Origin of the sequence: Granulicatella sp. zg-ZJ (assembly GCF_010892355.1) — a bacterium.
Classification (GTDB): domain Bacteria; phylum Bacillota; class Bacilli; order Lactobacillales; family Aerococcaceae; genus WM01.
This window is the reverse complement of sequence record NZ_WNJY01000009.1, coordinates 1-57671: the sequence shown is the minus strand read 5'-3', so window position 1 is coordinate 57671 and position 57671 is coordinate 1. Positions and strand designations below refer to the sequence as shown.

Annotated in this window: 52 protein-coding genes and 1 other RNA gene (1 of these 53 running past the window's edge); 11 read left to right on the top strand and 42 right to left on the bottom strand. The window is 33.0% G+C overall.

Annotated elements, in window-relative coordinates; genetic code table 11:
* Positions 1–2629, bottom strand: partial view of a DNA polymerase III subunit alpha gene (locus tag GMA11_RS04160; RefSeq protein WP_163545961.1) — the 5' portion only. 557 nt of this gene lie to the left of the window's left edge; the window shows 2629 of its 3186 coding nt (coding positions 1–2629); the start codon lies at positions 2627–2629; the stop codon falls past the left edge of the window.
* Positions 2630–2733: 104 nt separating this feature from the next.
* Here GMA11_RS04160 and GMA11_RS04155 point away from each other — a divergent pair, with 104 nt between their 5' ends.
* The gene (locus GMA11_RS04155) at positions 2734–3678 is read left to right on the top strand and encodes a diacylglycerol kinase family protein (protein WP_163545960.1); all 945 of its coding nucleotides are present in this window, start codon (positions 2734–2736) and stop codon (positions 3676–3678) included.
* 76 nt (positions 3679–3754) lie between these two features.
* Complete coding sequence (locus GMA11_RS04150; RefSeq protein WP_163545959.1) at positions 3755–4900, top strand: acetyl-CoA C-acetyltransferase; 1146 nt, start codon at positions 3755–3757, stop codon at positions 4898–4900.
* A gap of 182 nt (positions 4901–5082) precedes the next feature.
* On the opposite strand, the gene rplA is transcribed toward GMA11_RS04150, so the two are convergent.
* The 20 genes from rplA to GMA11_RS04050 form a co-directional block, all read right to left on the bottom strand.
* Entirely contained in the window at positions 5083–5772 is a 690-nt protein-coding gene (rplA, locus tag GMA11_RS04145; RefSeq protein ID WP_163545958.1) for a 50S ribosomal protein L1, read from the bottom strand.
* Positions 5773–5872: 100 nt separating this feature from the next.
* Positions 5873–6298 carry a 50S ribosomal protein L11 gene (rplK, locus tag GMA11_RS04140; protein WP_163545957.1) on the bottom strand — a complete coding sequence of 142 codons (426 nt, stop codon included), beginning with the start codon at positions 6296–6298 and terminating at the stop codon, positions 5873–5875.
* A 314-nt stretch (positions 6299–6612) separates the two neighbouring features.
* Positions 6613–6888, bottom strand: a complete 276-nt coding sequence (locus GMA11_RS04135) for a glutaredoxin (RefSeq protein ID WP_163545956.1) — start codon at positions 6886–6888, stop codon at positions 6613–6615.
* Between the two features lie 18 nt (positions 6889–6906).
* Positions 6907–7212: a hypothetical protein gene (locus GMA11_RS04130; RefSeq protein WP_163545955.1), complete on the bottom strand. Its 306-nt coding sequence runs from the start codon at positions 7210–7212 to the stop codon at positions 6907–6909.
* A 9-nt stretch (positions 7213–7221) separates the two neighbouring features.
* Positions 7222–7977, bottom strand: coding sequence for an RNA methyltransferase (locus tag GMA11_RS04125; protein ID WP_205422885.1), 756 nt, complete (start codon positions 7975–7977; stop codon positions 7222–7224).
* An 18-nt stretch (positions 7978–7995) separates the two neighbouring features.
* Positions 7996–8823, bottom strand: a complete 828-nt coding sequence (gene purR / locus GMA11_RS04120; RefSeq protein WP_163545954.1) for a pur operon repressor — start codon at positions 8821–8823, stop codon at positions 7996–7998.
* A 76-nt stretch (positions 8824–8899) separates the two neighbouring features.
* Complete coding sequence (gene murF, locus GMA11_RS04115; RefSeq protein WP_163545953.1) at positions 8900–10261, bottom strand: UDP-N-acetylmuramoyl-tripeptide--D-alanyl-D-alanine ligase; 1362 nt, start codon at positions 10259–10261, stop codon at positions 8900–8902.
* A gap of 104 nt (positions 10262–10365) precedes the next feature.
* The gene (locus tag GMA11_RS04110) at positions 10366–11412 is read right to left on the bottom strand and encodes a D-alanine--D-alanine ligase (RefSeq protein ID WP_163545952.1); all 1047 of its coding nucleotides are present in this window, start codon (positions 11410–11412) and stop codon (positions 10366–10368) included.
* A gap of 12 nt (positions 11413–11424) precedes the next feature.
* Positions 11425–12180: a class A sortase gene (locus GMA11_RS04105; RefSeq protein WP_163545951.1), complete on the bottom strand. Its 756-nt coding sequence runs from the start codon at positions 12178–12180 to the stop codon at positions 11425–11427.
* A gap of 9 nt (positions 12181–12189) precedes the next feature.
* Positions 12190–13128: a thioredoxin-disulfide reductase gene (gene trxB / locus GMA11_RS04100; protein ID WP_163545950.1), complete on the bottom strand. Its 939-nt coding sequence runs from the start codon at positions 13126–13128 to the stop codon at positions 12190–12192.
* A gap of 9 nt (positions 13129–13137) precedes the next feature.
* Complete coding sequence (galU, locus tag GMA11_RS04095; RefSeq protein ID WP_163545964.1) at positions 13138–14022, bottom strand: UTP--glucose-1-phosphate uridylyltransferase GalU; 885 nt, start codon at positions 14020–14022, stop codon at positions 13138–13140.
* A complete protein-coding gene (locus tag GMA11_RS04090) occupies positions 14022–15041 on the bottom strand; it encodes an NAD(P)H-dependent glycerol-3-phosphate dehydrogenase (RefSeq protein ID WP_163545949.1) in 1020 nt (339 codons plus the stop codon). Before GMA11_RS04090 ends, galU begins: the two co-directional genes overlap by 1 nt.
* The gene (lgt, locus tag GMA11_RS04085; protein ID WP_163545948.1) at positions 15042–15872 is read right to left on the bottom strand and encodes a prolipoprotein diacylglyceryl transferase; all 831 of its coding nucleotides are present in this window, start codon (positions 15870–15872) and stop codon (positions 15042–15044) included.
* Positions 15873–15882: 10 nt separating this feature from the next.
* Positions 15883–16809 carry an HPr(Ser) kinase/phosphatase gene (gene hprK / locus GMA11_RS04080; RefSeq protein WP_163545947.1) on the bottom strand — a complete coding sequence of 309 codons (927 nt, stop codon included), beginning with the start codon at positions 16807–16809 and terminating at the stop codon, positions 15883–15885.
* 203 nt (positions 16810–17012) lie between these two features.
* On the bottom strand, positions 17013–20261 hold the full coding sequence (locus tag GMA11_RS04075; protein ID WP_163545946.1) for a family 16 glycosylhydrolase: 3249 nt from the start codon (positions 20259–20261) through the stop codon (positions 17013–17015).
* Positions 20262–20290: 29 nt separating this feature from the next.
* Positions 20291–21397, bottom strand: coding sequence for an ABC transporter ATP-binding protein (locus GMA11_RS04070; RefSeq protein ID WP_163545945.1), 1107 nt, complete (start codon positions 21395–21397; stop codon positions 20291–20293).
* A gap of 11 nt (positions 21398–21408) precedes the next feature.
* A complete protein-coding gene (locus GMA11_RS04065; RefSeq protein WP_163545944.1) occupies positions 21409–23604 on the bottom strand; it encodes an alpha-galactosidase in 2196 nt (731 codons plus the stop codon).
* A gap of 17 nt (positions 23605–23621) precedes the next feature.
* Positions 23622–24446 carry a carbohydrate ABC transporter permease gene (locus GMA11_RS04060; protein ID WP_163545943.1) on the bottom strand — a complete coding sequence of 275 codons (825 nt, stop codon included), beginning with the start codon at positions 24444–24446 and terminating at the stop codon, positions 23622–23624.
* 12 nt (positions 24447–24458) lie between these two features.
* A complete protein-coding gene (locus GMA11_RS04055; protein WP_163545942.1) occupies positions 24459–25352 on the bottom strand; it encodes a carbohydrate ABC transporter permease in 894 nt (297 codons plus the stop codon).
* A 95-nt stretch (positions 25353–25447) separates the two neighbouring features.
* Entirely contained in the window at positions 25448–26728 is a 1281-nt protein-coding gene (locus tag GMA11_RS04050) for a sugar ABC transporter substrate-binding protein (RefSeq protein ID WP_163545941.1), read from the bottom strand.
* Between the two features lie 214 nt (positions 26729–26942).
* Here GMA11_RS04050 and GMA11_RS04045 point away from each other — a divergent pair, with 214 nt between their 5' ends.
* Complete coding sequence (locus GMA11_RS04045; RefSeq protein WP_163545940.1) at positions 26943–27818, top strand: AraC family transcriptional regulator; 876 nt, start codon at positions 26943–26945, stop codon at positions 27816–27818.
* Between the two features lie 18 nt (positions 27819–27836).
* On the opposite strand, the gene htpX is transcribed toward GMA11_RS04045, so the two are convergent.
* Both htpX and GMA11_RS04035 read right to left on the bottom strand, forming a co-directional pair.
* Entirely contained in the window at positions 27837–28727 is an 891-nt protein-coding gene (gene htpX / locus GMA11_RS04040; RefSeq protein ID WP_163545939.1) for a zinc metalloprotease HtpX, read from the bottom strand.
* Positions 28728–28736: 9 nt separating this feature from the next.
* Positions 28737–29294: a LemA family protein gene (locus tag GMA11_RS04035; protein ID WP_163545938.1), complete on the bottom strand. Its 558-nt coding sequence runs from the start codon at positions 29292–29294 to the stop codon at positions 28737–28739.
* Between the two features lie 158 nt (positions 29295–29452).
* Between GMA11_RS04035 and plsY the strand changes: the two genes are divergently transcribed.
* Positions 29453–30064 carry a glycerol-3-phosphate 1-O-acyltransferase PlsY gene (plsY, locus tag GMA11_RS04030; RefSeq protein ID WP_163545937.1) on the top strand — a complete coding sequence of 204 codons (612 nt, stop codon included), beginning with the start codon at positions 29453–29455 and terminating at the stop codon, positions 30062–30064.
* Here the strand turns inward: plsY and GMA11_RS04025 are convergent.
* Complete coding sequence (locus tag GMA11_RS04025; RefSeq protein ID WP_163545936.1) at positions 30061–30468, bottom strand: hypothetical protein; 408 nt, start codon at positions 30466–30468, stop codon at positions 30061–30063. The genes plsY and GMA11_RS04025 overlap by 4 nt on opposite strands.
* A gap of 127 nt (positions 30469–30595) precedes the next feature.
* Here GMA11_RS04025 and GMA11_RS04020 point away from each other — a divergent pair, with 127 nt between their 5' ends.
* The 4 genes from GMA11_RS04020 to GMA11_RS04005 all read left to right on the top strand — a co-directional run bounded on the left by GMA11_RS04020 (position 30596) and on the right by GMA11_RS04005 (position 36047).
* The gene (locus GMA11_RS04020) at positions 30596–31333 is read left to right on the top strand and encodes a gamma-glutamyl-gamma-aminobutyrate hydrolase family protein (protein ID WP_163545935.1); all 738 of its coding nucleotides are present in this window, start codon (positions 30596–30598) and stop codon (positions 31331–31333) included.
* A 119-nt stretch (positions 31334–31452) separates the two neighbouring features.
* On the top strand, positions 31453–32727 hold the full coding sequence (locus GMA11_RS04015) for a replication-associated recombination protein A (RefSeq protein ID WP_163545934.1): 1275 nt from the start codon (positions 31453–31455) through the stop codon (positions 32725–32727).
* Positions 32728–32775: 48 nt separating this feature from the next.
* Positions 32776–35343: a transglycosylase domain-containing protein gene (locus tag GMA11_RS04010; protein WP_163545933.1), complete on the top strand. Its 2568-nt coding sequence runs from the start codon at positions 32776–32778 to the stop codon at positions 35341–35343.
* An 80-nt stretch (positions 35344–35423) separates the two neighbouring features.
* A complete protein-coding gene (locus GMA11_RS04005; RefSeq protein WP_163545932.1) occupies positions 35424–36047 on the top strand; it encodes a type II CAAX prenyl endopeptidase Rce1 family protein in 624 nt (207 codons plus the stop codon).
* A 253-nt stretch (positions 36048–36300) separates the two neighbouring features.
* On the opposite strand, the gene rpoD is transcribed toward GMA11_RS04005, so the two are convergent.
* Both rpoD and dnaG read right to left on the bottom strand, forming a co-directional pair.
* The gene (gene rpoD, locus GMA11_RS04000) at positions 36301–37419 is read right to left on the bottom strand and encodes an RNA polymerase sigma factor RpoD (RefSeq protein ID WP_163545931.1); all 1119 of its coding nucleotides are present in this window, start codon (positions 37417–37419) and stop codon (positions 36301–36303) included.
* Between the two features lies 1 nt (position 37420).
* Positions 37421–39274 carry a DNA primase gene (gene dnaG / locus GMA11_RS03995; RefSeq protein ID WP_163545930.1) on the bottom strand — a complete coding sequence of 618 codons (1854 nt, stop codon included), beginning with the start codon at positions 39272–39274 and terminating at the stop codon, positions 37421–37423.
* A gap of 174 nt (positions 39275–39448) precedes the next feature.
* On the opposite strand from dnaG, the gene GMA11_RS03990 reads away from it, so the two are divergent.
* Positions 39449–40201 (top strand): DUF1189 family protein, encoded by a 753-nt coding sequence (locus GMA11_RS03990; RefSeq protein ID WP_163545929.1) that lies wholly within the window; start codon positions 39449–39451, stop codon positions 40199–40201.
* Between the two features lie 41 nt (positions 40202–40242).
* Here the strand turns inward: GMA11_RS03990 and GMA11_RS03985 are convergent, their stop codons facing one another.
* From GMA11_RS03985 to GMA11_RS03930, 12 genes are all read right to left on the bottom strand, one after another.
* Positions 40243–41547 carry a DEAD/DEAH box helicase gene (locus GMA11_RS03985; protein WP_163545928.1) on the bottom strand — a complete coding sequence of 435 codons (1305 nt, stop codon included), beginning with the start codon at positions 41545–41547 and terminating at the stop codon, positions 40243–40245.
* A gap of 67 nt (positions 41548–41614) precedes the next feature.
* Positions 41615–42304, bottom strand: coding sequence for a DUF1129 domain-containing protein (locus GMA11_RS03980; RefSeq protein WP_163545927.1), 690 nt, complete (start codon positions 42302–42304; stop codon positions 41615–41617).
* Between the two features lie 149 nt (positions 42305–42453).
* On the bottom strand, positions 42454–43554 hold the full coding sequence (ychF, locus tag GMA11_RS03975) for a redox-regulated ATPase YchF (RefSeq protein ID WP_163545926.1): 1101 nt from the start codon (positions 43552–43554) through the stop codon (positions 42454–42456).
* 13 nt (positions 43555–43567) lie between these two features.
* On the bottom strand, positions 43568–43795 hold the full coding sequence (locus GMA11_RS03970) for a DUF951 domain-containing protein (protein WP_163545925.1): 228 nt from the start codon (positions 43793–43795) through the stop codon (positions 43568–43570).
* 203 nt (positions 43796–43998) lie between these two features.
* Positions 43999–44211 (bottom strand): hypothetical protein, encoded by a 213-nt coding sequence (locus GMA11_RS09295; protein WP_240332465.1) that lies wholly within the window; start codon positions 44209–44211, stop codon positions 43999–44001.
* Between the two features lie 21 nt (positions 44212–44232).
* Positions 44233–45129 (bottom strand): ParB/RepB/Spo0J family partition protein, encoded by an 897-nt coding sequence (locus tag GMA11_RS03960; RefSeq protein WP_163545924.1) that lies wholly within the window; start codon positions 45127–45129, stop codon positions 44233–44235.
* Complete coding sequence (locus GMA11_RS03955) at positions 45119–45886, bottom strand: ParA family protein (protein ID WP_163545923.1); 768 nt, start codon at positions 45884–45886, stop codon at positions 45119–45121. Before GMA11_RS03955 ends, GMA11_RS03960 begins: the two co-directional genes overlap by 11 nt.
* A gap of 9 nt (positions 45887–45895) precedes the next feature.
* Complete coding sequence (gene rsmG, locus GMA11_RS03950) at positions 45896–46615, bottom strand: 16S rRNA (guanine(527)-N(7))-methyltransferase RsmG (RefSeq protein ID WP_163545922.1); 720 nt, start codon at positions 46613–46615, stop codon at positions 45896–45898.
* A 150-nt stretch (positions 46616–46765) separates the two neighbouring features.
* Positions 46766–47746 carry a ribose-phosphate diphosphokinase gene (locus tag GMA11_RS03945; protein WP_163545921.1) on the bottom strand — a complete coding sequence of 327 codons (981 nt, stop codon included), beginning with the start codon at positions 47744–47746 and terminating at the stop codon, positions 46766–46768.
* A 92-nt stretch (positions 47747–47838) separates the two neighbouring features.
* The gene (glmU, locus tag GMA11_RS03940; RefSeq protein ID WP_163545920.1) at positions 47839–49215 is read right to left on the bottom strand and encodes a bifunctional UDP-N-acetylglucosamine diphosphorylase/glucosamine-1-phosphate N-acetyltransferase GlmU; all 1377 of its coding nucleotides are present in this window, start codon (positions 49213–49215) and stop codon (positions 47839–47841) included.
* Between the two features lie 92 nt (positions 49216–49307).
* Positions 49308–52322: an ABC transporter permease gene (locus GMA11_RS03935; protein WP_163545919.1), complete on the bottom strand. Its 3015-nt coding sequence runs from the start codon at positions 52320–52322 to the stop codon at positions 49308–49310.
* 5 nt (positions 52323–52327) lie between these two features.
* Positions 52328–53029 (bottom strand): ABC transporter ATP-binding protein, encoded by a 702-nt coding sequence (locus GMA11_RS03930; protein ID WP_163545918.1) that lies wholly within the window; start codon positions 53027–53029, stop codon positions 52328–52330.
* A gap of 120 nt (positions 53030–53149) precedes the next feature.
* On the opposite strand from GMA11_RS03930, the gene GMA11_RS03925 reads away from it, so the two are divergent.
* Positions 53150–53677, top strand: a complete 528-nt coding sequence (locus GMA11_RS03925; RefSeq protein WP_163545917.1) for a TetR/AcrR family transcriptional regulator — start codon at positions 53150–53152, stop codon at positions 53675–53677.
* Positions 53678–53708: 31 nt separating this feature from the next.
* On the opposite strand, the gene GMA11_RS03920 is transcribed toward GMA11_RS03925, so the two are convergent.
* The 3 genes from GMA11_RS03920 to GMA11_RS03910 form a co-directional block, all read right to left on the bottom strand.
* Positions 53709–54557 (bottom strand): lipoate--protein ligase family protein, encoded by an 849-nt coding sequence (locus GMA11_RS03920; protein WP_163545916.1) that lies wholly within the window; start codon positions 54555–54557, stop codon positions 53709–53711.
* Positions 54517–54864 (bottom strand): arsenic metallochaperone ArsD family protein, encoded by a 348-nt coding sequence (locus tag GMA11_RS03915; protein WP_163545915.1) that lies wholly within the window; start codon positions 54862–54864, stop codon positions 54517–54519. The genes GMA11_RS03920 and GMA11_RS03915 overlap by 41 nt, the downstream gene beginning before the upstream one ends.
* A 185-nt stretch (positions 54865–55049) precedes the next feature.
* On the bottom strand, positions 55050–56144 hold the full coding sequence (locus GMA11_RS03910) for a glycerol dehydrogenase (protein ID WP_163545914.1): 1095 nt from the start codon (positions 56142–56144) through the stop codon (positions 55050–55052).
* A 596-nt stretch (positions 56145–56740) separates the two neighbouring features.
* On the opposite strand from GMA11_RS03910, the gene ssrA reads away from it, so the two are divergent.
* Positions 56741–57107: a transfer-messenger RNA gene (gene ssrA, locus GMA11_RS03905) on the top strand.
* Positions 57108–57408: 301 nt separating this feature from the next.
* Here the strand turns inward: ssrA and GMA11_RS03900 are convergent.
* The coding region (locus tag GMA11_RS03900; RefSeq protein WP_163545913.1) for a transposase at positions 57409–57671 on the bottom strand (263 nt) is incomplete at its 5' end.

Sequence of the window (57671 nt, the reverse complement as noted above, 5' to 3'; positions counted from 1 at the left end):
CATCATTTGAAAAGGCATAACCTAAAATTTCTTTTTCTTTTTCTCGAATGGTATCCTCATCATATTCTTCAAGCCTTTCTTCTTTCAACGGTAAGATACCTAAAAATAAAGACGTATTATCTAAAACAGCATCAATACTTGATACAAGAGTTGCTCTTGTTTTACCAAAACAATCAAAAGCCCCAGAAAAAATCAATGTTTCCAAAATATCCTTTTTACAATAACGTTTATCCATACGCGACACAAAGTCTTCAAAAGATTGATATATGCCATGAGCAAAACGTTCTTTCACAATCGCATACCGTAAATCTTTATAAATACCTTGAATAGCCGATAGCCCAAATAAAATCGTTCCCTCACCTTGAACTGTATGCTCTATATGACTTTTATTGATATGAGGCAATAAAAATGTCACCCCATGTTGTTTGGCTTCCATTAAATAACTTGTAAATCGCTCACTTTTAGCATTAACATGCAATAATAATGCTAAATAAAAAGCATGTGGATAATGGGCTTTCATATAGGCTAACTGATAAGCTAATACCGAATAGGCAAAGGCATGTGATTTTGGAAAACCATAATTGGCAAATTTTTCAATATATTCATAAACAGTTGTGGCAATCTCTTTTGAATAACCGTTTTGAATAGCCCCCGTAATAAAATGCTCTTTTTCAGCAAGTAGAACATCTTTTTTCATTTTTCCAATAGCACGTCTTAACAAATCAGCTTGCCCTAATGAAAATCCTGCCATTTTATTTGCAATTTGCATGACTTGTTCCTGATATACAATAATACCATACGTTTCTTCTAAAATATCTTTTAAGTCATCATGAGGATAGACGACCAATTCTTTTTGATGCTTTCTATCGGCAAAATGAGGAATTTGCTGCATTGGCCCCGGACGATACAATGCATTGACAGCAGCTACTTCTTCAAGTGAATTTGGAGAAACAAATTGCAAGACACGTTTGATACCCGGTGATTCAAACTGAAAAATACCTTCCGTATCTGCTTTCCTAAAAATATCTAATGTTTTTTCATCTTGGAAATCAATATGCCATACATTAAATTGTGGATTTATTTTTTGTATTGCATTTTGAGCATCTGCTAAAATAGATAAATTTTTCAATCCTAAAAAATCCATTTTTAACAATCCAACTTGTTCCACATCTTGCATAGCAAACTGCGTTAAATGCAATGGCTCTGATTGTTGAATTGGAATAATGGTTGTTAAAGGTCTGTCACTAATAACTACACCTGCAGCATGTGTGGATACATGACGAGGCAATCCTTCAATTTTACAAGCTAAATCAAAAATCAGTTTGTTTTTCTCAGATTTTTCGACGAGTTTTTGCAAAGAAACAGATTGTTCATACGCTTGTTTCAGTGTTATTTTCAAACTATTTGGCACACTAGATGACCATTTTTTCAATTCTACTTGTGTACATCCTAATACTCTAGAAACATCACGCAAAGCTTGTTTCGCTGCAAAGGTTCCAAAAGTTGCAATTTGTGCCACTTTATCTGCTCCATATTTTTTCGCAACATATTGTAACATATCTTGACGTCTATTATCTGGAAAATCTAAATCAATATCGGGCATAGTATATCTTTCTGGATTTAAAAAACGCTCGAATAGTAACTGATTTTGAATAGGATCTACTTGTGTAATATTTAAACAATAAGACACTAATGAAGCAGCAGATGAGCCACGCCCTGCTCCTGTCATAATCCCCTCTTGATGTGCATACGTCATCAAATCCCAAACAATTAAAAAATAATCTGAAAATCCCATTTGATTGATAATTGATAATTCTTTTTCCAAACGTTCTTGATAAACAGGTAACTGTAGTCCTCTTTTTTCTAATCCAGCATAAGCAATCTGTCTTAATTCATCATAAGCATGCGTACTAAATTTTGGAAGTAGTGATTGATGTAAAGGAATATGCGTATCAATACTCTCATAAAATTGTTCTGTTTGATACAAAATATCAGAATACTCTCGAAAGTTTTCTTTAAATTGTTGTGCATAAGGTAAATAATCTGCTCCCGTTTGCCCTGTCATTGTTTCCTCAATAGTTGTATTATCTTCAATAGATTGTAATACTTTAAGTGTTAAATAATCTGTCGGGTTCAAATATTTCACAACACGATTGGCAATCGTATCAATTTGATACTCACGTGCAAGAGATATGTGTTTAGTGTCATCAGCATATACACTAATACGTAAAAATTTTTTATCAATATACTCACATAGATATGTCAGCTGTTCTCTTGTGATATTTTGTGTTGTTAAAAACGTAATATGCTGATAATTTGATAATTGCTTTACAGAAAATTGTTCTAGCAATAGTTGACTTGATAAATCAACGAGCTCTAAATATCCTTTTTCATTCATCGAAATAGCTACAAGAATCATTTGATCTATTGGAAATGTTAGTCCGATAATTGGTTTGACATGTTGTTTTTGACACTCATTAAAAAATGATACAGCACTGGATAAAGTTTGCCATTCACTTAATACAAGTGTTGTATACCCTTTTTCTTTTGCATCTGTCACATATTGCGATATAGATGTAGGACTTTTCAGCAAACTAAAGGCTGTCATCATTTGTGCTGGTGTAAACATATTTTGCCTCCTTTTTATTTGTCTTTCTTATTTTGTCACATTTTTGTCACTTCCTCAAGTTTTCTAGCATTTTTAAAAAAAATATCGTAAAATAAACATATTCTATGGAAGTGAGAACAACTATGTCAAAAGATAAAGTCTATATTCTAGTGAATGAACAATCAGGTGGTGGAAAAGGACTTCACCTATCAAACGAGGTCACAGCATATTTATCTCGTGTTCATATCCCTTATATTCTGTTTAAAACAGCCTATAAAGAACATGCTTATTCCTTAACAAGACGCATCGCCAAAGAATATTGTCAACAAGAAAATATTTTATTTTTAGTCATTGGTGGCGACGGCACATTACACGAAGTCATCGAAACACTTGTCAGCATGAACTTACATATACCCGTTGGTTTTATACCTGCCGGTACGGGAAATGATTTTTCGAGATATTTCCCTAGCACCAAGTCCCCTATTTCCCACTTGAAAAAATTATTATACGCCAAAGAAACGATACAAGTCCCTATCTTACAAACAGAAAACGGTATTGCTATCAATAGCTTTGGTGTCGGATTTGATGCACAAGTGGTTGCTATGACTGAACAATCTTTGCTTAAAGAAAAATTAAATAAAATCGGACTTGGTTTTGCAGTTTATTTTATCAATGTTTTAAGAGCATTATTTCGCTTTAAAACATTTACATGCACCATTGAAACGTCGTCAGGCATTACCAAAACATTCAATCACGCTTTCCTTGTTTGTGTGATGAATAATCCTTATTTTGGTGGTGGTATCTATATGGAGCCTAGTTTATCTTTAATGGACAATCAATTCAGCATTGTTGTCTTACACGATGTCGGTTTTAAAGATATTATCCGCTTTATACCAAAACTATTTCAACAAAAACATTTAAATGATAAAGTTCTTTTCAATCATCATGATATTTCTGCAACATTGCATCTACCTAAACATGCTACGATGCAAATAGACGGTGAAGTAAGTGCTACTAAAACAAAAGAAATAAAAGTATCTTTAGCGTCATATCCATTTTGGAAAATTTAAAAATTCTTTAAAACTCTATACCACAAAATTAGAATATGTTATGGTAAACAAGAGATTTTAAAAAGGATGAATAATTATGAAAGATATTGTCATTGTTGGTGCATTACGGACACCTATCGGTAAATTTTTAGGAGGATTACGTCAATATTCTGCTGTTGAACTAGGTACAATAGTATCCACTACATTACTTGAAAAAACAAAAATAAATAAAGATTCTGTTGATTACGCTATTTTTGGCAATGTTCTACAAGCGAATAATGGACAAAATCCTGCTCGTCAAATTGCTTTAAAAAGTGGATTAAACCAACAAACTCCTGCCGTGACGGTTAATGAAGTTTGTGGCTCAGGCTTAAAAGCGATTATGTTAGCTTATCAATCTTTAGCTTTAGGTGATGCAAACATGATATTAGCCGGTGGTACAGAGAGCATGTCAAATGCTCCACACTACGCAATCAATGAACGAACAGGTGCTAAATATGGACATCAATCATTATTCGACAGTATTTTAGTCGACGGATTGACAGATGCTTTTAGTCAGCAACACATGGGTATTACCGCTGAAAATATTGCTAAAAAATACCACATTACACGTGAAGAACAAGATAATTTTGCATTCTACTCACATCAAAAAGCCATTCAACATATTCAACACGAGTCATTATGTGCTATTGATGAACTAACTCAAGATGAAAGTATTCGTTTAAATATCTCATTAAATTCTCTAGGGAAACTCCCTCCCGTCTTTGATAAAAACGGATCGGTAACAGCAGGAAATGCTTCTCCATTAAATGATGGTGCAGCAGCATTACTCTTAACAACACGTGATTATGCACAACAACACAACTTACCTATACTAGCAAGTATACTCGGTTATTCTGAAATTGGAAATGACCCAGACTATATGGGAATGGCTCCCGTTAATGCTGTTCATACACTATGTCAAAAAACTAGCCTCACTCTCGAGGATTTTGATTGTATTGAACTGAATGAAGCATTTGCCGCTCAAAGTCTTGCCGTGATACATGAACTTGGATTAAATCAAGAAAAAGTTAATATGTCTGGTGGAGCTATTGCTTTAGGACACCCAATCGGTGCTTCCGGAGCGAGAATTGTTGTTTCTCTTTTACATCAACTAAAAGAAACAAAAGGAACATACGGATTGGCAACACTTTGTGTTGGTGGTGGTATTGGTATTGCACTCGCTATTAAAAGCGAACAGTAAAATAGAATTATATCAATAAAAAGCTTAAAATCAACATCTTAAATATGTTGATTTCAAGCTTTTTTACTCTTCATTAAATCAATATTGGTAGATTACTTCTGCGAACACAATTTAACGAAGAACCTTTTTTCATAAATAATCAATAAGACCAGTAGAGAAATCTACTGGTCTTATATCTTCTATTATAATGTGTTGCTATCTACACGAACACCAGGTCCTAATGTAGATGTTAATGATACATTTTTAATGTATTGTCCTTTAGCAGTTGATGGTTTGATACGAACAACTGTTTCATGGATTGCTTTTAAGTTTTCTAATAATTTTTCGTTATCGAATGATACTTTACCAACTGTTACGTGTAAGTTACCTGCTTTATCAGCACGGTATGTTACTTTACCAGCTTTGATTTCTTCAACAGCTTTTGTAACATCCATTGTTACTGTACCAGTTTTAGGGTTTGGCATTAAGCCTTTAGGTCCTAATACACGACCTAAACGACCAACTTGACCCATCATGTCAGGTGTTGCAACGATAACATCGAAGTCGAACCATCCACCTGCAACTTTTTCGATTAAGTCAACTTCACCAACAAAATCTGCTCCAGCTGCTTCTGCTTCTTTCGCTTTTTCGCCTTTAGCAAATACTAATACACGAGCTGTTTTACCAGTACCATGTGGTAATACGATAGCACCACGTAATTGTTGGTCTGCTTTTCTTGTATCAATACCTAAACGGTAAGCAACTTCAACTGTTGCGTCAAATTTTGCATAGTCTGTTTCTTTTACTAATGCAACTGCTTCTTCTGCTGAATATGATTTTGTTGCATCAATTTTCGCAGCAGCTGCTTGGAATTTTTTACTTTTCTTTGCCATTTTTCTTCCTCCTATTGTGGTTTTAACGGTTTGACCTCCCACAGATTAAAGACCTTGTTTTAATCTAGTATGAGAAGCTGTCTGTGTCGGTTTTGACTGATTAGTCAGCTACGGTGAAGCCCATTGAACGTGCTGTACCTTCAACCATACGCATAGCAGCTTCTACGCTTGCTGCGTTTAAATCTGGTGCTTTTAATTCAGCGATTTCTTTAACTTGTTGACGAGTAACTGTCGCTACTTTTTTCTTGTTAGGTTCTCCAGAACCTTTTTCTACTTTAGCTGCTTTTTTCAATAATACTGCAGCTGGTGGTGTTTTTGTTACGAAATCGAATGAACGATCTTCATAAACACTAATAACAACAGGAATAATTAAACCTGCTTGGTCAGCTGTACGTGCATTGAATTCTTTACAGAATCCCATGATGTTTACTTGTGCTTGACCTAATGTTGACCCTACTGGTGGAGCTGGTGTTGCTTTTCCTGCAGGGATTTGCAATTTAACAATTTTGACAACTTTTTTAGCCACGAAACATTCCTCCTTGATTAAGTCCGTGATGTGGTTTAATGGGGTTTAAAAGATTTCCCCTCCCACGCCTACGTTCTGTACAAACGTACTGATATATATTATCAAATACTGATAACTTTTTCAAGTATTTTCTTTAGTTAATCAATTATTTTCATAAAAGCATACTAAAATAAAAAAATCAGATAAAAGACTATATTTTTACGTCTTCATCAGATAAGACAATATATTTTAATGCCACAATACCATTTTAAGTGCAGAAAAAGGTAGCGAATAGTAGATACCATTCGCTACCCATATACTCACTTTTTTATCCATTAAATAACTGGTGGTGTGCATGTTGTCCCTAAAATATCATTAAAATCAAATATAAATTGATTGTTTTCAGTGACTAGCACAGGAACTCCAACAAATCCCCATTTTTTTCGTTCATTGAATTCAACACGTTCATCACGCAACTGTAAAAAACGTTTTAGGTTTTTCATACTTTCTGTAATATCTACCGCTTCGTATGAAATATTTCTTTCTTTTAATGCTTCTACAAATGGTGGAGTATCTGGACAAAGTGAACTGTAGTATAAAACGTGTGCCATGTATAATATCCTTTCTCATTAAAGTACTAACGCCCATACGATATACGCATGTAATGCAAAGCGTATCGTATGATGTAGCCAGTTAATACGTCCTTTTCGTAATGCAATCTCAAATGGTGCTAACTGCAATAATGTCACAGATAGTATCACGACAAATGTGTGATTGACTAACTGTTGATTGATATGTAGCACTACACAATAAGCTAATAAAACAGCTCCTGAAAATAAACTTGTTAAAGCTGATTTCGGAATTCTTCTCCAACTTGTTGCAATCGCAAATAATATAAATAAAGCATACGCTCCTGCAATAATATCAACAACCATAATACCCTCCTATTTTTTTACAAAATGATACATCATAATCCCAGCAGCCACGGCAACATTTAATGATTCTGCTTGTCCTAAAATAGGAATATACACATTTTGTGTTGTCATGTTTAAAATGTCTTTTTGAATACCATTTCCTTCATTTCCGACAATAATTGCACAATGTTCTTTATATGGAACATCTTGCAAATGTATAGCTTTATGATTTAATTCTGTACCAAAAACAGATATGTTTTCTTTTTTGAATAAAGCAATAGACTCACATAAATCCATGTGATAAATCGGAATATGGAACTGACTCCCTTGCATCGAACGTACTGTTTTTCCATTATAAATATCGACACAATTTTTCCCAATCACAACACCTTGAAAGCCCGCAGCATCTGCTGTCCGAATAATCGTTCCAACATTCCCAGGATCTTGTAAACTGTCTAATAAGATATACTTCCCTTTTGGTTTTTCTAATACTTTTTTAGACATCTTAACGACACAAAAAATAGCTTGTGACGTTGTTGTTTCTGAAATTTCTTTCAAGATACTCTCAGATAAAATATATATTGGAACATCAATCTGTATGGTTAATCGTTCATAGACCTCTTTCGACATCATACAATATAAGACTTGTTGACTATTTAACGCATCCAACACTAAATGATACCCCTCAAGGACATATAGTTGTTCTTTTTTTCGACCTTTTGCCGTGAGTAATTTTTTCCACAATTTTACTTGTGCATTTTGTAAGGATGTCACTTCTTGTATCATCTTATTCTCCATATAGTTTTATTTTGTACGTTTTTCTATATAGTTACCTAAACTTGTTTTAATAAATTTTGTACGATAATCTAATTGGTCAATTTTTAATAAAGACGTAAATGACGGTACTTCTAGTTTACCTTGGAATTTTGCTTGAATCAAAACAGCAATACCTGCTACTTTTGCTTCAAACTCTTCAACTAAACTATACATACCATTCACTGTTCCGCCTCCTTTTAAGAAGTCGTCTACAATTAAGACACGTTCACCTGCTTTTAAGCTACGTTTAGATAATTCCATTCTTTCCACACGTGTCGATGTTGGTGATGCATAATTCACACTCACAGTAGCCCCTTCTGTTACTTTTGAGTCACGTCTTACAATAACAAACGGTACACCTAATTCGTGTGCAACAGCTTGAGCAAGAGGAACACCCTTTGTTGCAACAGTCATAACAACATCAATACGTTTTGTCATGTATAATGTCGCAATAAGTTTTCCAATACGTGATAATAAATTAGGATCACTTAGTAAATCTGAAATATAGACATAATTTCCCGGAAGTACACGCTCAGGATCTTCTAATTTAGATTGTAAAAAAGATAATGTTTGTTTGGCGTCATAAATGGACATCAGCGGAATATACCGTGCTCCACCCGCAGCTCCGGGAATCGTTTCAACAGTCCCTGTTCCTCTTTTTTCAAGGGTTTCTTTAATAATGAATAAATCTTCACTAATCGATGATTTTGCAGCGTCATATTTACTGGCAAAAAAAGATAGTGGAATCAATTTTATCGGATTAGATATTAAATATTGTGTCATATCAATTAGTCGTTCTGTTCGTCTTACTCTCATATTTTACACCTCTACCTTTCATATAAAGTCATCATTTAGTATAACGTTTTAGCATATATTTTTCAAACCATTCACCTTAATTGTTTGGATTTTTTAATGCTTCTACGACGGATAATAAATTCGTGCCAAAACTGGATTTTATTAAAATTGTATCTTTCTCTTGTAATGTATTTTTCAATAATTGAATGAATGTATCGTGATTGTCTTTTTCATAAAACACAGGTATTTGTTTAGTGCTTAGCACCTCTTTTAATGCTCGCATATGTTCACCAAATAAATATAAACAATCTAAATGATGTTCATCAATAACACTTGCGATACTAGCATGTAAGATATCACTCTCTTGCCCTAATTCACGCATATCTCCCAACACAGCAATTTTTCTTCCAGATACGCTTAAGGTTTGGAAATCTTTCAATATTGCTTTCATAGATGTTGGGCTAGCATTATATGCGTCATTTAATAATGTTGTATGATAAATCCCATCCACCCATTCTGTTCGATTAGCGGTTAGTGTAAATGTTGCTAATGCTTGAATTTGCGTTTCCATAGGAACTTGGAAAAAGTTTCCTACCAATATAGCAGCTGCAGCATTTTTTGCATTATATTTACCAATAATCTTTAATTGGATAGATTGGTCACTATTTTTTAGTGTAAAGTGCGTTCCATACTGATTAGTTGAAATATTTTCAATACATAAGAAAGCATCTTTTTGTTCACCAAATGTTTGTGTAAAAGGATACTTATTTTGTAATAATGGTTCATCAACAGGTACAATAAGGATACCTTTATCACGTAAACCAGCTGTCATTTCTAATTTGGCTTTAGCAATTCCTTCTCGAGAACCTAAAAATTCTAAATGGCTATCGCCAATCAATGTAATCACAGCTATCATCGGTTTTGCTAATGTAGATAATTGCTCGATTTGTCCAAATCCATCCATACCCATTTCCAAAACAAGTATATCCGTTTGTTCAGGAGCATCTAAAATTGTTTTTGGTACACCTATTTCATTATTATAGTTTCCTTGTGTTTTATACACAGAATAAGACGTTTCTAAAATAGCAGCAACCATATCTTTTGTTGTTGTTTTTCCATTACTTCCTGTAATGGCCACTACTTTCATCTGAGTTGTTTCCAAATAGTAACTTGCTAGATCATGAAATGCTTGTAATGTATCATCCACAAAAATACACGCAATCCCCTCTGGTGCTTCATCTTGTGATCTGTCCCAAAATGTCACAGTCGCACCTTGTTCAATTGCTTTTTCAACATAATCATGCCCATCACTATTTCCTCTTAAAGGGACAAATAAACTCCCTGTTGTGCAAAGTGATGTATTAAATTGTACATTTGTAACAGGTGCAAAACGATTACTTGATGTATAATCAATGGCTCTTACAGCTTTCACGATTTCAACAATCGTCATTTCTCTCATATTCTTCACTCATTTCATTTAACATTAAACTAAGTATATCAGTGGATACTTTCCTTTTCAATTCATTATTATAAAAATTCCACATCGTTAGATGTGGAATTTTATTATTCTACCATTTGATATGCTCTTTTTTCTTCATATCTTTTAACAGCTAAATCTAATAGCATATTCACTAAATCAGCATAAGGGATACCCGTAGCTTCCCATAATAAAGGATACATACTAAATTGTGTAAATCCTGGCAAAGTATTTACTTCATTGATATAAATTTTATTATCTTCCGTTAAGAAAAAGTCACATCTTGTTAAACCACTGCCATCAATCGCTTCAAAAGCTTGAATAGCATATTGTCGTAATGTTTCGCTAATATCTTCTGGAATTTGTGCTGGAATTTGTAAAGTTGCTTGATTGTTTTTATATTTTTCTTCAAAATCATAAAAATCAACCACTTTTACTACTTCACCAACAACAGATGCTTTTATATCATCATGTCCTAAGACAGCAACTTCCAATTCTCTAGCAATCACACCTTTTTCAACGACAACACGTCTATCAAAGGATAAAGCTAATTCAATCGCTTTGATTAACTCATCTTTATTCGTTGCTTTTGAAATCCCTACACTTGAACCTAAATTAGCTGGCTTTACAAACATTGGATACGTTAATTCTTTTTCGCAAAGTGTCACGACTGTTTCAGCACTAGATAACCATTGCTTTTTCAAAATAGTCACATAAGGTAATTGTGGTAAACCAGCTTGTGCAAATAATTTTTTTGAAATAATTTTATCCATACCACATGCACTTGCTAAAACACCTGTCCCAACATAAGCAGTATCAAGAATTTCAAATAAACCTTGAACAGTACCATCCTCTCCATTTGGCCCATGCAACACAGGAAAGACAACGGCATTTTCTTCTTTTACAACCGTTGGTAAAACAGATTGTCCTACTTTTTCCCATGTTAAAACAGCTTCATTTTCAACAGGTTGTGTTAATGTCTGCCCTAAAATCCAATCTCCATTTTTTTGAATATAAATTGGTTTTACTGTATAAGTATCATAAGAAATAGCTTTTAAGATATTAAATGCTGTCAGAATAGAAATATCGTGTTCTTGACTTTTCCCACCATAAATTAAAAATAATGTTTTCATATAGTTCTCCTATTAGAATGTTCTACTTTCTAAATTAAAAGCATCTTTAGCTTCTTGTGGTGCATCTTTAACACTCGTTTTATTCTTCAAACGTCCACGCACAACATAGCGTTGTAGCCCTTCTAAATCAGCACATGTAATCAACGTCACAATATCTTCATCTGGTGTATCATCCACTAATTCCACACGCTCTGGTGCAACTGTTTCATGCCAGTATACTTCATATTCATAAACATTTTCTAAATCAGTTAAGTAAACTTTTGCCCCATTTTGAATATTTAATAATGGTGTAAACAACATTTTACCATCTCCGGCTGTTGTATAGTGACTAGCCAATGGATAATTCCCTTTTCCCATTTCTTGATCGGCACGAAGTGTTCCAGCACCAACTAACATATTCAAATCACTCACGCCTTTAGCAATCGTCAACTTAATACCTACGGACGGTACAGCGATTTCACCAATAGACGGTACTTTAGCATTGGCTAAACTTGCTTGTAATACTGTTTCAAAACTAATTGGATGAATATCTGCATAATCAAAATTCGCTTCTACTTTTTTGTTTTCAGCAATTTCACTAACCGTGACAGGTTTTTGTTGTGTAATCTGATGTGTTAACATCATGTTACGAATTTGATTTGAGAAAATCAACACTATACCTATGATTGCTAATAATATAGCTAGTGCTGTTACCCATTTATTTGAACGTGCTCCTTTTTGACGTTTTTCTTGTCGTTCTCTTTGTAATCTTTGTTCTCGTCTGCCCATTTTATCTCCTTATTGTGCTTGTTTTTCTTTTAGTGTTTCAATAAAATGATATACACCTTGACCTGCTTGGGCACCATCTCCAACAGCTGTTGCTACTTGACGTAATGTTTTTTGTCGAACATCTCCAATAGCAAACACACCCGGAATGACTGTTTCCATTTGATCATTTGTTAAAATCCAACCTTCATCATCTGTAATGCCTAAATTTTTAAATGCTTCTGTATTTGGCAGCAATCCAACATAAATAAATACGCCTGCAGCAGATACTGTTGAAACTTCATTCGTTTTAACATTTTTTAAACGAACACCACTAACAGCATTATCTTCTCCTAAAATTTCTTCAACAACACTATCCCAAATAAATGTTATTTTATCATTTTTAAAAGCTCTATCTTGTAAAATCTTTTGTGCACGTAATGCATCACGACGATGTACAATACTTACTTTTGATGCAAACTGCGTCAAATATGTACCTTCTTCAACAGCAGAATCTCCTCCACCAACAACAATCAATTCTTTATCTTTGAAAAATGCACCGTCACAAACAGCACAATAGCTAACACCTCGGCCGCTATATTGACTTTCTCCATCAACACCTAATAAACGATGATGTGATCCTGTCGCAATAATAATAGCATAAGCACGGTATGTTTTTTTACCTGCATGAACGACTTTTATATCCTCTTCGAGTGTAATGTCTGTCACATCTCCATAAGCATATTCTGCACCAAAGTGCATCGCACTTTCATACATTTTATTTGCTAAATCTGGGCCTAAAATAGACACATATCCAGGGTAATTTTCAATTTCTGATGTATTCAGCATTTCTCCTCCTGGAACACCACGTTCTAACATTAACACTGATAAATTGGCACGTGAAGCATATAATGCCGCCGTCATCCCTCCAGGGCCCGCACCAATAATAATGACATCAAATATTTTATCCATATATACTCCTTATTTTTCTTGTTCTAAAATTTTACCTAATTGAATGATATATTCTTTCAATCCTTCTTTGACTTCTGGGTGAGATAAACCATATTGAATATTCGTCGTAATTAAGCCTAATTTATTCCCTGTATCATAACGAATCCCACGGAATACTTTTGCAAAAACACGATGTGTACGATTTAAACGGTCAATCGCATCCGTTAGTTGAATTTCTCCTCCAACACCCGGTTCCAATGTTTCTAAAATTTCAAAAATTTCTGGCGTTAATAAATAACGTCCAATAATCGCTAAATTACTTGGAGCTTCTTCAGGTTTTGGTTTTTCTACAAAGCGTTTCACATTGTATAAACCTTCTTCTAATTCAGAATCGACATCAATGATGCCATAACTACCTGTTTGGTGCGGTTCAACTTCCATGACAGCAATTTGTGCTGTATGTGTTTTTTCATAGCTATCAATCAACTGTTTTGTTAATGGTACCTCATCATGCATAATATCGTCACCTAATAATACAACAAAAGGTTCATCACCAACAAATGCTTTAGCTTGTAAAACAGCATCTCCCAATCCTTTTGGATACGGTTGACGTACAAAATAAATATTAGCACCTGATGTTGATTCCACTAGTTTCAACAAATCATATTTACCTTTTTCACGCAATGTTGCTTCTAATTCAATATTTGCATCAAAATGATCTTCAATAGGTCGTTTACCTTTACCAGTAATAATTAAAATATCTTCTATACCAGATGCAACAGCTTCTTCCACAATCAGTTGAATAGTTGGTTTATCAACAATTGGCATCATTTCCTTTGCCATTGCTTTTGTAGCCGGTAATAAACGTGTCCCTGATCCAGCGGCTGGAATAATCGCTTTTTTCACTTTTTTCATCATGATATCTCCTTTATTTCTTCACTTTTTCCATCTCGTGCCATCAATTCAACAATCGCTTGCTTCACATTTTTATTATGGTATAGCACTTCATAAATTGCCTTTGTAATCGGCATATCTATTTGTTCTTGATGTGCAATTTCATAAGTTGCTTTCGTTGTCCAAACACCTTCAACTGCCATATCAATTTCTTCCATTGCTTCTTGTAAAGAAAGACCTTTTCCTAATCGGTAACCTAATTGCCAATTTCTCGAATGCACGCTCGTACATGTCACAATTAAATCACCAACACCACTTAATCCGATAAATGTTAATGGTTCTGCACCAAAATACATACCAAATCTCGTAATTTCAGCAAGTCCTCTCGTCACAAGTGCTGCTTTGGCATTGTCACCATATCCTAGTCCAGCTACAATACCAGCACCTAATGCAATAATATTTTTTAAAGCTGCTCCATATTCAACACCGACAACATCTTCATTTGTGTAAATTCTAAAATACTTATTCATAAACAATGATTGTACATATTTTGCCGATTGATTATTTTGACACGCAGCCGTAATCGTCGTTAAATCTTTTCTAGCCACTTCTTCTGCATGACTTGGCCCAGACAACACCACAATATCCTTATACACATCTTTATCTAATGTTTCTGATAAAATTTGCGAAATACGTTTATGGCTACCTTGCTCCAAACCTTTACTTGCATGTACAATGTAAGGTTTAGACGTTATAGCCATATTCACTTGTTGTGCTACTTGTCGAATAGCATTTGTAGGCACAACAAATAAAATACAATCCACCTGTTCAAGTGCTTCATTCAAATTTATAGTAGCTCTTAATTGTTCAGGCAATAAAATATCTTTTAAATATCTTTCATTTTTATGGTATTCATTGATACAATCAATATCATCTTGATTGTTTCCCCACAAACATACATCATGCCCATTTTCGACTAAACAAGTCGCCAATGCCGTTCCCCAAGAACCAGCACCTAATACAGCAATCTTTTGTTTCATCTACACACTTCCTAACTGGTTTTCATACTGATACATTTCATAGAGCGATACATCTTTACGATGACGATATACATACATACAGATGGATAAAACCACTAATACAAGTGATAATGCTTGAGATACTCTTAATGGCCCTAACCATAAACTATCTGAACGCATACCCTCTACAAAGAAACGCTCTATACCATACCAAATAACATAAAACAGTGTCGTATCTCCAATTTTTAATCCTTTTAGTTTTCGGCGAAACACCATTAACAACACAAAGCCAATCACACTTAAAACAGATTCATATAAAAAAGTTGGTTGATAATACTGTCCATTCACATTCATTTGCTCAATAATAAAGTTAGGCAAATGTAGTTGCTCTAAATAAGCACGTGTAACTGGGGCACCATAAGCTTCTTGATTGACAAAGTTACCCCACCTTCCTATCGCTTGTGCCAATAACACGCCCGGTGTAATAATATCTAGCAAAATAAAAGTTGGTATATTAAATTTCTTAGCATACCAATATAAAAAGACAATACCAGCAAGCAATCCTCCATAAATGGCTAGGCCACCTTCCCATATATAAAAGATACGTAATAAATCATGTTGATAATCTTCAAATTTAAAGACGACATAATAAATACGTGCCCCTAAAATTCCAACTGGAAATAAATAGTACACTAAATCTGTAAAAAAATCTTTTGGAAGTCCTTTTCGTTGTCCTTCTCTATTCGATAGAATAGTTGCTAAAAAAGCACCGGATACCATAATGACGGCATACCAACGAATAGACAGACCAAAAAAAGATACAATTTCTGGATTTATAGCTAATGATGTCATTATAATCTCCTTAATTTTTTGTATTTTCTTGAATAAGTTTATTTAAATTATTTTGAAAAACTTCTGTTGCATCAAATCCCATTCCTTTAGCACGATAATTCATCGTTGCTACTTCAACAATATTCGCTAAATTACGTCCCATTTTAACTGGAATAGAAATTTGTGGCACATCTACGTCTAAAATACGAACTCTTTGTTGCCCATTCCCTAATCGATCAAATGTTTTATGTTCATTCCACACTTCAAGTCTAACAATTAAATCTAATTTTTTCGTATCACGAACAGAACCGACACCAAATAATGTCATCACATCAATAATACCAATACCTCGTACTTCTAATAAATTTTTCAAAATACTCGGAGACTCTCCAATAAGCGTTAACTCATCCACTTGATAAAAATCAACTCTATCATCTGCAACTAAACGGTGCCCTTGTTGTAACAACTCAAGAGCTGTCTCGCTTTTTCCAACACCGCTATCTCCCGTAAGCAATACACCAACACCAAATATATCAATAAACACACCGTGCATAGAAACACGCTCTGCTAATTTACTTTCTAAATAATTGGTTAAATTACTAATGACGCTCGTTGTCTTACTTGATGTTTGTAAAATCGGAATACACGCCTTTTCAGCAGCTTCTACTAAACACATCGGTGCTTCTAAATTACGTGCAATAATAAATGCAGGTGTTTCATGCGCACATAATTTTCTCATAACATCAAGTGCTTCTTGTTTATCTAATTTTTGAATAAACGATATTTCAGTCATTCCTAGGACTTGGATACGCCGCTCATCATAATATTCAAAGTATCCCGTTAATTCAACACCCGGCCTAGATAATTCACTAGTAAAAATATGTCTTTCTAAAAATGCCTCCCCATGCTGTACCTTCAATCTTAATGTATTCACTAGCTCTTGAACAGTTACGGTCATTTTTTTACCTCTATCTTAAAAATTTATACTCTTTTTTATCATACCACTTTTTGAGATATCGGGAAAGGCATATACTTTTAAAAACATACTCTTTCATCAATCCTGTATAAAATAAAAACAAACTATTTTAATTTTATAACATAAAGTATCATAAAAAGGATTGATACTTTATCATATCAATCCTTTTTATATATACATATATGTTAAATTCTATTATCCTTTACTTTAAAAACAAAGCATCCTAATCCTAATAATAAACTACCGATGAGTACATCTACATAAGATTTTTCTTCATTTGTTTTCGGTAACTTTCTCTCTTCAGAAACTTTATTTTTTAATAAAGAACTACTCATGGACACCGTATTTGACTTAGTAATTTCTGGTTTGATAGCAAATGGTTTTTTCGTTTTACCTTCATTATAAACCACTGCATAATGACTAAAATGTTTAACAGTAAATAAGATTTCTTTATCTGTAACAGTAAAAGGTATTGGTTCTTTTTTATCCCCATTTAAAAAATAGACTTGTTCTACTTTACGGTCATCTTTTTTCATGACACTAACATGTGCTTCTTGTTCAAACGATACTTTTTCTTTTGTTTTATTTGATACAAAATACATATCGTATATATCTACTTGCTTATCAAATTGTTTTTCTGATTCTTCTGTCGCATCTTTCACTACAAAAGAGAGGTCATCTGTTTTTTCCGTTTTAGCTGTTGTAACCGTTACTTTTTTATCTATTGACATAAACACTTTTTTTTCAATAAGTTGTCCAAGTGCCTCTTCTAATTGCTTTGTCACATCATCTATATCTTCTTGAGTAGCTGTTGATAATGATAGTACATTTTTTGCTTGTTTTAAAACTTGTTCTAGTTTCTCCATTCCACTTATGTACGAATCTTTTTCCAATGCCTCTACTTTATTTTTCAATGCTTCTAAATCAGACTTATCTATAATATTATCTGTTAAAAAAGTAACTTTTGCTAATTGAATATCGGTATGTTTAACCGATTGAACAGATCCATTTCTCAAAGTATACATTGCACCTTTGTAATTCGGGAAAATAACTTTTACATATTTTGTTCCACTCGGCAAATCATACGCATCAAATGTTGTTCGTGCATAGGCTGGATAAGCATCTACAAAATTATCAACAACACGTAACGATTGATACGGCGTCCAATCTTTTCCATTTAATGATGTTTCAATTTTAAAATCTAATGAATCTTTTTGAACAACAGTTGATCGAATAGATGCACCTTCATTTGCCCATGCTCTAGAATTATATTGAGAAACATCACTTAATGTTTGATAATAAGTCGTTAAATGCACATCTTTAACACCATTTACTTTATAAATAAGCGATTGATTTTCTGATCCTTCTTTTACATACAATCGACTATTTTCATATCGTGGTTGTCCACCATAGAAGAAATTATTTTTATTTTCATATTGTTGTTCACCATGTGACACAAAGGTTAGACCGTCCGTTTTAACGATTGGACGAATATGATATGCTGTTGATTCATTTGGTGTATCAAGATTATCAAATCGTGCTATCGGTGCATCTTCTGTTTGATACACTCTTATCCAGTCAATCAAATAATTACTGTCTTGTTTTGTTAAACGTTTGCTATAATCGACATCGCCAACCCAACCGTCACCAACTTGTGTTTCTAAAATCGGAAACATTGGACGATGATGCATACTATCTAACTCTTGTCCTTGAGTAGATGTAAACACTTTTTTACCATCTATGTACCATGAAATATGTGTTGGTGACCATTCTACTTCATATACATGAAATGCTTGACTCCACGCTTCATAATTTTTTGTCGGTACTCCGTGTGAACCTTTATTTTTAGCTAAAATACCATAATGATTGGTTGTCCAAGCATCCCATGAATCTTGACCTAAATACTCTAAAATATCAATTTCATCATGTCCTGTTTCATCTTGTGCTAACATCCAAATAGCTGGCCAAATCCCTTTTGAATCATTCACTTTTGCTCTAACAGCTACACGCCCAAATTGAAACGAAAATTTATCTTTAGATTCAAGACGACCCGACGACCATGTTACTTTACTTGGAATATTATCTTTTGTATATCTATCAATACCAACTGCATCAATAAGCGCTTGTGTACTATTATAATTACGACTGTTAACCGCTAAATAACTATTATCTCCGTCTTTCACAATACTAACTGCTTTACGATTATAAATAGCAGCATGATTTACCATACCATCAATAATTTGCCACTTACTTTCATCAATAGTATCTTCGTTAAATTCATCTGACCAAACTAGTTTATTATAAGGTGTTTCTGGCATCATATAGTCTGGTCTTGTTTCATCAAAATCCTTTCCTGATGCTAAAATTTCAACTTCATTATATTTAACAGGTGACTGTGCATCTTTTTCAACAGTAAATCGCACAATTTTCCCAGATAACGCTTTATCTAAAATAACTTTCTCTATATCTTTCCCTTGGGTAAATTGCTGTTTGGAAAAAATAGTTGTTCCAAGTGATGTTGGAGAAGAGCTTACCTCTATTTTAACATGTTTATATGTTCCCTCTTCTAATTTAAAATGAACTTCTTTGATTTGATATACATTCTTATATTCAAATTGAAGTTGATTTTCTCCAGGTGTCTGATGAATAGCATACCCTGTATTCAGTTTACCATCACTTATCTTTTCAATATCTACGGGTGTTAACCCTTTCACAAAAGGAAGTTTTCCAAGAGCTATATTACGCAATTCTAACTCTTTTGGCACAACCACTTCAGATTCAGGTACATTCGCAATAGCTTCAATTTCTGAAAACAATATGCCATTACTGTATCCTTTCCATGAGCTATTCGTATTTTGAATATAATGCCCTTTCCCCCAAATACGAATGTATCTCGCTTGAATAGGATTTTCTAAATCTACAATTTGTGGTTTTTCTTTTGTTTCAGGCGTTTCAATGACATCTGTTGTGTTAAATACCGTCGTTGATTGTTTAAAATCTGCAGTTTGAGATACTTCTATTTTCACATCTTTAAACGTAGATACAGCATTTGGATAACTATTCCGATATAATTTTAATCGTTTTAACTCTCTTATTTTTTCTAAATCGTATTGCAAATATACATGTTGCCATTGATTATATCCATTATCATCTCCACCAACTTCATTCCCTACAATCACTTTTGTAGACATCGCATCATCTGATTGACTAATTTGCCCGTCAGTAGCTCCTTCTGGATTTAAAATCTGAACTTGCGGTGTTGTAGAATCACCAGAACCAATTTTCGTAGTTGCATTGGACGTTGGTATTTTTCCCAATAAAACATTTGACTCTACTAATTTTTCGCTAGACTGTGCATATATATTGGATTGTTTGGATACACAAGATAAACCCACCAGTGCTACTACACCTATTTTCAACACCCATTTTTTCATCGTTATCCCTCTCTTTCTAATAAATATCGTTATGATAATAAAATATTTTGTTCTGTATTCTTATCAAAATAATGTGCCTTATTCATATCGAATGCCAAGGTAATCTCTTGATCCATTTGAATATGTTGTCTACTATGTACAATTGCTTTTATCTTTTGACAACCGATTTGCGTATGCACAATATATTCAGCACCAAGTAATTCAGCTACCATAACGTTTGACGTTATCATTGCTTTTTCATAAGTTTGCATCACAAATGGATCATTAGATAAACTTTCTGGACGAATCCCTAATACTATTGGTTTATTTTCATAACCCTTTTCTTTTAATTGTTGATATTGTGCCAAAGGTAACTCTAAAGAAATTGTTTCATCTACTTTAAAACAACCTTTTTCAAGTGTTCCTTCAATAAAATTCATCGTAGGAGCACCAATAAATCCTGCAACAAATAAATTGATTGGAAAATCATAAATCTCTTTTGGTGTCCCAATTTGTTGTATCACACCTGCTTTCATAACGACTAAACGATGTGCCATTGTCATCGCTTCTGTTTGGTCATGCGTAACATAAATGGTTGTAGCTTGTAAATCATTATGAATACGGATAATCTCCGTTCTCATATCTCCACGTAATTTCGCATCTAAATTAGAAAGAGGTTCATCCATTAAAAAGACTTTTGGAGAACGAACAATCGCGCGTCCCAGTGCCACACGTTGTCTTTGTCCACCAGATAAAGCCTTAGGTTTTCTATCTAATAAATTTTCTAAACCTAAAATTTGTGCTGTTTCTTTTACTTTTCTATCTATTTCGTCTTTACTTATTTTTTTCAGTTTTAAAGCAAACGCCATATTATCATAGACAGTCATATGTGGATATAAAGCATATGACTGAAATACCATTGCAATATCTCTATCTTTAGGTTCAACATCATTCACACATAAATCATCAATATAAAATTCCCCCTCAGAAATATCTTCTAATCCTGCAATCATTCTTAATAAAGTTGATTTACCACACCCTGAAGGACCAACTAATGCAATAAATTCTTTATCTTGAACTTCTAAATTAAAATTATCGACGGCGTGATACCCATTCTCATATCGTTTATGGATATGTTTTAATGATAATGTTGCCATAATATACTCCTTTATTCTTCTATTTCTTTTAAAACATATAAAACAGATGAAAAATCTGTGTCATGCTCTTGATTATCTATTGGTAAACCTACACACATTAGTTCATTACCGTAAAAAACACCTTTTTGACATTGATACATTTTCTCCGGAGATACTCCTTTTAAAACAAATCGTCTAAACCCTCTATTTGCTCTCGTTAATTGTTGGTAATATCCAACAATTACTGTTTTTTTATCTTCTGATATAACTTGCCAAGCTGTATCTATATCTGTATATGGCGATAACAGACGATAAAATGTTCCCTTTTGAAAAACATCACGATATGTTTTATAAAATTGTATATGCTCTCGCACACTATTTTTCTCTTCTACGGTTAATTTAGATAAATCTAATTCGTATCCAAAATTACCAAAAAAAGCAACATTTGCTCTTGTGTGTAACGGTGTTACACGATTAACTTGCTGATTAGGTACTTCCGACACATGACATCCCATACTGACAAGCGGATAAACCATAGACGTCCCATATTGAATAAACAATCTTTCAATAGCATCCGTATTATCACTTGTCCAAGTTTGAGGAGCATAATAAAGCATACCAGCATCAAATCTAGCACCTCCACTTGCACAAGATTCAAATAAAACATGCGGAAATTCTGTTGTAAGTGCCTCATATAAACGATAGACGTTTAATATATATCGGTGGAAAAGTTCACCTTGATGACGTGCATCATAATATAGACTATATGTTTCAGTCATATATCGATTCATATCCCATTTAATATAGTCGATTTGGTTCGTAGATAATAAAGTATGTAGTTGCTTATAAATATTTTGATAGACATCTTCTCTAGATAAGTCAAGTGTGTGTTGATGTCTTGATGGAGATTGTCGTCTATTCGGATGATGTACTATCCAATCCGGATGCTCTCGATAAAGTAAACTATCTTTATTAACCATTTCCGGTTCAATCCATAAACCAAACATCATATCTAATGAATGAACATGAGAAATAATACTCTCTAAGCCATTTGGTAATTTTTCTTTATTAACAGTCCAATCCCCTAATCCTGATGCATCATGATTACGATGTCCAAACCAACCATCATCTAGTACAAACAACTCCATACCTACTTGTTTTGCTTCATCTACTAAAGCTAGAATACTCGATTCATCAAAATCAAAGGACATCGCTTCCCAATTGTTTAATAATACTGGACGAGGTTTTTCTTTCCAAGTACCTCTTATCAAATGTTCTCGATAAAAAGCATGGTAAATTTGACTCATTTTATTTAATCCACAATCTGAATAAACTAGTACAACCTCTGGTGTATCAAAACGTTCATTAGGTTTTAACTCCCAACAAAAATAATCTGAATGAATCCCCATTAACAAACGACTGATACCATGTGTTTTGACATCTATTCCTGCATAAAAGTTACCACTATATACAAGAGAGCATCCTATGGCTTCTCCTATATCTTCTGTTGTATACGGTCTTTTTAATGCAATAAACGGATTATGTTCTGAACTACTCGCTCCTTTTAAGCTATAAATAGACTGATTCCCCGATTGAAGTTTAGAAGTGATGAGATGTCTTTCCCTTCCCCATGCACCGTCTAAGTGCATCCATTCATATACAGAATCTGGCAAATCTAAGCAGATACTCATCGCCTTTTCAATCGACACACTTTCTTGTCCAAGCTGTTCAAATGAGGCATGTCTAGTAATAACAGGATATTTTTCAAAAATAGTATAATATAAATACAATATCGTACTTGAGATATTATCTTCTAAAATAATTTCTAATGTTTGTGCTTCTAAATCATCATTTGTATATGTGTGTGGCAACCCCTTTATATGCGGTTTCCCTTGTAAAATACGATGCTCTCTATACTTAAAATCCGATAATGTACTACCATCTGATTGACGTAATGAAAAAGCTGGTAATCCAAAATCCGTTGTACCATAACAAGCATATTCTTGTTTTGTATAGTGTAAAGAAAATGTGTCGTCATCATCAAAAACACATGCTCCTAAAGGTCTTGATACTCCTTGAAATAAATATTGATATGATTTTTTTTCGCTTACTCTTTTTCCATAATACAAATGCCCAATATGCCCATTTGGTAAAAGATGCATTATATAGCTTATTTCGTCATTATATAAATGAAATTCTTTGTTTTCTAGCTGAACAGAAATTGACATTTTTTTCTTCCTTATCTCTATAATTTACTACCTGATGTAGCAATCCCTTGAATAAATTGTTTTTGAAATAAAATATAAATAATAACCATTGGCCAAATAGCTAACACCGATGCTGCCATCAACTGTGGATAATTCACAGAGTATGCACCCTGTATTTTAGAAAGCGCCGAAGAAAGCGTTGCTGCACTTGCATCAGAATTCACAATTAAGGGCCACAATAAATCTTTAAAGGCAAATAATGCTGTAAAAATACCTAGTGCAATTAGACCAGATTTGGCTAAAGGTAACATAACTTTGAAAAAAGTTTGTCCAATATTACAGCCGTCTAATCTAGCTGCTTCCTCTAATTCCTTAGGCAATCCCATAAAAAATTGTCTTAATAAAAATGTACCAAATGCACTTACCAATCCAGGAAAGACTAAGGCAAAAATTGTGTTACGCATACCTAATTGATTAATCATTAAATATTGTGGAATAACAAATAATTGACTTGGTACCATCATTTGAAATAGCACTAAACCGAATAACAGATTACGTCCTGGAAATTCTAATCGTGCAAAAGCATATGCCGCCATTGCACTGAATAAAACAGAACTAATAATTCTCCATAACATCATCATAATCGTATTAAAATACAGCATAATAAAATTGTTAGAACGAATGACTTCTGTATAATTCTCTGTTCTTAATTGACTAGGAAATAATTGAAATGGATTCATTTGTGTAGATTCTGTCACTGTTTTAAATGATGTCAATACCATCCAAATAAATGGTACGATCATGCCTAAAGCAACAAAGATTAAAAAAGCATGTGTCAGTATTGATGTATAATATTTTTTCATTATTTACCTCCTCTACATATAGTTTACCCATTTTTTCTGTGCTTTCATTTGAATGACTGTAATAATCAAAATAATGGCTAATAACAACATTACAATAGCTGAACCATAGCCTTTATCTGCATATTTAAATGAATTGTTATAGAATAAATAAACTAATGAAACAGTCTTATCATAAGCAGGACTTGTCACACTCTCCATCATATAAATTGAATCAAACACTTGCATTGCTTGAATAATACTTGTTACAACAACAAAAAATAAGGTTGGCGATACAAGTGGTAACGTGATATGAAAAAACTGTTTCGTGGCACTTGCACCATCTATTTTTGCTGCCTCATAGAAATCTTTCGGAATTTCTTGTAAACCAGCTAAAATTAAAATCATGCTATACCCCACAGTACTCCAAATACCAATAATAGCGATTGAATAAATAGCAATCGTTGGATCTTCTACCCAGTTCACAGGTCCTAATCCAATTTGTTTCAAAAGGTAATTGATTAGTCCAAAATCAGTATTATAAAGCCATTTCCAAACCATTGTAACCGCAGCTGGTGCAGCAACCATAGGTAAAAAATAAATCGTTCTATATACATGTTTCCCTTTTAATTTAGAATTTAAAAGTGTTGCTAAAATAAGAGCAAAGATAACTGTTATCGGTACGACCAAGAGTGTATATTGAATTGTATTCCACGTTGCTTGCCATACTTGAGTATCTTCAAATAAACGTTTATAATTATCCAATCCAACAAAAATATTATTTTTCCCAAAATCACCACTCTTAAAAAAACTCATACGTAATGTTTCAAAAATAGGTATAATATTTAAAATGATTAGTCCGATAATTGTCGGTGCTACGAGAAACCATCCCCAAAAGTATTCGTTCCACTTTTTATTTCTTTTTTTCATTATCGTTTTTCCCTCACTTTCAACAAAGCCTGTTATAAAAAGGAAGAAGACATTGACTTTAAACAGTTGCTGTCTTCTTCCATATTTATCTATGCTTATTTTTCAGAAGAAAGTTCTTCATTCATCATTTTAGCAACATCATTACATGCTTCTTCAACTGTTTTTTGTCCTAAGTAAGCAGGTTTTAATAATTCATAAGATTTTTCTTCCCATTTTGATGTTGAATTAGAATAAGGTCTAATTTGTGCATCATCTACCATATCAATAAAGGATTTAATATGGAAATTTTTATTTGAATCTACCCAAGTTGTCGCTGCCCCTTTATAAGCAGAAATCGCTACACCTAAACTTGCTTGCATATCTTGACCTTCTTTTGAACTTAAAAATTCAACCCATTTCCAAGATGCTTCTTTATGTTTTGTGTTGGCAGAAATAGCGTTTCCTAATCCATTGAAAATTGTCACACGTTTACCTGTGTTTCCTTTTGGTAATACAGCAATATCAAAATTATTTTTAATGTATTCATTATCATTAAATGAACTTAAATTCCATGAACCGAATAACGCCATAGCAACTTGACCATTTTGAAGTACTTCTGCACGTTTTTTGTCATCTGTAATTTCTGGAGATAATTTTTCTTTCACAAAGCGCATGTAATATTCTAAAGCTTGAATTGTTTTTGGATTGTCATACCCTGATTTTTTATCAGGTGTAATTACTGTTCCATCGTTTTGATAAATAAAATTATAAAAACCTTCTTGATTATGTAAAGGTGCTAAAAATCCATATTGACTACCATCTTCTTTTGTTAATTTTTTAGCTACTTCATATAATTTATTCCAATCCCATGACTCATCTGGATAAGCAACGCCTGCTTCATCGAACATTTTTTTGTTATACCATAGACCAATCGTGTCATAATCTTTCGGTACAGCATATTGTTTACCGCCAACATTATAAATTTTATTTAACCCCTCTGGAAAATTCTCCAATTTAGCATCTTTACTTTTTGCTAAATAATCATCTAACCCCAATAACATATTATTTGAACCATAACGGTAAATTTCATTTGAATGCATCCAGAATGTATCTGGCAATGTGCCTCCTGTTGCACCTGCTTCTAACATTGTCCAATACGCATCCCAATTCACTACTTGTATTTTAACTTTAATATCTTTATTTTTTTCTTCAAACTTATCTGCAATTTTTCTCAATCCTTTTTCTTGTCCTGAATCCCAAATTGCATAAGTGATTTCTGATTTTGTACCACTAGATTCTGATTCTGTTTTATTCGATGTATTTTGTGCACCATTCCCACATGCTGCCAACATGACTGTTGCTGAAATAGCACCAATATAAGACATTATTTTTCTCATAATTTTTCCCTTCCACTTCATTAAAAATTACAAATAAAGAATTTCATTTATTTGTATCTTTACTATAATATAAAAACGCTTTCTACACGATACGATGACGTGACTCTAATATATGACCAAAGACCATTTTATGCTCTTTTTTATATATTTTGTCAAATCTTCATATAAATGATATACTATTTACAGATAACGTTTTCAAGAAAGGGGATTATCTATGTCAAACAATGCCACATTTCACATTTTCAATAATCATTCTTATGTTGATTTATATCCAATTCAATTTGGAAAAGAAGCATGTGAATCACTCCACTCTTTTGGTCCATCTATTAAACAACATTATTTATTTCATTACATTATCTCTGGTAAAGGTACCTTTTTCCAAACAGAAAAACAAAAAGAATATCATTTAAATGCCGGACAAGGATTTTTAATTCCTCCAAATACAATTTGTAGCTACGAAGCCGATAAAGATGATCCTTGGACATACATTTGGATTGAACTAGACGGATTAAAAGCCGAACACTATTTCAAAAAAGCTCATTTAATGGATACAGAATATATTTTCACACAACCATTACCACCTACTGAAAATGATGTCTATAAAGAAATGGAATATATTTTTCAACATTATCAATTATACAGCGCCAATATCATTGCACATGTGTATCTTTTTATGGATGCTCTCATATCACTTGCAACCAATGAAGTAAATGTGCCAGAATATACCGCTAATGATTTATATATTACCGAAGCACTCCAATATATTGAACAACATTATGCTGAAAATATTTGTATTGAAGATATTGCCGCACATTGTCATCTAAATCGCTCTTATTTCAGTCGATTATTTAAAGAAAATATGAACATGACACCCCAGCAGTTTTTAATACATTATCGACTAATTCGTTCATGCGATTTACTAAAACACACAAATGATAGTATCGCATCTATCGCAGAAGCTGTCGGTTATTCAAACCAATTTAATTTCTCGGCTGCTTTTAAAAAGTTTTTTAACCAATCTCCACACTCATGGAAAAAAGACTATGTAAAATCTCAGCAACATATGAAAAAGCCCTTTGACAGTCAGTGACTATCAAAGGGCTTTTTATTACATATTTCTTAATCTAGCAATACGATTGGCTGTTGACGGATGTGTCGCAAACAGAGAATCTTTTTCTTTTTTATGTATTGGTGACGCAATATATAAGGCTGCACTTTGTGGGTCAACACCTTTCATATCAGGTGATTGAGAAATAATTTGTAAAGCAGATATAAGACCTTGAGGGTTTCTTGTAAACGAAACCGCCGTTGCATCTGCTAAATATTCTCGATTTCTCGACAAAGCTAATTGCGTAAGTGTTGATAATAACGGTGCTAAAAAAATCGCTAATATCGACACAATGAATAAAACAATACCGAGTACACTATTTTTATCATTATTATTAGACTTATGTCTACCACCAAATCGCATGCCATAGGAACTAAATTGAATTAATAATGCAATGGCTGTTCCTAATGCAACTAAAATTGTTTGTAAACGAACATCATAATTTTTGATATGTGAAAATTCATGTGCAATGACACCTTCTAATTCTTCACGATTTAGTCGCTTTAACAATCCTGTTGTAACAGCTACTGCTGCTTTATCTGGTGACATACCTGTAGCAAATGCATTTGGTGAATCATCTTGAATGACATGAACACTTGGCATAGGTACTTGTGCCACAATCGCCATATCTTCAACAATATGCCATAACATTGGATACATTTCTTCGGTTATTTGATGTGCATGATTTCTTTTCAATACAATTTCCGTTGACTGAGAAAGCATAGCAATAGCATATATGCCACCTAATACAGTAGCAATTATTGTACCAATTAAAATATCATCAAACATAAAGTATCCAATAGCAATACCAACTGTTAAAAATAACAATGTATAAACAAGTAAAACAAGAATTGTTTTTCTCTTATTTTGTATAATTTGTTGATGTAACATACGTTTCCTCTAATCGAATGATACTTTTGGAACATTTCTTTCTTCTTGTGGTGTTTCAAGAACACTTTCTTCTTTAAAACCACCAATAGAAGCAATAATATTTGTTGGAATAGATTGTACTTTAATATTGTAATTGACAACACTTGAATTATATAGTTGTCTTGAGTAAGCAATTTTATTTTCTGTATTTGTTAATTCTTCTTGTAAGGATAAGAAATTTTGATTTGCTTTTAATTCAGGATAAGACTCACTTAATGCAAAAATAGATTTTAATGCACCTGTAATTTGATTAGATGTCTCCATAATTTCTTGTGGTGTTGCACCTTGCATGTTCACTAATTGATTACGTGCAGCAATCACTTTTTCTAATGTTTCTTGCTCATGTTTTGCATATCCTTTTACTGTTGACACTACATTTGGAATTAAATCATTACGACGTTTTAATTGAACGTCTACTTGTGCCCATGCTTCTTTAATCCAACCTCTTGATTTTACTAAACCATTATATGTTGCGATACCCCACAAAACAACGATTGCGACGATACCTAAAATAATTAACCATACCATGATAATATTCTCCTTTTCTTTTTTTATAATTATATACTATTCAAGTATACATTTCAAAAGACTTGATAACATCAGCCAAAAGACTGAAGTATGACTTTTCTTTTTATTTAAAAAATGCTACACTAATTCCAGCACATCATGACGCAAAGGAGCCTTACATGGTCATTATTTTTATTCTTTTAGCCTACTTACTGGGCTCTATCCCATCTGGTATTTGGATAGGAAAGTATTTTTACCAAATAGACATTAGAGAACACGGCAGTGGAAATAGTGGTTCCACCAATACCTTCCGTGTTTTAGGAAAAAAAGCAGGCATTATTGTACTTCTTATAGACATCTTAAAAGGTACGATTCCAACATTATTAGCTAACTTTTTTATTAAAACAGATATCAATCCTTTAATCATTGGATTATTTGCTATTTTAGGACATACATTTTCTCTTTTTACCAATTTTAGAGGTGGAAAAGCAGTAGCAACAAGCGCAGGTGTTATCCTTGCCATTTATCCATTTTTTCTTTTAAGTGGTATTTTATTATTTTTAATCTTACTCTACTTTTCACGTATGGTTAGTTTATCAAGTATGTTAACAGCATTTTTATTAAGTTTAGCTTCTTTATTTTTACAAGATACTATTTTTACAATTTTTTGTTTTTCATTAACAGTATTTATCATTTATCGACACCGTTCTAATATTGAACGCATTCGACAAAAAACTGAATCAAAAGTTCCTTTTGGATACAAACACAAAAAAAAGCAGTCTAAATTTTAAGACTGCTTTTCTGTTAAAATATCAATAATATCCTCAACTTCATCTTGCAAATCACACACTTTTTCAAGAGTATTTTTAATATCTCTTTGAACCTTGAAATCTGTAAATAGATTATCAAACCAAATATCCCACCCTCTATTTTTATCGGCATTGAGCATATTTGGACTAAGTGTTAAAGTAATTCCATTTAAATAAGAGGATAATTCATTGCATAATTTTTCTACTTCTTTTAAGTCTTTATAAGCATTATCCATTTTTTCACGTTTTACCAGAGATGTGAAAAAACCACCAGACCATAAATCGTATATTCCCCAATTTTTCGCGGATGATAATATATTTTTTGTTATAACTAATTTTTCTCTAAGTGTATAAGCAATATTTAATGCTTGACTGATATTTTGCATATTTCTCGCTCCCTTTCTTCATTAAAAAGTATACACTTTTTTTGTATCAATTCATCATACTTTAGTTGCATTATTTTTATAATCGTGTATGATATTCTCATACTATTTTAATTTAGGAGGTCATTCCATGACAAAACCAGTAATAATTGGCATTGCCGGAAATCAGCTCACAAACGACACAACATTGATCAATAATTTAGGGATTGCGTATACACCCCTCAATTTTGTAAAAGGTGTCTGTCAAGCTGGTGGACTTCCTGTTATGTTACCCATTCAAGATTCTAAACATGCAAAAGATTATATAAATGCTATTGACGGATTGATTTTAGCAGGTGGTCAAGATATTTCTCCTAGCTATTATGGAGAAGAACCTATTTTAGAGTTAGGTACTACTTTACCCATTCGAGATACATTCGAATTTTCGCTTTTAGAAGAAGCACTAAAACAAAATAAACCTGTTTTTGCAATATGTAGAGGATTACAACTTGTAAATGTGTTTTTAGGAGGTTCTCTTTACCAAGATATTCATAAACAAACAAACTCAACCATTCAACACTTACAAAAAACAGATCCTCATTATGTTGCACATAGTTTATCTATCGAAAAAGATAGTTTATTACATCGTATCTGGCAAACAGAAACAACATATGTGAATACCTTTCATCATCAAGCTGTTAAAACACTTGGTTCCTCTTTACGTGCAACGGCTTTTTCACCAGATGGATTTATCGAAGCGTTTGAATGGGAAAATAATAGCCAATACTTATTAGCTGTGCAATGGCACCCTGAAATCTTATTACAAGAACATCATGAACAATCTCGTGCCTTATTCGAAGATTTTGTTAAACAGTGTGCATCAAACTAAAATAGACTATCAGTGAGTTAAATCGATACTTTCGGTTTAACTCTTTTTTATCAATAGGATAAAAGTGTTTTTTTATAGGTTATTTGTTATACTTAACAAGAAAAGATAGGAGGTATGTCATGGTTAAACCTTTAGCATTTCGGATGCGCCCAACACATATTGATGATATTGTCGGACAAGAGCATCTCGTTGGTCAAAACAAAATCATTCGTCGTATGGTAAACGCTAAAAGATTATCATCAATGATTTTATACGGCCCTCCAGGTATTGGAAAAACAAGTATTGCCAGTGCTATTGCCGGTTCAACACAATATGCATTTAGAATATTAAATGCTGCAACAGACGGCAAAAAAGATTTAGAAGTTATTGTGGAAGAAGCTAAGTTAAGCGGAACAGTTATTTTATTGCTAGATGAAATTCATCGTTTGAATAAAGTAAAACAAGATTTTCTACTTCCTCACTTAGAAAAAGGCTCTATTATTTTGATTGGTGCCACAACTGAAAATCCGTATATCTCAATTAACCCAGCTATTCGTAGTAGAACACAACTATTTGAATTATATCCACTCTCATCAGAAGATATAAAAAAAGCCATTTATAAAGCTTTATCAGATACTAAAGACGGTTTAGGGAATTATGCTGTAAACATAACAGAAGATGCTGTGACATTTTTAGCAACAGCAACGCATGGTGATTTACGTCGATGCTTAAATGCTTTAGAATTAGCAGTTCTATCCACACAAAAAAATGCTGATAACACCATTGATATTGATACGCAAGTTATCAGTGAGTGCTTACAACAAAAAGTGTTAGTACATGATAAAGACGGAGATGCTCATTACGATACTATTTCAGCCTTTCAAAAATCAATTCGAGGTAGCGATGTAGATGCTTCTTTGCATTATTTAGCAAGACTTATTCAATCACAAGATTTAATATCCATTATTCGAAGATTACTCGTCATTGCTTACGAGGATATTGGATTGGCAAACCCTACAGCTGTGGATAGGACATTCAATGCTGTTCAAGTAGCAGAAAGACTAGGTTTTCCCGAAGCAAGAATCCCTTTATCTATGGCTGTTATTGATTTAGCATTATCACCTAAATCAAATTCAAGTATTACAGCGATTGATAAGGCACTGGCTGATTTAGCATTATTTGAAAATCTAGAGATACCTGCTCATTTAAAAGACAATCATTATAAAGGTGCTAATGAACGTGGGTATGGTCTAACTTATAAATACCCACATCACTATCCAAATCATTTTGTTTCTCAACAATATTTACCAACGACTTTACAGCATCAAACTTACTATGTACCTGGTAATACTGGAAAATATGAGCATCAATTATATCAACTTTGGAAACAGTATCAAACAACTGATAAAGAATAGCCATAAACAAGTTTTTTTGGTATAATTGTCAGCAAAGTGAGGTATTTTATGAACGAAAATAATTTGTTTAATCGTATCAAACGATTTTTTAATAGTCCATTTAGTCAAACTGGAAAATCTATTTTTAATATTAGTTATACTGTCATTCAAAGACTAATCTTAATTGGTACGCTAGGCCTTGTCTTACTCGGTGTATGTGGACTAGGGATTGGTTTAGGTTATTTTGCCAATATTATTTCACATACGGATATTCCTTCAGAAACATCTTTAAAAACAAGTTTAGGTCAATTAAATCAAGCTTCTAGCTTATACTATCAAAACGGCGAATTGATTTCTGAAGTACAGTCCGATTTAACACGAAAAATTGTTTCTTCAGAAGATATTTCTGATTACGTAAAAAAAGGTATTATTGCAACTGAAGACAGTTATTTTTATGAACATAATGGTATCGTACCTAAAGCTGTTTTACGTGCGACTTTACAAGAAGTGTCTGGAGCAAGTAGCCAAACAGGAGGCTCTACACTGACACAACAACTAGTTAAACAGCAATTATTAACAAATGAATTAACATTTACACGAAAAGCAAAAGAAATTTTATTGGCAATGCGTGTCGAAAAATATTTTTCAAAAGACGAAATTTTAACAGCATACTTAAATGTATCGCCATTTGGTAGAAATAGTGACGGTCAAAATATTGCCGGTATTGAAACTGCTGCTGAAGGTATATTTGGAAAATCTGCCAAAGATTTAACATTAGCACAAGCTGCTTTTTTAGTCGGTTTACCTCAATCTCCTTATGTCTATACGCCATATACAAATGCAGGAACAAAAAAAGAAGATTTTTCTTACGGTATTCAAAAAATGAAAATCGTCCTAGATGCTATGAAACGTCAAGGTTACATTTCTGAACAAGACTATCAAGAAGCATATAACTATGATATTTCACAAGATTTTATCGAACGAACAAATAAACAACGTCCTGCTCAAACGTATTTATATCAACGTATTCATAAAGAAGCCATTGAAATTCTAATGCAACAGCAAGTCGAAAAAGAGGGCAGATCATGGGAAACAATCAGCAGTTCTGTTGACCTATACAATGAGTATTATTTTAGAGCAGCCGATACTTTAGCTTCATCTGGCTATAAAATCTATTCAACGATTGACAAAGATATTTATAACGCTATGCAAACAGCTATTTCAAATAGTGCTGTAAAATTAGGACCAACTTATGAAACACCGTACACAAATCCTGAAACAAATGAAACGACAACAGTAAATGAACCACCTCAACTCGGTTCTGTTGCTATTGAAAATAAAACAGGTAAAATTTTAGGATTTATCGGGGGAACAGATTTTAACACATCCCAAATTGACCACGCATTTGCTACAAGACGTTCTCCTGGTTCTACAATTAAGCCTTTATTGGTTTATGCACCAGCGATTGAAAATAATTTAATTTATCCAGCAACGATGTTAGCTGATACGCAAATTTCTAGATTACAACAAGACGGTACTTACTGGACTCCTTTAAATGCTAGCGGTAGCGTATCTAATCAATTTATTTCTGCACGTCAAGCATTGAAACAATCTCTAAATAATCCAACTATTCATTTATATGGTTCGATGCTTGCAAGAGGTATTCAAACAAATACATATATGAATGCCATGGGAATTACAGCTATTCCTGCAAATGAATATGCAAATGAAGCGGCATCTGTTGGAGGATTTTCAACTGGACCAACTGTTTTAGAACAAACAAGTGCCTTTACAACATTTGCTAATAACGGTGAATATGTACCAGCATATATGATTGAACGCATTGAAGACAGAGAAGGTAATGTCGTTTACGAACACCAATCTACTAAAAATAGAGTATTTACTGAAGATACAGCTTATTTAATGAGAAGTATGTTAACTGACTCTATCAATGGAGGTACAACACAATACTTTAAACAATATCTAAATTTCTCTTTCCCAGAAGCTTATGGGAAAACAGGAACATCTGATTTCTACTTAGATATGTGGGCTATTATTAGCACACCACAAATTACTATCGGTCAATGGGCTGGTTGGGACAATAATCATGGTGTCAAACACGTCTTTCCAATCGATAATGCATACGGAAATGTGTCTGTGAGAACACAACAAGTATGGGCAGATATTGCAAATGCAATGAGAGCGGCAAAACCTGAATACTTTGATACATCACAACGATTTAGCCCTGCTCCACCGTCTATTACACAACAAGCTGTATTAGCTTCAACAGGAACATTAGAGGGAAGTATTGCTGCACCGGACGGTTCTCAACATCCTGTTTCAGGAGAAAAAGTTGTCGATCTATTCTCAAAATCAAGACCGCCATTCCCTATTTCTTATTATTTCTCACCGGGGGCAAGTGATAAAGATTTAACAGATTTTTGGAACAAACTCATTAACGGAGACAAAGAGAAAGAGGAAAAAGAAAAAGAAGAAAAAGAGAAGAAAGAAAAAGAAGAACGTGAAAAGGCTGAAAAAGAAAAACATCAGGACGAAGAATCTACCGATTCATCAACATCATTAGAAAACTGGAGAGACTTTTTAAGCCGCTACACATTTAGAAGTACTAGTAACTAATATATAAAAGCTACACTCTGCGTCTTTGGAGTGTAGCTTCTTCTATACCTTTCTTTTATAATAATATAGGAGTAGATATTATGAAAACAATACGTCATCTTTTACTTTTGCTATCCACCTGTATAATTGGATTTACATATCTTCAATTACATACTTTTTCTATTTTTACACCTTATCAACCTTATATAAGTATTCTTTGGAATATGACATTATGCATACTTATCGGTCTACTATTATCATGGCATGCTTTTTTATCTCAGTTTAAACAATTTTCTATCGTATCAACACTATGTGGTATTCTTCTTGTAACTCTTGTTGCATATATAGGGCATTATTTATATAGTCAATATATTGGTACCCCACCTATCAATCGTTTCTCATCACAATTGTCTTGGCAAGTTCTTTTATATGCACTTCCTTTTATGCTAATAGGAGAAGAATGTTTAAGCACTAATTTACTCATTGCTTTTTCTGGTTTAAAACTACCTTTTTATATGAGTACAACGATTGTTTCTTTTCTTTTCGCGATGTGGCATTTACCAGTATTTCATAATCAATATTTTTATCTTTTGTTGACTATTTTCCCAGTTAGACTACTATTAAATATTTTTTGGAAAAAATCTAATAGTATATGGGTAAGTTTTATGATTCACTATGTTTTTGATTTATTAGCATTTATTGTCTTTTATCACGTACCATTATAAATAATAAAGTTATCAAAAAATTTACAGCACTATACCAAAGAGGTAAACTAACATTTGTAAGCATTAGTTTACCTCTATTATATATTGACTTTTCTACTGAGAATAATACTTGAACCATACAAATTCTATTGCTCTATTTGAATAAACCAATATAAACATGTCTCCAAACTACCTTAATTTGACGAGAATCCTTTTTATTTAAAAAATCGTGTTGGTAGGATGTCATCCACCAACACGATTTGACGAAGAAATTTTATTCTAAAAAGTCTTTTAATTGTTTTGAGCGACTTGGATGGCGTAATTTACGCAATGCTTTTGCTTCAATTTGGCGAATACGTTCACGTGTTACACCGAATACTTTCCCAACTTGTTCTAGTGTACGCACATTACCGTCATCTAATCCAAAACGTAAGCGTAGTACGTTTTCTTCTCTATCCGTTAATGTGTCTAATACTTCTTCAAGCTGTTCTCTTAATAAAGCATAGGCGGTATGCTCTGCTGGACTTGTTGCACCGTCATCTTCAATGAAATCTCCTAAATGTGAATCTTCTTCTTCACCAATCGGTGTTTCTAATGATACAGGTTCTTGTGCAATTTTTAAAATATCTCTTACTTTATCCGCAGGTAAATCCATTTTGGCTCCAATTTCTTCTGGAGATGGTTCACGCCCTAATTCTTGAACTAGTTGTCTTTGAATACGCACTAATTTATTGATTGTTTCAACCATGTGTACTGGAATACGAATTGTTCTAGCTTGATCGGCAATCGCACGTGTAATGGCTTGTCTAATCCACCATGTTGCATATGTAGAAAATTTAAACCCTTTTGTATGATCAAATTTTTCAACGGCTTTCATCAAGCCCATATTACCTTCTTGAATCAAGTCTAAAAACTGCATACCACGTCCAACATATCGTTTCGCAATAGACACAACTAATCTTAAGTTTGCCTCTGCTAAAAGTTGTTTTGCTTCATGATCACCTTGTTCAATACGTAAAGCTAAATCAATTTCTTCATCAGCTGTTAGCAATGGCACACGTCCAATTTCTTTTAAATACATTCTGACTGGATCATTGATTTTAATACTTGAATCTAAATCATCATCTTGAATACTATCTTCTAATAAATGTACGACTTCATCTTCTTCTTTTTCTAACTGTCTAGCAGTTGGATTTCCTGTTTCATCAACAACACTTACAGCATTATCTTCAAAACGTTGAATAAGCGTATCCACATCATCAGCGTTCAATTCATAAGGAATGGCAATACGGTCGGCTAACTCTTCATAAGTGACTGTTCCAAACACTTTTCTTTCTGAAAGTAGTAACGCAATAGCTTCTTCCTTTGTTTGTGTTATTTTGTTTTCTGCCATATTACACTCTCCACCTTTTATTTATTTTTTTATCCAATACTTGTATCATTTCCAGTAAACGAGTGACTTCATCTTTATTTACTGATTTTGCAGCTTCGCTCACCTGAGCAACTAAGACCGCTCTCTCATCTTTTAACTGTTCAATTCGCAAAACCTCTAATAAATCTTGCATTTCCTCTGAAGATACGGTTTCTTGAAAATCATCCGTTAGTATACTTGCGACAGTATTTTTTAATTCACTACTCGGTACATAATCTAAAAAGTCATAAATATTGTCATCAAAATGATGTGTTTTTCTATAGTCAACATAGTACAAATAAACGTTTTGATAGACATTATCTAAAAATGGAATATCTTGTAAAGTTTGTACCGTTTGAAAAGCCTCTTGACTTGTAAACAAGCGATAGAGCAACTGTCGTTGTGCCTTATCTCTAGCTTTTAAAATTGTTTGACTAGGTTGTAACAATGAAATATCTAAGACAGACACATCTTTTTGATAATACCGCTCTTTGTTTTTATTTTTTTGACGCTCTTTCTTTTCAAATACAGCTAATTGTTGATTTAACGCATTCATCGGCAAATGAAATTCATCTGCTAAATCTTGAATGTACATAGCACGTGTGGTTAAACTTGTTTCAAATAATACTTGTTTTAATAAATCATCTAAGTAATCAATTTGGCTACGTTGTGTATCCAATGTATATTGCATTCGGTAAAACCGCTTATAAAAATGGAAAGCTGTTTCTTGATCATGAGCAATATAATTTAAAAAGTATTGGTTCCCTTTTGAACGAATAAGTTCATCTGGATCCATGCCGTCCAACATAGGTAAAACATAAATGTCAAATTTACCATGCTCTCTAAATAGTTGAATGGCCCTATCCGTTGCATTTAACCCTGCATGATCACCGTCATAAGCAATTAGTACCTTATTTGCTAATCGTTGCAACATGTTGATTTGTTCCACTGTCAAACTCGTACCCATTGATGCTACACTATTTGTGATACCCGCTTGCCATGTCGCAATGACATCCATATACCCTTCACAAAGCATAAACTCTGTTTGTTTACGTATATTTGCTTTAGCTAAATCTAAATTAAATAAGAACGCGCTTTTTTGAAAAATCAATGTTTCAGGACTATTTAAATATTTAGGTGCTTTTTTATCATCCTGTTCGGACGTATCTAAATAAATACGACCAGAAAACGCTACGCATTCACCTTTATCGTTACGCAATGGCACCATTATTCTATCAAAAAATCTATCTAAAAAACTTTCTTGATAAATGGAAAATAAACCGGATTGTTCCATTAGTTCTTTCGTATAACCTTTTTGTATCAATAACTTTGTTAAAAGATCTCTTGAATGTGGTGCAACACCTAATTGAAAGGTACGAATGGTTTCATCTGTAATACCTCTTTGGTATAAATAAGAAAGTGCTTCTTCGCCCTCTTTCGTATGTACGAGTACATGATGATAAAAATCAGCAGCCAAATGATGTATCTCTTTTAAGGTATCTATTTGCTTCGTTTTTGGACTTTTCTCTATAACGTCCTCAGGTAATTCTAATGGTAAATGATTCAAATCAGCTACTTTCTTAACAGCTTCTGGAAATGTAATTCCTTCCTTTTCCATAAAAAATGAAAAAACATTTCCTGCTCTACCACAGCTAAAACATTTATAAATTTGCTTTTCTTCGGATACAGAAAAAGACGGTGTACGTTCTTCATGAAATGGACAAAAACCAAAATGATTTTTACCACTTTTTTTCAAAGAAACATATTGATCAATAATATCCACAATATTGGTATGCTGTTTAATATATTGTATCTTTTCTTCAGGTATCATAACCATATTGTACCCACCTTAAGCATTTTTTGACCATTAAAACTCAATTATCATGATAACATCAAATAGTATTTGGTGCAAGACAACAACTCATTATTTTCTTATTTCATTAGTGAAATATTTGAAATTACATACTAAATAAAGTATAGTAAAGAAGTTAAAAAAAGAAGGAGGTCTGATGTGTTAAAAGTACTACTCTTATCATTTCAAAATCCAAAATTACTTTTACAAGTAACATTACTCCCTAGAAAAATGATTGTGCAACTCACACTATTTTTAGCAGTATTGATTTCTTTACCAAGTATGGCGAGAAATATTTATACAACAACACAACTAAGAAATGACTTAACAAAAATTTCGTCCCAATTACCCGATTTTCACTTAAAAAATCATCAAGCCATTGATGAAACAAGCAAAAAGAGCCAAGCTATTCAAACCGATAATGTGTATTTTTTATATGATAGCCAAAACAGTATTTCTAAAAGCACCATCGAAACAATTATTTCTAAAAATACAATGGTTCTTATTTTAAATGATAAAACATTAAGTATTTATACAGTCGGTATGAATGTTTCAAACATGACTATTTCAAATGATTTTTCAAAAGATAGGTTAACCCAACTAATCAACGGTTTTAATAATAGTCTATACTTATTGTATCTTCTAGTACCAATTTTAATGATTCTTACGTCTTTACTGACGGTACTCGTTAACAATATTGTTTTTAGTTTAACGTCAAATATGTTTTTTTTAACAACCAGACGTAAAATAAGACGTGATTATTTATGGAGAGTTTGTTTATTTTTATCTGCTTTACCTTATATGATAATGACTGCATTAGAATTATTTGGTATTTATATCTCCATAGGTACTGCATTAGCTACGGTTTACATTATTTTTCAACAACACCGTATTTTAAAAGATATTTTGTAAAGAGAAGTCGGCGTATATTTTCTATACACCGACTTTTCTCTTTATTTTCTTTTTTGTTGTCTACGTTTTTGTCGTTCACGTTTTTCAATTTGTGTTTTTAATTTTCGTTTATAACCAGGTTTTACATTTTGCTTAGCTTTTTTTACCATACCTGCAATAACGGTATCATGCTCTTTTTCAACAATTTTTTCTCTTTTTTCACGTCTATTTCTATCAAAAGTTTCAACTAACTCGTTATCTTTCAACACCACTGGTGTAAATTGAACACCACGTTTTTCTAATTGTTGTACTGCCTGATCTTGATCTGGAGCATAAAATGTAATGGCTGTTCCAGATAATCCATTTCGCCCCGTACGTCCCACACGATGAATAAAGAAATCTAAATCTTTAGGTATATCCATATTGATAACATGTGAAACACCTTCAATATCAATACCTCTTGCTGCTAAATCTGTTGCGACAATATATTGATAATCTAATTGCTGAATTTGTTTCATCAATCGTTTTCTTTCACGAGCAGGAACATCTCCATGTATCATGGCTACTTTTAATCCACGCTCTCTCAAAGTGGTCGTTACTTTTTCTGCCTTTTGCTTTGTATTCACAAATACCATGACTAAATAAGGTTGCCCAATATTTAAAATTTGGTATAAAATATCTAATTCATTTTGTCCTTTAGTCGACAAAAGCTGATTATGAATAGTAGACGCCACTATTGTTTCTGGTTGAAGATTAACTTCAACTGGATTTTCCATATATTTCTTTAAAAACGGTTTTAATTTCTGTGGAATAGTTGCTGAAAACACAAGCATTTGTAATTCTTTAGGGAATTGAGAAGCAATCTCATCAACTTCTGGTAAGAAACCTAAATCTAATGTCATATCTGCTTCATCAATTACAAGTGTTTTCGCTTTATATACTTTTAACGCTTGCTCTTTCATTAAATCTAAAATCCGACCAGGTGTTCCAATCACAATATGTGGTTGACTAGCATTTAATTTTGCCACTTGGCGTTGTTTATCCGTCCCACCAACAAAATTGGAAATTGTGATATCCGTTTCTTCAACTAACTGTTTGGCAACATTAAACAACTGATTAGCCAACTCTCTACTTGGAGAGGTAATCACTACTTGTACATCAGGTTTACTTACATCCACACTAGCAATGAGTGGTAATAAAAAACTATGACTTTTCCCTGAGCCTGTTTGTGATTGTCCAATAACATTTTTCCCTTGTTGTACTAATGGAATAATTTCTTTTTGAATATGTGTTGGGGTTTTAAACCCTAATTTTTCCAAAGCTTTTTCTATAAATTCTGGAAAATGGTATTGCTTAAAAGTTTCCATACATACCTCCTTATCTCTCTTTTAAATGAGTATGCTTGTAAGAAATTCTTACAAGCATACTTTTTCGTTAAAATAGTCCACCACGAATATTTAATTTTTTCTTCAAATAGAATTTTGCACCTAATGTGATAACTCCAATGATTAAATAAATAGATTTATCTAAAACAGGGTTGATGACTGCTGGAATAAAACTTGTGACAAAAATACCCGACACACAAATTAACATCGTTAAAATTGTAATCATCAAATATTTAAACAATGCAACCCATTTATGCGTCGATGCTTTCATCATTTCTTGATACTTAGGAGATGCTTTCGTTAATACTAACATCGCCAATCCCATAATCACATAATTAAGCAACATAGACACAATCCCTAACGACTGACTATTAGCAGAAATTCCTGTCATAATCATAAAGAATGACCCCATAAGTAGTCCACCGTCTAAAAATAATTTCCAGTCAGGAGACGGTTTTGTTTCATCTTCTTTCGGACCTTCTAAAATACGTTTTGTCTGTTCAGCAACTGTTCCATACAACTGTCTTGCCGTTTTACCTGTTTTTTGATTTTGAATAAGTTCTTGCATCATTGTATAGGCTAAACGCTGTCTGTCTAATTCTGATACATTCGCTAAAGACAATGCTTTATCTAAATCATGAATGTATTGTTCATTTCTTTTTGTTAACTGTCCCGCCAATACTACATTCTCTTTAGCATAATCAATGTGTTCAATAACTTCTTTCTTTTTGGCTACCATTACTACTCGCCTCCATTTATATCTGTTTGCATATCATCTTTCTTTGACTGTTCTAAAATACCATCCATAGAAAGTTTTTTATTTTTTGTTTCTTCTACTTTTTATATTATCCTAGCACAATACGACCATACAGTTATTTCATATAATGATTATACATTAAATCTAAATAACATAATATCCCCGTCTTGAACAACATACTCTTTTCCTTCTAAACGAACACGTCCAGCTTCTTTTGCTGTTTGCATATTTCCATAATGTAATAAATCATCATACGCTACTGTTTCTGCACGAATAAAACCTCGCTCAAAATCAGAGTGAATAATACCAGCACATTGAGGAGCTTTCATACCACGTTTAAATGTCCACGCACGTACTTCTTGTTCTCCTGCTGTAAAATAAGTGCCTAATCCCAATAATGTGTACGCTTTTTGAATTAAAATATCTAATCCTGACGTTTCAATACCAAAATCTTTTAAATATTCTATTTTTTCATCATCTTCTAATTCTGCAACTTCTTCTTCAATTCTAGCACATACGACAACGACTTCTGCATGTTCACTTTTTGCGAATGCTTCAACACGTTTAACATAGTCATTTGTACCACCATTAGATAAATCATCTTCTGAAATATTTGCTACATATAAAACAGGCTTTGTTGTCAATAAGAATAAACCTTTCACAATCGGTAACTCTTCATCAGCAAATTCAACAGTTCTTGCTGATTTCCCTTCTTCCAACGCAGATTTTAAACGTGTTAAAATATCCGCTTCAATCATGGCATCTTTATCTTTTGATTTTGCTAGTTTGGCCACACGCGCTAAACGTTTATCTACACTTTCTAAATCGGCTAAAACAAGCTCTAAGTTAATAGTTTCAATATCTGCTAATGGATCTACTTTTCCGTCAACGTGTGTAATATTTTCATCTTCAAAACAACGCACCACATGACAAATCGCATCTACTTGTCGAATATGACTTAAAAATTTATTTCCTAAACCTTCACCTTTACTTGCACCACGTACAATACCAGCAATATCTGTAAACTCAAAGGTTGTCGGTACTGTTTTTTTAGGTTTAACAAGTTCTGTCAATTTTTGTAAACGTAAATCAGGTACTTCAACCACACCCACATTTGGATCAATGGTTGCAAACGGGTAGTTTGCCGCCTCTACTCCTGCCTTTGTAATTGCATTAAATAGTGTTGATTTACCAACATTTGGCAAACCAACAATGCCTGCTGTTAAAGCCATTTCTTTTTCTCCTTTATTTTTCCACTGTTTGTGTATGTATCGGTGCAACTTTCACCAATACTTTTTTTATTTTTTTATTAAAATCATTGCGTGGCATTAACACAAGATGCCCACAATGTTCACATTTTATCCGAATATCCATACCCATACGAATAATTTCCCAACGATTCGTTTGGCATGCATGCGGCTTTTTCATTTCAACAATATCATGTAAGCCATAAACCTTTTGTTGTACTGCCATAGATTTTACCTTTCTTTTTTGTTATAGTCGTTTCACAAAAAAATGCTCTGAGTACGCATCATCTATTTGCTCATAAAAACCAACTTCTTCGTAATCTAGTGCTAAATAGAAATCTCTACCTTACCAATTAAATGTATCTAGTCGAATAATATTGACACCTAATTTTTTTGCACGAGTTTCCATTTCTTGCATCAACATTCTTCCTAATCCTTAACGTCTATACGCTTCATCAACAAAAACTTTCGAGGTATATAAATGCGGCATGTTGTCAAAGTTGCCGATAAACCTGCAATCAATTTATCATCTTGTTTTATACCAATTTGAATGTCACCTATTTTTTTGTATGTTATATATTGTTCATCATATATTTGCAACAATTCATCAAGTATATCACTTTCTTCATTTGATAATGCCACTATTTTATATATAATACTCTCCTAATCAAATTGAATATTTAATATATCTAAAATACGTGTTAAATCATCTTTAGATAAATATTCGATTTCAATCTTACCTTTATTACCTTTTTCAATAATATGTACAGATGTACCAAACTTATCCGTTAGCCGCTCTTCACTTTCAACCACATAATACGGTCTGCTTTCACGTTGTTTTTTCGTTTTTGTATGAGATTGAGGTACTAACATTTTTTGTACGATCTCCTCTAATTGACGAACAGTCAAACCTTCTTTAATTGTCTTTTTGGCTAATGCTACAATATCTTCCTCTTTTTCAAGGGTTAATAGTGTTCTTGCTTGACCCATTGTCAACTCTTGATTTTCTAACATCACTTTAACAATTTGAGGTAATCCTAACAAACGAATGTAATTAGCTACATACGGTCTACTTTTTCCTAGACGTTCTGCTACTTGCGCTTGTGTTAATGACAATTTTGTCATTAATGTATGATACGCTTGAGCTTCTTCTAGTGGATTTAAATCTTCGCGTTGTAAATTTTCAACCACAGCAATTTCAATCATCAATGGTTCATCAAGTTGTCTAACAATCGCAGGTATACTTTCTTTCCCTGCTAATTTAGACGCACGTACACGTCTTTCTCCAGCAACAATCTCATATCCCTTAATACTTGATTTTCTTAAAATAACGGGTTGAAAAACGCCAGTTTGTTTAATAGACTCTGCTAATTCATTTAAAGCCTGCTCATCAAATGTTTTTCTTGGCTGATAAGGATTTGGACGAATATCACTCAATAAAATTTCTTCGACTTGTTCATTATCTAAATCAATCGACTCAAAATCTTCCATTGGACTAGAAAACAAAGCACCAATACCTTTTCCCAAACCTTTTGTTTGTTTCTCTTTTTTAGTTGCCATTATCTAACACTTCCTTTGCTAAGTCTAAATATAGCTTGGCACCTTTTGAACGTTTGTCGTAATCAATAATAGCTTGTCCATAGCTTGGTGCTTCTGATAAGCGTACACTTCGCACAATAATCGTATCATACACTTTTTCTTTAAAATATTTACGTACTTCTTCAACTACTTCTGCACCTAAATTTGTGCGTGCATCTAACATCGTTAAAAGTACTCCTTCAATTTTTAATTCTTTATTGAAATTTTGATGCACCAATCGAATTGTATTCCATAATTGTCCTAATCCTTCTAACGCATAATACTCGCATTGTACAGGAATTAAGACAGAGTCACTTGCTGTAAAAGCATTTAACGTCAATGCTCCTAAAGCAGGGGGGCAATCAATTAAAATATAATCGTATTCATCAATAATCGGTTGAATAGCTCTTTTTAATAATTGTTCTCGTCTTTCTACAGCATACAATTCTAATTCAGCACCTGCTAAATTGATAGTGGCTGGTACAACCCATAAATTTTCACGACTAGATTCAAAAATAGCTTCTTTGATGTTTAAGTCATCGACTAAAACACTATATATGTCTTTATGTTCAACATCAGCTTTATTGATACCTAGACCGCTGGTCGCATTTCCTTGTGCATCACTATCAATTAACAATACTTTTTTTCCTAAATAAGCTAAGGACGCACCTAAATTGATAGCTGTTGTCGTTTTACCAACGCCACCTTTTTGGTTTGAAACTGCAATAACTTTTCCCATACTATCCTCCTATCTAATTGGACTTTTAGCCGGTATACCAGCTTTTCTTGGATATTTATTTGGTGTTTCTTTTGTCTTTTTCACAATAATAATATGTCGACTTCCCGCATCTTGCGGTAATTCAAAAGAAATATCATCTACTAATTGTCCACCTAATAATGTGATTGCTTTTTGACTTTCTTCTTTTTCTTCTTGTGTACTAGTAGCTTTCATCGACACAAAATAGCCACCTTTTTTCACTAAGGGCAAACAAAATTCTGTTAATAAGTTCAATCTTGCCACAGCTCGTGCGGTTACAATATCAAATGTTTCACGATATACTTTATTTTGACCAAATTGTTCTGCTCTATCATGATAACAAACAACGTCTTTTAATGCTAATACACGAACTAACTCATTCAAAAAGGTAATACGTTTATTTAATGAATCAACAATGGTTATATGCAAATGTGGTAGTGCAATTTTTAATGGTATACTTGGAAAACCTGCACCTGCACCAACATCACAAACACGAATGGGTTCATTTAATAAATCTGTATGAATGGCTAATGTTAAGCAGTCATAAAAATGTTTCAAGTAAACATCGGCTTGTTCTGTAATAGCCGTTAAATTCATCTTTTCATTCCATTCCACAAGCATACGATAATACGTATCATATTGGTTTTCTTGTTCTTTTGTTAAATGAATACCATGTTTTTCAAGTAATAATATAAACTGTTCAGGTGTCATACACTTCTCCTTTATAGAGCTCTTTTAGACAGTAAAACTCACTTTATACTTTACCATAAATTCGTCTATTTTTCTATACTCAAGCAAAAATATAGATATAACAAAAAAAGACGTGAAACAACTCAACGTTGTTTCACATCTTTGAACTCATTATTTATGTTTTGAAAATTTTTCAATGAATAGTGGACTGACTGGTCTATTTTCATGAATACGTGTAATTGCTTCTGCCATCAATTCAGAAACAGATACCGTCACAATTTTTCCGCCTTGTTTTTCTTCTGGTAAATCAATCGTATCCGTCACAACAACTTCTTTAATAATAGAGTTATTTAAACGTTCAATTGCTGGGCCAGATAACACAGCATGCGTACAACATACATAAACGTCTGTTGCATGTCCTACTTCTTTTAATGCATTCGCTGCTAGAGAAATAGTTCCAGCTGTATCAATCATATCGTCAATTAAAATACATGTTTTTCCTTCAACATTCCCAATAATGTTCATAATTTCGGCAACATTGTCTTTCGGACGACGTTTATCAATAATCGCAATCGGTGCTTTTAAGAATTCAGCTAATTTTCTTGCACGTGTTACACCACCATGATCTGGTGATACCACGACAACTTCTTCTAAATCTAAATCTTTTTCCAAGAAATAATTTGCCAGTAACGGAGCACCTAACAAATGGTCTACCGGAATATCAAAAAATCCTTGGATTTGTGCAGCATGCAAATCAACTGTTAATAAGCGATCTGCTCCTGCTTGAGTTATCATATTGGCTACTAATTTTGATGTGATTGGTTCTCTCGGTTTTGCTTTTCTGTCTTGTCTTGCATAACCATAATATGGCATAATCACATTGATTGTTTTCGCACTCGCACGTTTTAATGCGTCAATCATAATCAATAATTCCATTAAATTATCATTGACTGGATGTGATGTTGACTGTACAACATAAACGTGACAGCCACGTATACTTTCTTCAATATTGACTTTAATCTCTCCATCGCTAAAATGTGAGACCGTTAATTTCCCTAATTCTACTCCAACAGATTCAGCAATTTTTTCGGCTAAAGGTCTATTTGAACTTAGAGAAAAAATCTTCAACTTTGGATCAGAATAATGTACCATTATGAATTCCTCCGATTATAACAATTATTTTTTAACACTACCCTTATAATACTCCTATTGGTACCGTTTTTCCAGTAAAAACCATACATTTTTTAATCTTTTTTCGCATAAGGAAGTTTAGTCGCATAATCTTTTTTATTTTCTTGTTTTCCTCTAGCAATCGCAAGAGCATTATCAGGAACATCTTTTGTAATCGTTGAACCCGCAGCTATAAACGCACCATCTCCAATCGTTACCGGAGAAATGATGTTAGCATTACATCCTATAAAACTATCGTGACCAATCGTTGAATGATGTTTATTTTTTCCATCATAATTCACAACAACCGTACCACAACCAACGTTGATACGTTCACCTAATGTTGCATCTCCAACATACGTTAAATGACCCATTTTTGTATCATTACCAATCATTGTATTTTTTACTTCAACAAAGTTTCCAACATGGACACGCTCATGTAAAATTGTATTCGGACGAATATGTGCCATTGGACCAATATCTGAGAAAGAATGGATATAAGATTTTTCTAAACAAGAAGATTTTACTGTGATATGATTTTCAAGTGTCATATCAACTAATTCAGAATTCATACCAATGAAACAATTTTGTCCAATCACCGTTTTTCCTTTTAAGTAAACATTTGGTTCAATAATCGTATCTGAGTCAATTTGTACATCACTATCAATATACGTCGCATTAGCATCAATTAGTGTCACACCATTTCTCATGTGTTGTTCATTGATACGTTTCCGCATTAGTACATTCGCTTGTTGTAAAGCAACTCTATCATTGACACCTAAACTTTCTTCTAAAGAATCCATTTGATAAGCTGTCACGATTTCTTGATTGTTTTGCAAAATTTCAAGCACATCTGGTAAATAATATTCTCCTTGTGCATTATCATTATTAACATATTCTAACGCTTCAAACAAAGCACGATTATCAAACACATACGTGCCTGTATTAATTTCTTTAATCAAACGTTCTTCTTCTGTTGCATCTTTATGCTCAACATTTTTTAAAACATGCCCATTTCCATCACGAATGACACGTCCATATCCAGTTGGATCATCTGCAATTGCAGTTAAAATGGTTGCTTTCGCTTGTTTTTCTAGATGATATGCCATTGCTTTTTCAATCGTTTCTGCTTGAATAAGTGGTGTATCGCCACATAGCACAATCGTGATACCATCTTTATCACCTAAAAATGATTTCGCTTGTTTCACAGCATGACCTGTTCCTAATTGTTCCTCTTGCAACGCATAAACACAACGATCTTTCATCAAATCTTTCACATCATTAGCACCATGGCCTACAATCGTTACAATTTCTTTAACGCCTGATTTTTCAACTTGAGAAACAACATGCTCCACCATTGCTTTTCCACATACATGATGTAAAACTTTATATAACGAGGACTTCATACGTGTCCCTTTTCCTGCGGCTAAAATAATCGCAAATTTATTCATGTTACATCTCCTTTTTCTTTACTCTTTACATAGTATATACCACTTTACAACAAGATAAAAGAGATGTTCGTCTAAAACACCTCTTTTATTATTTATTCAACTGATTTTAAAGCTTCTAGCATATCTACTTTTTTTAAATAACGATGAACAATATATCCTAAACCAATGAGTAGTAGTATCAGCAAAATAGTAGGAAGTATATAAACATACATCGCCACATTTGGATTAAACATAATATTATCTGGTGGTACCATGCCAATAATATATTGATGCAAAAGATGTCCTAATCCAAATCCAACAAAAACACCAATAATAGATAAATACATCGTTTCTTTATAGATATATAAAGTTACTTCTTTATCATAAAAACCTAATACTTTAATCGTTGACAATTCTCGAATACGTTCAGCAACATTGATATTAGTTAAATTATATAAAATAACAATAGCTAATAGCACAGACGATATAATCAAGACCGACATGACTTTATTCAATGATGTCACAACTGTTTGAATGAGATTTTTATACGTTGTATTTTGTGCCACAGCTTTGACACCACTCAACATCATAAAATCAGTTGCTTTCTTTTGAATGTTTTCGTCTGTATGAACCACGGATTTCACTAAATACGCATTTATTTTGAATGACTTATTGAACACTTCTTCATAATAGCGTTTCGTAATAAACGCAAAATGCCCCATATACATTTCCGTAATGCCTGAAATCTTCATGCTCCATTCATTTTTGTTTTCATCAAGAAATACAACTGTATCACCAATCTTAACATTTAGTAACATTGCCAATCTTTCCGATAAAACAATACCTCTATCTGTTAAATCAATCGATTTTTGTGTTTGCCGATTTTGAAGTTTTATATACTCTTGAAAAGCTGTTTTTTGTTCATTATCAACAGCAATCATTGTTATTTGTTGTTCATCTTTTTTTACTCCTGCAACTTTTATCAATGTTTGAGAATATGTCGGTAAAAAAGATGACACATCAGAAGATGACAATGCATGAGATAAATCTATTTTTTCTTGTGATGTCATATGATTTTTTTGTGCCACAATCATATCGTATGTCACAATATCACCAAACTGTTTTGTACTCAATTCTTCAATGGATGAACGAATACCTAATCCCGTATATAAAAGTGCTATCGAACCAGATACACCAAAAATAGTCATCAACATACGTTTTTTATATCGGAAAATATTACGAGCTGTTACTTTTTGTGTAAAACTCATACGTGACCAAATAGGTGTTACATACTCCAATAAAATTTTTGCCCCCGATACGACAGGAGGTTTTGGCAACAATAATTGTGCCGGTTTAGCATTTAATTCTTTTTTAACAACTAAATACGCAGGTAAAACAGCACTAATGAAAGCTAACAGGCATGACAAGAAAATATATTCCGGATAAATATATAGTTCAATTTTTGGGATACTTACACTATGACTATACGTATCATAAATAACATTTGGAAGAACAATATGCCCTAGTAAAACACCAATTAGTGTACCAATCATACTTGCTGTAAAGCCGTATATTATAAATTTTTTATAAATATCTTTATCGGTATAACCCAATGCTTTAAACGTCCCTATAATCAAACGTTCTTCATCAACAAAACGTGTCATTGTCGTAAATGTTACTAATGCAGCTACAAAATACAAAACAATGGGAAAGATATTTCCAACAGCATCAATCACATTTGCATTACTTTCATACGAACGATATCCGGCTGACCACGGTGTTTCTCGTCTAGTATACACATGATAAACAGGTTCTTCTAATACGCTCAATTTTTCTTTAGCATCTGCTAATTTTTGTTCTCCATCACTTATATCAACATCCGCTTTTTGTTTTTGTACAAAATACTCTTGCCGTTTATTTGTAAGTGATTCTTCATTTATCGATAAATCTCTTTCTTTTTCTTGAAGAGTTTTTAGTCCTTGTTCATACTCTGATACACCGTTTGTGTATTGCTCTATTTGTTCATTTAACTGGGCTTGTCCTTGTTCATAAGATTGTTTTCCAGTTTCTAATTGTACAGCTTGTTGTTCCCATTGTTCTTTTGGTAAAATAGCAATCGCTTTTTGAAGTGCTACTTCTTTTTCTTGTAGCATTTGATAAGTTTCATCAAGTTGAAATTGAGCAATGGCAAGCTCTTCACGTGCATTATCTAGTTGAATTTTCCTTTGTTGTAATGTTTCTTTGGCTTGTTCAAGCTTTTCTTTCCCCTCATCAATACGTTCTTTGGCATCTTCTAATTGTGAATGTGCATCTGTTAACGTTTGTTTAGCATTCTTTAAGCCACTTTCTTTTTCATCGATTATTTCTTGTGTCTTAGATACGATACTATCCAATCTCTTTTTAGGCTGTTGCTTCAACAATGTTTGCACTGTTTCTTTGTATGCGTGTACCTTTTGTAAATACGTTTCTTGGTACGGATTGGCACCTACTAAATCGTGGTAAAATAAACGCGCAATCATATAAACCGAACTGTCAAATACTTTTTCTGTCACAATACCATAAGCAGATAACTCTCCTGTTCCAACAGTTGTCACACCTAAATCAACTTTAGATAATATATCCGTTGATCGTATATACCCGACCACTTTAAATGTATGATTGTTTAATTTATCTTGTTCTCTTGCTTCAAAAGTCAATGTATCCGATAGTGCCACTTTATCTTTTTGCATATCAAACACAGCAATTTCATCTTCTTTTTCAGGCAAGCGCCCTTCAACCAGCTCGTATTGTGAAATATTTTTTGGTTTTGACAGCAAGCGATACGTTTGAGTCGTATCTTTTAATAATACATCACTAAAATAGCCATATTCAATGAACGCTTGTTGAGAAAGTGTGTCTAATAAATCTTTGTCGCCCTTATCTAAACCATAGTCACTTAACACACTTATATCTGCCGTTTGATGTGTTTTAAAATAGTGTTGTCCGGTGACTTGCATATCTGGTGCTGTCACTTTTAAACCTACTAAAGCAAAGGAACCTAATGCCATTAACGAAATGATCGACAAAAAGCGTCCTTTTGATTTAGAAAACGATTGCCGAATATCTTTCCAAAATATTTTTCTTTTCATACCTTTTAATACTCCAATTCTTGAATATCTTTAGGTTTCTCATTCACTACAATATTCTTCACACTCGCATCATGCATATAAATCACTCGATCTGCAATAGGGGCTAATGCACTATTGTGTGTCACAATAATAACTGTCGTTCCTTTTTCTCGTGCCATGTTTTGTAAAATCTGCAAAATATGTTTTCCGGTTTGATAATCTAATGCTCCAGTTGGTTCATCACATAATAAAATTTTAGGGTTTTTAGCAACTGCTCTAGCGATTGCGACACGTTGCTGTTCTCCACCAGATAATTGAGCAGGAAAGTTATGGATACGGTTTTCTAAACCAACATCCTTTAATACCATTTGTGCGTCTAAAGCATCTTTAACAATTTCAGATGCCAATTCAACATTTTCTTTTGCTGTTAAATTTCCTACTAAGTTATAAAATTGAAAAACAAAACCAACATCTTCTCGTCTATATGTTGTTAATTCTTTTTTTGAATATCGTTCTATATGAATACCGTCGATAATAATTTCTCCCTCATCGTTCGTATCCATTCCACCTAAAATATTTAATACTGTTGATTTACCTGCACCCGATGCACCTAGTATAATCACAAGTTCGCCTTTTTCAATAGAAAACGTCACATCACGATTTGCAATAATTTCTGTTTCTCCGACTTGATAGCGTTTATAGCTATGCTTCATTTCAATATAAGACATTTATATCCTCTTTCTGTTAAATAAACAACATGTTGATTTAATACTACCTTCAGTATATAATCAGCATATCTAAAAAGCAATAAACAATCCATTTCAAAGTGTTCATATAAAGGAGATACAATGCAACAACGTCACACAGAAACAAAAGCCCTTATAAAAAAAGTCTTTACAACATTACTATTAAAGCATGATTTTGAAACTATTACTATCAGCATGATAACACGAGAAGCACGTATCAACCGTGGCACGTTTTATTTGCATTATCTTGATAAATACGATTTGTTAGAACAATTAAAACAAGAATTGACCTCTCATCTATTTAATATTATTCTTATTGATAATCCAAATGAACATACAATTGATATTATTATCGAGGCTTTAAGTTATTTAAAGAAAAATTTTGATTTCATTTATGCATTATCTATGAACCAAAGCGTCCATTTAGCAATAGAAATCCGAAAATTCCTAGAAGAATTATTAAAAGTAGCACCTGTTTTACATCAAAAAATTTCACAATATAAAAGTCTTCCGTTCCTATATGCTAAAGAGGTTTTTTTCTCCAGCATGGAGGCAATTATCCTTTATTGGATAAAAACGGGTGCAAATGAAACACCTCAAGAAATGGCACAAATTTTAAATAGTATATAAAAAGACCTATCGAAATCATTTCAAATAGGTCTTATACTTTTTTATTTCTTTCAATCATTTTTTCATAAAAAGAGTGGTATTCTTTTCTTAGAGTATCTGTTATTTGAAAAGTTTTTAAATCAACATTTTTAGATACTAATAAATCGATCATCGCCATTTTTAAATCATTGACGGTCAATGATACGTCCAATAAATCGGATAAATTTGCCATAACCTCTGGGTGCACCTCTGGAAATTTAAAGGTCGTTTCTTCGTCTTGCAAACCTGAAACGTAAAAATCTCTAATAAGTTCTCCTCTTTTTTGTTGATTACCACACACGCTTAAATAAACAGAAATAGACACACCCTCTTTAAATCGTCTTTGTGCAATACCTGCGAATTTTTTCCCATTTATACTTAAATCAAAATCTCCAGGACAATAAGAATGTTCAATTAAACGATACTCCACAGATGCTTTATATGGTTTTAATAATTCCTGAATAAATGTTGTCATAAATAAATAACCATCTTGAATAGAGAATTTGTCATATTTTAATTTTGGTATCACAAATGAAAAATTCAAAATCCCTTCATCCGCAACAACAGCTAATCCTCCCACATTTCGTACAACAGCACGATAGCCATGCGTGCGAATATGTTTAATGCCTTTGTCACAATATGGCAAGCGTCTATCTAGCATACCTAAAATAACAGTATCTTGCATTGGCCAAATGTGTAAAATTGTTTGGTTAATGTTACGATTTACTTCACGTAAAAAAACATCTCCCCAAGCAAATGGTTGGTATAGTTGTTCAGAAATCATCATTTTATCTTCAAACACATATAAAGGCGTTTTAAAATTAGTGATGATGTCCACAACAACATCCTCCATTACAATCATGTTCATGCTCTTCTTCGATACTAAATTCAATGCCACTATGTGTTATAAATTCTTCATTTGTTAAATGTGCTGATTGTTTCACTAACACATCATCAATATATGTTAGAGGTAAAATATTATTTGTTTGTTCATTTATCAATGTTTCAACTTTTTCAGGAAATACATCTTTTCCATAAACCACATAAGCTGTTTCAAAACTATCTAAACTACCTAAGCCTTCAAGAATTAACTCAACACGTTGTACTTCTTGTCGAGTATCAAAATCATCAGTTTCATTCACTAATTTATCAAATACTTCAATTTTCATAATGACATTCCTTTCTTAAATCAATCTGTCTATACGTATCTTATCATATCCGTTTACAATATGGAATTATTGTCTATTTTAGCCAATAAAAAGGTTCTTCTTCAAATCGTATTGGACCAACACGATTTGAAGAAGAACCCAAAAAAGAGCGATAAGCTAACCTTATCGCTCTTGCATTAACACATTTATTTCGCTAAATTTGTCACGTAAGCATCAACAGCTAAAATAGCAGCCGTTACATCTTCTGCCGTTACTTTGAATGGCATTTGATGAATCGTTTCCCCTTCAATAGTTGCTTGTTGTCCAACTTTTAATAAGTCTTCATAACTTGCATTTTCAAGATGTAATTCTTTTAATGTTGTTGGTAATCCAAGTGATTGATAGAAATGAATGTATTTATCTAATTCTTCTTTTGGAGCATTTTCTAATACAAGTTGTGTTAATGTACCATACGCAACTTTTTCACCATGTGTTAAATGATGGATATCTCCTGTTAAAGCTGTGAATCCATTATGAATAGCGTGTGCAGCTGCTAAACCAGCACTTTCAAAACCAAGACCACTTAACAATGTATTAGCTTCAACTACTTCTTCTAATGCTTTTGTCACAACTTTTGCTTTATTACTTGCCATTGCTTCTAATCCTTTAGCAAACAATGTACGTTCACATGTTTGTGCAATTGCAATGCCTGCAAGTGTTTGATAACCTCCTGCCATTGTTTCACCATTTTTTTGTAAAACAGCACGAGCTTCTACCCATGTTGCCAATCCATCAGCAATACCTGAAGCTAATAAACGTGTTGGTGCTTGACTAATAACTTTTGTATCCACAACGACTAGTTCTGGGTTTTTAGAATAGAAAATATATTTATCAAATGCACCTTCATCTGTATAAATAACAGATAAAGCAGAACATGGAGCATCTGTTGAAGCAATTGTTGGTGCAATAACTACTGGTACTCCCATTAAATCAGCAATCGCTTTGGCACTATCTAATGTTTTACCACCACCAAGACCAATGACAACATCGTTTCCTTCTGCTTTCCCTACTGCTACAACACGATTCACTTCATTATCTGATGCTTCACCATTAAATGCTACTCGAGTCGCACTGAATTCATTTTCTGATAATGCAGTTAAATATTTTTTTCCTACAATATCATATACAACATCATCACAAAGTACGAGTGGTTTTGTTCCTAATGCTTTAATATGATCTAAGCTTGTAAATAAAACATCCTTTCCTTGAATATAACGAGATGGACTTGCAAAAACTTTCATAATTTCCTTCTTTCCATGTGATTACTTTCACATTATGTATTAAAAAAAGCTTTTTTGCCTTTATTTAATTAAATCATACATCAAAACCCTACTTTTCGCAAGCGTTTTTATTTTATAAAAATATGAAATACTGTTTTAATAATAAATAAAATTTCAATACCCTACATTGTCTTGTAGATAGTTTTATTCAAATTAATTATGTTAAAATTTACACAAAACAAAAAGCTATATATAATCTATAAGTTTATGATTTTTTCTGAGTATACCATAAAAATAACTAATATTTTTCACTCCAACGTTGATACAAAGTGATTAAATGTTAGACTTTTCTTTATTTCCTAACTTCCAACACTATACAACAATTATAGTTTGGTTGATAAAACAATACTAAATTCATTATATTAGGCAATAAATCTTTCTTTAATACACACATTTTTATATGATACCAAAAAATAATCGTTCATAATACATATTATTATATTTTTAAAATGATAAACACCATTTATTAGAGTGGCATTTATTTTTCATCTGAAAAGGACGGTAGCTTTTTACTTTGACTTTTAATGACTTTCCTATATAATGAATTTATATAACTTGGGGGCGTTACGGATTCGACAGGCATAGTTTGAACAGTTAAGGCAATTCGTAGGCGATGGCTACGTTAAAACATCACAGTTTAAATATAACTGACAAAACACAAAATAATTCTTTCGCTTTCGCTGCGTAAAAAACAGTGAGCGAAGATCTGCCTTACTTCTCCCATGAGTAAGTGACAGGTCTTAAATGAATGGGATACGTTACAAACTTACATCTGGAGTGCGTAAAAGAGATTTATCAGATTAGCAACTTTTAATGCCTGTTTATTGGCTAAAAAGAAGCGAAATATAAATAAATAAACTATAATTGTAGAATTGATTGTGGCAATATGTTTGGACGCGGGTTCGACTCCCGCCGCTTCCATATTCATAAGAAAAAAGAATGAACATGAATCTCTTAAAAAAATTTGGTTCTATAATATGGCTGTATAATTTTTAGGGTTGATGGCATAAGCCACTAGCCCTAATTTCATGTAGACAAAAAGGGCTCTATGTCAAATAGGGTTGATGACTCATAAAAGGTAGTGATGTCACAAATGTTACGTCACTATCTTTTCATTTTAAGTCACAAAGTGATGTACGGCTCACCGACATGTACACGATACATGTCTCTTCCCCTACGTTGTGCGGGGAAGGAGCTATTTGTACGTCACTTTTGACTTAAACTATTAAGCAACTAGTGAAGTAGATGGTACGGTATATGGTACATATAACTTACAGATTAATAAAATACGATTTCTAAAATGTGAAAAGTTACGATAGCCATAGGCATTTCTCTTAAGTACTTTAATTTTATGATTGATACCTTCAAGTGCACCGTTAGTCAAATGATGGTAGATAAAGGTGTTTTTAATATAGGGTAAATACCCTTTGAAAGTTCTTAATACTCTACGTAAACCAGGAGAAATAGCTTCCTGTTTCGCCCATATGA

Excerpts from the sequence above, each read along its gene's own strand:
- GMA11_RS04155 (WP_163545960.1), top strand. The coding sequence starts at position 2,734 with ATGGAAGTGAGAACAACTATGTCAAAAGATAAAGTCTATATTCTAGTG.
- GMA11_RS04150 (WP_163545959.1), top strand. The coding sequence starts at position 3,755 with ATGAAAGATATTGTCATTGTTGGTGCATTACGGACACCTATCGGTAAA.
- rplA (WP_163545958.1), bottom strand. The coding sequence starts at position 5,772 with ATGGCAAAGAAAAGTAAAAAATTCCAAGCAGCTGCTGCGAAAATTGAT.
- GMA11_RS04135 (WP_163545956.1), bottom strand. The coding sequence starts at position 6,888 with ATGGCACACGTTTTATACTACAGTTCACTTTGTCCAGATACTCCACCA.
- GMA11_RS04130 (WP_163545955.1), bottom strand. The coding sequence starts at position 7,212 with ATGGTTGTTGATATTATTGCAGGAGCGTATGCTTTATTTATATTATTT.
- GMA11_RS04125 (WP_205422885.1), bottom strand. The coding sequence starts at position 7,977 with ATGATACAAGAAGTGACATCCTTACAAAATGCACAAGTAAAATTGTGG.
- purR (WP_163545954.1), bottom strand. The coding sequence starts at position 8,823 with ATGAGAGTAAGACGAACAGAACGACTAATTGATATGACACAATATTTA.
- murF (WP_163545953.1), bottom strand. The coding sequence starts at position 10,261 with ATGAGAGAAATGACGATTGTTGAAATCGTGAAAGCTGTAAGAGCCATT.
- GMA11_RS04110 (WP_163545952.1), bottom strand. The coding sequence starts at position 11,412 with ATGAAAACATTATTTTTAATTTATGGTGGGAAAAGTCAAGAACACGAT.
- GMA11_RS04105 (WP_163545951.1), bottom strand. The coding sequence starts at position 12,180 with ATGGGCAGACGAGAACAAAGATTACAAAGAGAACGACAAGAAAAACGT.
- trxB (WP_163545950.1), bottom strand. The coding sequence starts at position 13,128 with ATGGATAAAATATTTGATGTCATTATTATTGGTGCGGGCCCTGGAGGG.
- galU (WP_163545964.1), bottom strand. The coding sequence starts at position 14,022 with ATGAAAAAAGTGAAAAAAGCGATTATTCCAGCCGCTGGATCAGGGACA.
- GMA11_RS04090 (WP_163545949.1), bottom strand. The coding sequence starts at position 15,041 with ATGAAACAAAAGATTGCTGTATTAGGTGCTGGTTCTTGGGGAACGGCA.
- lgt (WP_163545948.1), bottom strand. The coding sequence starts at position 15,872 with ATGACATCATTAGCTATAAATCCAGAAATTGTATCTTTTTTTGGTCTG.
- hprK (WP_163545947.1), bottom strand. The coding sequence starts at position 16,809 with ATGACCGTAACTGTTCAAGAGCTAGTGAATACATTAAGATTGAAGGTA.
- GMA11_RS04075 (WP_163545946.1), bottom strand. The coding sequence starts at position 20,261 with ATGAAAAAATGGGTGTTGAAAATAGGTGTAGTAGCACTGGTGGGTTTA.
- GMA11_RS04070 (WP_163545945.1), bottom strand. The coding sequence starts at position 21,397 with ATGGCAACATTATCATTAAAACATATCCATAAACGATATGAGAATGGG.
- GMA11_RS04065 (WP_163545944.1), bottom strand. The coding sequence starts at position 23,604 with ATGTCAATTTCTGTTCAGCTAGAAAACAAAGAATTTCATTTATATAAT.
- GMA11_RS04060 (WP_163545943.1), bottom strand. The coding sequence starts at position 24,446 with ATGAAAAAATATTATACATCAATACTGACACATGCTTTTTTAATCTTT.
- GMA11_RS04055 (WP_163545942.1), bottom strand. The coding sequence starts at position 25,352 with ATGAAAAAAAGAAATAAAAAGTGGAACGAATACTTTTGGGGATGGTTT.
- GMA11_RS04050 (WP_163545941.1), bottom strand. The coding sequence starts at position 26,728 with ATGAGAAAAATAATGTCTTATATTGGTGCTATTTCAGCAACAGTCATG.
- GMA11_RS04045 (WP_163545940.1), top strand. The coding sequence starts at position 26,943 with ATGTCAAACAATGCCACATTTCACATTTTCAATAATCATTCTTATGTT.
- htpX (WP_163545939.1), bottom strand. The coding sequence starts at position 28,727 with ATGTTACATCAACAAATTATACAAAATAAGAGAAAAACAATTCTTGTT.
- GMA11_RS04035 (WP_163545938.1), bottom strand. The coding sequence starts at position 29,294 with ATGGTATGGTTAATTATTTTAGGTATCGTCGCAATCGTTGTTTTGTGG.
- plsY (WP_163545937.1), top strand. The coding sequence starts at position 29,453 with ATGGTCATTATTTTTATTCTTTTAGCCTACTTACTGGGCTCTATCCCA.
- GMA11_RS04025 (WP_163545936.1), bottom strand. The coding sequence starts at position 30,468 with ATGCAAAATATCAGTCAAGCATTAAATATTGCTTATACACTTAGAGAA.
- GMA11_RS04020 (WP_163545935.1), top strand. The coding sequence starts at position 30,596 with ATGACAAAACCAGTAATAATTGGCATTGCCGGAAATCAGCTCACAAAC.
- GMA11_RS04015 (WP_163545934.1), top strand. The coding sequence starts at position 31,453 with ATGGTTAAACCTTTAGCATTTCGGATGCGCCCAACACATATTGATGAT.
- GMA11_RS04010 (WP_163545933.1), top strand. The coding sequence starts at position 32,776 with ATGAACGAAAATAATTTGTTTAATCGTATCAAACGATTTTTTAATAGT.
- GMA11_RS04005 (WP_163545932.1), top strand. The coding sequence starts at position 35,424 with ATGAAAACAATACGTCATCTTTTACTTTTGCTATCCACCTGTATAATT.
- rpoD (WP_163545931.1), bottom strand. The coding sequence starts at position 37,419 with ATGGCAGAAAACAAAATAACACAAACAAAGGAAGAAGCTATTGCGTTA.
- dnaG (WP_163545930.1), bottom strand. The coding sequence starts at position 39,274 with ATGGTTATGATACCTGAAGAAAAGATACAATATATTAAACAGCATACC.
- GMA11_RS03985 (WP_163545928.1), bottom strand. The coding sequence starts at position 41,547 with ATGGAAACTTTTAAGCAATACCATTTTCCAGAATTTATAGAAAAAGCT.
- GMA11_RS03980 (WP_163545927.1), bottom strand. The coding sequence starts at position 42,304 with ATGGTAGCCAAAAAGAAAGAAGTTATTGAACACATTGATTATGCTAAA.
- ychF (WP_163545926.1), bottom strand. The coding sequence starts at position 43,554 with ATGGCTTTAACAGCAGGCATTGTTGGTTTGCCAAATGTTGGTAAATCA.
- GMA11_RS03970 (WP_163545925.1), bottom strand. The coding sequence starts at position 43,795 with ATGGCAGTACAACAAAAGGTTTATGGCTTACATGATATTGTTGAAATG.
- GMA11_RS03960 (WP_163545924.1), bottom strand. The coding sequence starts at position 45,129 with ATGGCAACTAAAAAAGAGAAACAAACAAAAGGTTTGGGAAAAGGTATT.
- GMA11_RS03955 (WP_163545923.1), bottom strand. The coding sequence starts at position 45,886 with ATGGGAAAAGTTATTGCAGTTTCAAACCAAAAAGGTGGCGTTGGTAAA.
- rsmG (WP_163545922.1), bottom strand. The coding sequence starts at position 46,615 with ATGACACCTGAACAGTTTATATTATTACTTGAAAAACATGGTATTCAT.
- GMA11_RS03945 (WP_163545921.1), bottom strand. The coding sequence starts at position 47,746 with ATGGTACATTATTCTGATCCAAAGTTGAAGATTTTTTCTCTAAGTTCA.
- glmU (WP_163545920.1), bottom strand. The coding sequence starts at position 49,215 with ATGAATAAATTTGCGATTATTTTAGCCGCAGGAAAAGGGACACGTATG.
- GMA11_RS03935 (WP_163545919.1), bottom strand. The coding sequence starts at position 52,322 with ATGAAAAGAAAAATATTTTGGAAAGATATTCGGCAATCGTTTTCTAAA.
- GMA11_RS03930 (WP_163545918.1), bottom strand. The coding sequence starts at position 53,029 with ATGTCTTATATTGAAATGAAGCATAGCTATAAACGCTATCAAGTCGGA.
- GMA11_RS03925 (WP_163545917.1), top strand. The coding sequence starts at position 53,150 with ATGCAACAACGTCACACAGAAACAAAAGCCCTTATAAAAAAAGTCTTT.
- GMA11_RS03920 (WP_163545916.1), bottom strand. The coding sequence starts at position 54,557 with ATGATTGTAATGGAGGATGTTGTTGTGGACATCATCACTAATTTTAAA.
- GMA11_RS03915 (WP_163545915.1), bottom strand. The coding sequence starts at position 54,864 with ATGAAAATTGAAGTATTTGATAAATTAGTGAATGAAACTGATGATTTT.
- GMA11_RS03910 (WP_163545914.1), bottom strand. The coding sequence starts at position 56,144 with ATGAAAGTTTTTGCAAGTCCATCTCGTTATATTCAAGGAAAGGATGTT.